Raw genomic sequence first — 53,575 nt, forward strand, 5'->3', positions numbered from 1 at the left:
CCGGCCGGTCTGCTCGCGTACGGCGACCCGGGCCAGCGACCACTCGCCGCCCCGGCTGCACTCCATCGCCACGTCCACCACGGAGCCCGACTGCCCGCCGGGCTCGACCTGCACCCGGCGGTCCAGCAGCTCCTGGAGCACGAGCAGCTCGTTCGGGCGCTTCTCGAAGCGGCGCAGGTTGAGCGTGCCGCTGCCGAGCACGACCGCGTCGGCGTCGATGGAGGTGATCCGGTTGAGCGAGAGGAAGATGCGCCGCCGCATCGGCATCTCGGCGACGAGACCGACGACCTCGGGCGGGCGTTGCGTCGGCCGCAGCCTGCCCACCGCGTCGCGGACCCGGCCCACCTGGTCACCGTTGGGATCGAAGACGGCTACCCCGGCGAGCCGGGCGAGGTAGACCCGGGTCGGCGTGCTCACGGGCACCAGCCTAAGCGCCTAGTGTTTATCAACATGTCGACCTTGGCCTACGAGATCGTGGACGTCTTCACCGACCGCCCGTTTGCCGGCAACCCGCTGGCGGTGGTGTTCGGCGCCGAAGGGCTGGCCACCGAGCAGATGCAGGCGCTCGCGCTGGAGTTCAACCTCTCCGAGACGGTGTTCGTGCTCCCGCCCACCCAGGTCGGCGCCACCTACCGGGCCCGCATCTTCACCCCGGCGGAGGAGCTGCCCTTCGCCGGTCACCCCAGCGTCGGCGCGGCGGTGACCGCCAGCCGCCGTGGCATGTTCGGTGTGGGGCAGGTCACCCAGGAATGTGGGGCGGGCGTACTGCCGATCGAGGTGACCGCGACCGCGGCCACGCTCACCGGCGGCGTACCCACCCTCGGCCCCGAGCTGGACCCGGAACCGCTGCTGGAGATGGCCGGCCTGGACGCGGACGACCACGTCGGCCCGGCGCCCCGGGTGGCCGGCTGCGGGCTGGAGTTCCCCTACCTCCCGGTCCGCCCGGACGCGGTGGCCCGCGCACGGGTCAACGCGGCGGCGGCGCAGCGGTACGGAGTGGAGCACGTCAGCGTCTTCTCCTGGGACGCCGCCGCTCAAACCGCGCACGCCCGGGTATTCGTCCCCGGGTTGGGTGTGCCGGAGGACCCGGCCACCGGCTCGGCGGCCCTGGGCCTGGGGGTGTGGCTGGTCGCCAGCGGCCTGCTGCCCGCCGACGGGCGCGCGGGGTACACCGTCCACCAGGGCGTCGAGATCAACCGCCCGTCCGTGCTGACCTGCACGGTGACCGCCGAGGACGGTCAGGCGGTGGGCGCCACCGTGGCCGGGCACGTCGTACCGGTGGCCCGGGGCGAGATCACGGTCCCGCCGTTCGTCGGCTGACCTGCGCGATCCGGGCCGCCGGATCGGATCGCCCGGCGTCGTGCCCGTGCCGTGCGTGCCGACCGCGTCGAGGGCGGCGCGCGCCGGACCCCGGGCGGCACTGACGGGACGGGGATGGATGCGGGAGGATGCGAGGGTGACCGACGCGGAGCGGACCAGCACGCCGCTGGTCGACGAGGCGATGAAGAAGGCCGCCGTGGCCTGGGTGAGCGTGCCCGGCGGGCCGGCGCTCGCGCTGTGGTGCCTGCCCCTGGAGGGGGCGCTCTTCGTGGTCAGCGGCCCCGGGGAGCAGTCCGCCCCGGGGCTGGCCGACGCGACCGAGGCGCAGGTCACCCTGCGCGGTGACCACGGCGGGCGGATCGTCACCTGGCCGGCGCGGGTGAGCCGCCTGGCGCCCGGCACCGAGCACTGGGAGACGACCGCGCCGCTGGTGGCCGCGAAGCGGCTCAACGCGTCCGGGCCCGCGGCGGAGCTGGTGGAGCGCTGGGCGACCGACGGCTGCGCGGTGAACCGGCTGGAGCCGGCCGGTGAGCCGCTCGCCGGCGCCGGGCTGCCCGCGGACTCGCTGGCCGAGGTGCCCCGCGAGACGCCGGCGGTCCGGGCGACCCGCAAGCCGTTCCGCCTGCACCGGGTCCGCCGCCGCTGAGGCGTCCGGCCCGGGTCCCGGGTTTCACGCGGAGACGCAGCCCGCCGGTACCGCCGGCACGGGCACGCCTGCCCGCCCCGGCACCCGCTCGACGAGGTCGACCACCTCGTCGAGCGAGCGCAGCACCGGCCCGATCCAGTCCTCGTCGGCGTTGAACACCATGTGGCCGGCCAGGTCCGGCGCGGCCAGCCGCACGGCTGTCATCCCGGCCCGCTCCGCCCCGGTCAGCTCCTGGCTGCCGCCGTCGCCGACGTAGAGGCAGTCCGCTGGCCCCAGGTCGAGCCGCCGGCACGCCGCCTGGTAGAGCGCCGGGTCCGGCTTGCAGCGCCCCACCTGCACGGAGAAGACCCGCACGTCGAGCAGCGGGGCGATCGGCAGTTGCGGCAGGAACGCCGGCAGCTCGTGCGTGCAGTCGCTGATCACTCCCGTACGCAGGCCGAGCCCCCGTAGCGCGGCGAGCGTGGGCACCGCCTCGTCGCGCAGCCGGGTGTCGGCGCGGATGGCCCGGTGGCGGGAGGCGACCGCCGAGCGGATCGCGTCCTCGGAGGGGTGCACGCCGGCCTGCTCGCAGACCCAGCGCAGGGTCGCCTCGGCGTTGCCGAACCGCCCGCAGGCCCGTTCGTAGTAGGTGCGGTCGAGCACGTCGACGAGCGTGTGCGGGGCGCAGCCGAGCAGCTCGGCGGTCGACCGGTGGGCCACGCCCCGCTGGACGGAGCGGGTCAGCGTGCCGAAGAAGTCGAACAGGACCGCCTGGTAGGTGGGCATGGGGGAGCGCCTCCGGGCGGTAGGGGAATCGCCGGCGCGGACAGGCATGATCGTAACGGAGTGCTGACGGTACGTGTCGGCCCGTGGCGTGTGAGGATTGCTCCCCGTGTCCCCCGCAGCGCACCGCCCGTCGTTCCACCCGGCGACCACCGGGGCGCTCGTTCTGGCCGTCGTCGCCGTCTCGTCGTCCGCGCCGCTGGTGGCCGTCGCGGCGGCACCGGCGCTGGCCGTCGCGTTCTGGCGCAACCTGCTCTCGGTCGCCGTGCTCGGCCCGTTCTCGGCGGCCCGGCGACGCGCCGAGTTCCGGTCGCTGACCGTCGGCGCCGGTCGGCGCGAGGGCGTCTACTGCGTGCTGTCGGGGGTCGCGCTCGCCGCGCACTTCGCCACCTGGATGCCCAGTACCAAGCTCACCTCGGTCGCGGCGGCGACCGCGCTCTGCGCCACCCAGCCGGTCTGGCAGGGGCTGATCGCCCGCGCCCAGGGCCGTCGGCTGCCGGGCGCCGTCTGGGTCGGCATCGGGGTGGCGGTCGCGGGTGCGGTCGTGGCGACCGGGGCGGACTTCGCTGTCTCCGGCCGGGCCGTGGCCGGCGACCTGCTCGCAGTGGCCGGCGGCCTGTTCGCGGCGGTCTACACCGCGCTCGGCGAGCGGGCCCGTACGACGATCAGCACGACCACCTACACCACCGTCTGCTACGGGGTCTGCGCCCTGGTCCTGCTCGTGGTCTGCCTGGTCGGCCGGGTGCCGCTGACCGGCTTCGACACCGGCACCTGGCTCGTCGTGCTGGCCCTGGTGGCCGGGGCCCAGCTGCTCGGGCACTCGATGTTCAACTACGCCCTGAAGAAGGTCTCGGCGACAACGGTCAGCGTGCTGGCCCTGCTGGAGGCCCCGGGCGCGGCCCTGATCGGCTGGGCCTGGCTGGGTCAGCTGCCCGGGGTGACCGCCCTGGCCGGGCTGGGGCTGCTGCTGGCCGGCGTCGCCGTGGTGGTGCTCGGCGGCGCCCGCTCGGCCCGCCGCGTCCGCCCGGTCACCACCACCGTCCCCGCCGACGCCGGCCCACCGCCCGACTGACCGCCGAACGGCCCCTGCCGCCGAACGGCCCCCGGCCCGCAGCCGTCCATCCGGCGGCCGGACGGGGGCCACCTGGCCCGCCGCCGTCCACCCCTGCCGCCGGACGGCCACCCAGCCGGCGAACGGCCACTCCTTCGGCGCGGGAACGGCCGTTCCGCCTGCCTGATCCGGCGGCATCCGTGAGAGTGCGAGGGAGGGCACGCGGCGGCGGGAAGGCGGATGGCGGAGCGGGACGGCGACGAGGGCGGCACGACCGTCACGCCGTCGGCCGAGTTCCCGCCGCTCGACCCGGACGAGCTGCGGGCTCTACGCCGGATCGGCGACCGGTGGCGGGCCGCCCGGCGGGGCCGACCGCCCGGCGCGGACACGCTGCCGGTGGACCCGACGCTGCGCCGGCACCCCGACCGGCCGGCCCCGACGCGGTTCGGCCGCCTCGCCCCGATCGCGATGTTCCGGGTCGGGGAGCCGGACGAACTGGTCGCCACCGCGCCGGCCAACCTGCCCGGCAGCCGGCTCGGCCGGGCGACCACGCGGCTGCGGCGGGCGCTGTTCGGGCCGCCGCTGAGCAGCGCCGCCGTGGTCTACGAGCGGATGCGCAAGCTGGTGGCCCTGCCGGTGCTCTCCTCCGACCTGCTCAGTTCGGTGGCGTACGGGCCGGAGGCGATGCTCGCCGTGCTGCTGCTCGCCGGCAGCGGGGCGCTCGGGCTGTCCCTGCCGCTGGCCGCCGGGCTGGCGCTGCTCATGATCGCGGTCGGCGTCTCCTACCGGCAGACCGTCGCCGCCTACCCGCACGGGGCCGGGTCGTACATCGTGGCGGGCGACAACCTGGGCGCGGGGGCGGGGCTGGCCGCGGCGGCGGGACTGATGACGGACTACGTGCTCACCGTGGCGGTGTCCGTCTCCGCCGGCATCAGGGCGATCACCTCGGCGATGCCGGGACTGGCCGCCTGGACGGTGCCCCTCGGGCTGGCCGCGATCGGTCTGCTGCTGGCGGGCAACCTGCGCGGCGTACGGGCCGCCGGCAACCTCTTCGTGCTGCCCACGTACGCCTTCGTGGTCGCGCTGCTGGCGTTGCTCGCGGTCGGCTGGTTCCGCGCGGCCGGGCGGGGTTTCGTCCCGATGGCCCCGCCGCCGGTGCCGGCCGTGGAGGGGTTGGGGCTGCTGCTGGTGCTCCGCGCGTTCTCCTCCGGCGCGGTCTCGATGACCGGCATCGAGGCGGTCTCCAACGCGGTTCCGGCGTTCCGGCCTCCCGAGTGGCGCAACTCGCGCACCACGCTCACCTGGATGGTCGCGATGCTGGTGCTGTTCTTCGGCGGCCTCGTCGGGTTGATCCACCTGTCCGGGCTGGTGCCCGCCGCCGAGCAGTCGCTCCTCTCCCAACTGGCCCGGGTCACGTTTCCCAGCGGTCCCTGGTACGCCCTGATCCAGGCCGCCACCGCGCTGATCCTGCTGCTGGCCGCGAACACCGCCTTCAACGACTTCCCCCGCCTGCTCTTCTTCATGGCTAGGGACGGGCACGCGCCGCGCCGGTTCCTGCACATGGGCGACCGGCTCGCCTTCAGCAACGGGCTGGTGGCGCTCACCGTCACGGCGGCGGTGATCCTGGTGGCCTTCCGCGGGCACACCGAGGCGTTGATCCCGCTCTACGCGGTCGGGGTGTTCCTCGCCTTCACCCTGTCCCAGGCCGGGATGGTCCTGCACTGGCGACGCCGGCGCGGCCCCGGCTGGCGCCGCCGGGCGACGATCAACGCGGTGGGCGGCACCTTCTCCGGCCTCGTGCTGGTGACCGCCGCGGTCACCAAGTTCACCGAGGGCGCCTGGGTGGTGGTCGTCGCCGTGCCGCTGCTGGTCCTGCTGTTCCGGGCCATCCACCGGCACTACCGGCGGCTGCACCGGTCCCTGGCGCTGCACCCGCCGCCGGGCGGCCCGGCGCCCGGGCCGCCGGTGGTGCCGGCCCCGCCGCCCGCCGCCGGGCCCGCCGCACCGGAGGACGAGGAACTGCCCGAGCAGGTACGCCACCTCGTGGTGGTGCCGGTCGCCCGGCTGAACCGGGCCTCGCTGCGGGCCCTGGCGTACGCGGCCTCGCTCGGGCAGCCGACGCTGGCCGTGCACATCGCCCCCGAGGAGCCGGAGGCGGACCGGTTCCGGGAGCAGTGGCGGGCGTGGGGCGACCACCTGCGGCTGGAGACGATCGTGTCCCCGTACCGGGCGGTGGTCGGGCCGCTCGCGCACTACCTGGAGGCGCTGCACGCCTCCCGGGCCGATCTGGTGCTGACCGTGGTCGTGCCGGAGGTGGTGGTGCGCAGCCGTTGGCACCGGCTGCTGCACAGCCGCACCGAGCAGCGGCTGCGTACGGCGCTGCGCCGGCTGCCGGGGGTGGTGGTCACCAGCCTCCCGGTGCACCCGGGCGGGTAGCGGCCCCGAGGGACGGCGGCGGCGCGTCGTCAGTCGCGTCGGGCGAGTACGGCGACCCGGGGCAGCGCCTCCGGGTCGGGTACCGGGGTGAGCAGGTCGTCGATGGCGGCGACGTGGCTCGTCGTCCAGCCGGCGTCGGCCAGGGCGGAGAGCACGTCGGCCACGGGGTGGGCGGTGTTGGTGATCGTCGTGGTGAAGGGGGCCGTGCGGCCGTCGTCGGTGCGCAGCTCCCCGGTGACGTGCAGCGGGCGGCGGTCGCCGTCGAGCGGGCCCCGGGACACCTCGACCGAGACGGTGCCGTCCTGCCGGGCGACCGGGGGGACGTCGGCGAGGAGTCCCCTCGTCGTGGACATGTCGAAGCCGAACCAGCCGCCCGGCGCGACCGCCCGGTGCACGCAGCGCAGGTAGGCGCGGACCCGGTCGATGTCGCCGACGTGGTTGAGGACGTCGTACGTGGAGACCGCGAACGCGCAGGGGTGCGGCACCTCGAAGTCCGCGGCGTCCGCGGCGATGAGTACCGCGTCGGTGCCGGCCAGCCGTTCCCGGGCGCGGGCGATCATCGCCGCGGAGACGTCGACCCCGACGACCCGGTAGCCGGCGGCGGCGAACCGGGCGGCCACGATGCCGGTGCCGCAGCCGACATCCAGCAGGCTCAGCTCCGACCCGGGTGCGACGTGCGCGTGCAGCCGCAGCCACGCCTCGCCCATCCGCTCGGGGTACGGCGCCCAGAAGCGGTCATACGCCGTGACGAAGGCGTCAACGTACTCGGCCATCGGGTTGCCTTTCGTAGTGCCGGACGGTGGAACTGGCCAACGGGACGAGCGCGGCCACGAAGATCACCGCGGCCAGGGCGAGCAGGGCCGTCCGCACGCCGATCGCGGGCACGACGAGACCGGCGGCGATCATGACGGGCGGGCCCAGTCCCACCGCCCCCAGCCACTCGTACGCGCTCACGCGGGACATCGCCTCCGTCGGCACCTCGGACTGGACGGTCGTCTCCCACAGCACGCCGAAGACGTCGAAGGCCACCCCGGCCAGCACGGCGGCGAGGATCACGAGCGGCAGGGCGGCACCGGCTCCGAGCAGCAGCGCCGGCAGCCCCAGCAGCGACACGGCGAGGACGGCCGTACGCAGGGGGCGGGTCGTCCTGATCCGCATCGCCACCAGCACGCCGGCGAACATGCCGACCGCGTACCCGGCCAGGACGCCGGACCAGGCGCCCGCGCCGCCCAGGTGCGCCCTGGCGAGCAGCGGCCCCGCGAGCCCGAGGGTGACCCCGACGGCGGCGTTGACCACCGCTGCGGCGAGCACGATCTGCCACAGCCATCGCCGCCGGACGAACTCGCGCCAGCCGTCGCGCAGTTCGGCCGGCAGGTTCCGCCCGGCCGGCCGGGTCGTCGCGGCGAGGCGCAGCCGCGCGAGGAGTCCGGCGGCGACGGCGAACGTTGCGGCGTCGAGGGCCAGCGCCCAGCCCGGTCCCAGCCAGGTGATCAGCGCGCCGCCCGCCGTGAAGCCCGCCACCGTGGCGGTGTTCGTGCCGAGCCGCAGCAGGGCGTTGCCGCGCTGGCGCGCCTGCGGCGCGACGAGTTCGGCGGTCAGTCCGTTGAGCGAGGGCAGCAGCAGCGCGGAGGCGGTGCCGGCGACGGCCGCGCAGACGGCGAGGGCGGCGACGCTGGCCCGCCCGCTCAGGACGAGGACGGTCATCGCGCCGTACGCCGTACCGCACATCAGTTCCGCCGCCACGAGTACGCGGTGGCGCGGCAGCCGGTCGCCGATGACGCCGCCGAGCAGCATCAGCGCGATCCGGGGCACCGAGATCGCGGCGAGCACGAGCGACAGCGCCGTGGGCGATCCGCCGGGAAGGTCGAGCACGGCGAAGGTCAGCGCGAGCGGGCCCATCGCGTTGCCGAAGACGGAGATCGTCCTGGCCGTGGCGAACAGGACGAACCGGCGCTCGCGCAGCGGGTCCGCCGGGCGGTCCACGGACGCGACGGTGTCGGTCATGCCCGGTCCGGGCGGACGATCGCCTGCCACCGCGCCACCGGCTCGCCGGCGTCGAGCACGTGCAGCAGCGGCCGGCGGGCCACCACGGGGCACACGTGTCCGGGCAGCACCCGCAGTTCGTCGCCCACCGCCACCGACCCCGCGTCGACCGGCCCGCCGTCGGGTGCGGTCAGCACGACACCGCTCATCCAGGTCTGGTCGGCGCCCGCCAGCAGCTCGTCGGCGTCGGTGCGCAGCACCTGCCCGTCGGTGCCGGTGACGGTCGTGGTGACGGATATCGCGACCGCCCCGGGCTCGCACTCGCCCAGCCGGGCGAAGCCGCCGTCGAGCAGCGCGTACGCCCCGGCGCAGACCTCGGTCACGCCGGCGACGTCCAGCACGCCGGCGAGGGTCGGGGTGCCCCCGACGCTGACGGCCGGGCAGGGCGACCCGGCCGCGCGGATCCGCTCGGCGACCGACACCAGCAGGCGCGCCTGGCGGCGGCCCAGGTCGGTCCGGTCGCGGGCGGCGGCGGGATCGGTGATCCCCACGTAGCCGGTGACGCCCGCCATCCGCAGCCCGCCGGTCTTCGCGACCGTGGCGGCCAGCCCCACGGCGGCGTCGGGGTCGACACCGACGCGGTGCAGGCCGGTGTCGACCTCGACGCGTACGCCGAGTTCGACGCCGTGGGCCTCGGCCGCCGCGCCGAGCCCGGCCACCGCGTCGGGGTGGTCCACGTGCACCGTCACCGCGCAGTGCCGCGCGAGCTGGGCGAACCTGGTCCACCGCCACGCGTCACGCCAGGGCCACGCCACCGCCACGTCCGTCACGCCCACCGCCAGGTAGGCCTCGGCCTCGGCCGCCGAGTGCACCGCGACGCCCACCGCGCCCGCGGCCACCTGCCGGGCGGCGATCTCGGGACTCCGGTGCCCCTTGACGTGCGCGCGCAGGGCGACGCCGGCCTCGGCCACCCGCCGGCCGTACCGCGCGACGTTCGCGTCCAGCCGGGCCAGGTCGACGGTCACCCGCGGCGTCATTCGCCGCGCCCGTGCCAGGCGTCCGGCGGGAAGGAGAACGCCGCGTCGCCGCCGGCGAGCATCGCCGCCTGACGGTCCCGCTCGGCGGGATGCGGCACGCCGACGCCGGAGACGCCGAGGAAGGCCTCGTCCGGCCAGGACAGCCCGAGGGCGTCCTCGACGGGCGCGTCGCGGGTGGCGGCGGTGAAGAACGTCCCGAGCCCGAGCGCCGTCGCGGTGAGGTACACGGTCTGGCTCAGATGACCGACGTCGAGCAGGAGCGCCCGGTACGCGCGGGCGGCCGGGTACTTCCACACGGTCCGGTCGAGCACCGCCGCGTACATCAGCAGGAAGCCGGCCTGGGCGGCGTGCGGCTGCCCGCCGCACCACTCGCGCAGCCGGTCCTCGGCGGGGGCGGGCGCGAGGCGCACCAGCTCGTGGCGGCGCACCGCGTAGTGGTAGATCCCGGGTTCCAGCCCCGCCACGTCGCGGACCACCGGGTAGACCTCGACCGGGTGGCGGGCCCCGCCGGAGGGAACGGTCTTGAGCAGCGCCGTCCCGACCCCGGAGACGTCCACCTCGCGCCGCACCCCGGCCGTCCAGCGCAGCAGGGCGGCGAACGCGGGCAGTGGCACCGGGCGGTCCGGGTCGAACCATCGGGTCGAGCGCCGGGCCGCGAGGACCGTGGTGAAGTCGACGACGGGCGGGTCGGCGGGGGGCAGGGCGATGCGTGGCCCGTCGTGCTCCCTGACCGGATCCGGCTGGCCGGACTTGGCGCGCAGCACCGCCGCGTCCTGCGCCGCCGAGCGGAAGACGTCGCTGCCGAGCGTACGGCTGGCCAGGTGGTAGTAGGTGGCTGCCGGTCCCAGGTCGCGCCACGCGCCGAGGCGTTCCTCCCGGGCGTGCTCCGGCGAACCCTCGGCGACGAGCACGTGGGCGTCGAGGAGCTGCTGCGCGAGTCGGCCTTCGGGCTCGGCCCAGTCGGCGTAGTCGCGCAGCAGCCTCTCCGCCTCCACAGTCAACGCGAACTGCCGGTGCCTCAGCGGGTCGTCGCAGACCAGTTGACCGTCACGCCACAGGAAGACGACCAGCCGCGACACACGGACACGCATGACTACTCAGGCTTCGACCGGTCAGACCTCGACCGGAGGCTCCAGGCAGGTCAGTTCCTGGTCGTAGTCGTCGGACGCCACCGGCTCGAAGGCCTCGATCTGCTCGGTCATGCGGGAGCTCCCCTCACTAATCGGCGTTGATCACTGCGATGCACCGTATCAGACCGTCCACTGTGAACACACCCGTCGGCGCGGAGCGGGTCGGCTCGCTCCCGCGCCGCCTCAGACCTCGTGGACCTCCAGCACCCGGGTGGTCGGGGCGGCGTCGCCCAGTTCTTCGCGCAACGCCGCCCGCTCCGGGTCGGCCAGGAAACCGTCGTAGCCGTCGCGGGTGTCGAACCGGATCAGGTGCACCTCCGTACGCCCGTCGCCGGTGCGCTGCCGACGCTCCAGCCGCCCGCCGTGCCGCCCGAGCAGGCCGAGCACCGCGTCCTCGTACCGCTGACCGGCCTCGACCGAGTCGGGGGCCAGCTCCACCAGCGCCACCAGGCGCACGGCGGCGGCCGGGTCGGTGACCAGCGACTTGAAGAAGTGGTGGTCGACGTGGCCGCCGGGGATGCCCTCCCGGCGGCCCGTGTCGAGGTAGCCGTGCCGGCGGTAGAACTCCGGTGCCTGGAACGAGAACGAGGAGACCGAGATCTCCGTGCAGCCGCGCCGGCGGGCCTCGTCCTCGGCGGCCCGCAGCAGCCGGCCGCCCCAGCCCTCGGCGCGGCGGTCCTCACGCACCCACACCATGTTGATCCCGGCGCAGCCGCCCCAGGTCCACCCGGTCAGGCCGGCCACCAGCTCGCCGCCGGCGTCGTCGACCCGGACGCAGAGGCCGGCCTCGTCGTCCGCACCGGTCGCCCGGTTGTTGAAGACGGTCAGCTCGGCGTCGAGCCGCCCCTGGAGTTCCTTGTCCTCGCCGAGCACGCGCAGGAGGGCGCCGGCGTCGTTCCCCGTGGTGGTCATGCGGCGGAGTATCGCAGCGCCCCGCCCCCGGTGACACCGCAAATCCGGCGGCGCCGCCTGCCGGGCGGGCCCCGCTATCCGGCGATGCCGACCGCCTCGGCGCTGGCCGCCCAGAGCCGGGCGGCGAGCTGCGGGTCGGTCGCCTTGGGCAGCGGTCGGCGTAGCCGCCGGTCGAGGTGGTAGCCGCCCGTCACCAGCCGCTCCGGGTCCTGGTTGGCCAGCCAGACCAGCGTCTCCGCGCCCTTCTCCGGGCTGCGCAGCGGCAGGATCCGCATGCCCAGGGCGACCAGCCGGTTGTCGTTGCCGAACCGGCTGCGCACCACCCCCGGATGGAAGGAGTACGCGGGGATCTCCGGCCAGCGCCGGGCCGCCTCGGCCGTGAAGAGGATGTTCGCCTGCTTGCTGGTGCCGTACGCCTGCATGGGCCGGTAGCGGCGCAGCGCGGCGTTCAGGTCGGCCGGGTCGAGCACGCCGCTGCGGTGCGCGCCCGAGGCGGTCACCACCATCCGGCCGATCCGGTCGCGCAGCAGGTTGCTGAGCAGGAACGGGGCCAGGTGGTTGGCCTGGATCGACAGCTCGAAGCCGTCGACCGTGGTGAGCGGCTGGAGCGCGATCGCCCCGGCGTTGTTGGCGAGCACGTCGATCCGGTCGTACGCCTCGCGCAGCTTGCCGGCCAGCCGGCGGACGTCGTCCAGCACCGCGAAGTCGGCCCGGAACAGCTCCGGTCGCTCGCCGGACGCCTCCCGCACCTGTTCCGCCGCGGCCTGCAGCCGGGCCGGGTCCCGGCCGACCAGTACCACCTGGTCACCGCGGCGCGCCAGGTCGACGGCGGCCGCCAGCCCGATGCCGGAACTGGCCCCGGTCACCACCACGATCCGACGCCCAGTGAGATCTTCCACAGGTCCATTCACCCCGGTCACGGCACGAGGTTACCGTGGCGTCACAAAGACCTTTGGGATCGTCAAGCCCTCGCATTTCGTCAGGTGACGTCGGCGTGCCCGCGCACGCTGGAAGGAGCGCATCCATGGCCGCAGTCGGTCGCCCCCGTCGGTCCTGCCTCGCGGTACCCGGCTCCAGCGTCAAGATGCTCGGCAAGGCCCAGGGGCTCCCGGCCGACCAGGTCTTCCTGGACCTGGAGGACTCGGTCGCCCCGCTCGCCAAGCCCGATGCCCGAAAGAACATCGTCGCGGCGCTCAACGAGGGCGACTGGTCGGGCAAGACCCGCGTCGTCCGGGTCAACGACCTGACCACGCCGTGGACCTACCGGGACGTCATCGACGTGGTGGAGGGCGCCGGCGCCAACCTCGACTGCGTCATGCTGCCGAAGGTGCAGAACGCGGCCCAGGTGCAGTGGCTCGACATGACCCTGACCCAGCTGGAGAAGACGCTCGGCCTGGAGGTCGGCCGGATCGGCATCGAGGCGCAGATCGAGAACGCCGCCGGCCTGGTCAACATCGACGCCATCGCGGCCGCCTCGCCCCGGGTCGAGACCATCATCTTCGGTCCGGCCGACTTCATGGCCTCGATCAACATGAAGTCCCTGGTGGTCGGCGCGCTCATCCCGGACTACCCGGGCGACCCCTACCACTACATCCTCATGCGCATCCTGATGGCGGCCCGGATGCACGACAAGCAGGCCATCGACGGCCCGTTCCTGCAGATCCGCGACGTGGACGCGTTCCGCGAGGTGGCCAAGCGCTCGGCGGCGCTCGGCTTCGACGGCAAGTGGGTGCTGCACCCGGGCCAGATCGACGCCGCGAACGAGGTCTACTCGCCGGCCCAGGCCGACTACGACCACGCCGAGCTGATCCTCGACGCGTACGAGCACTACACGTCGGAGGCGGGCGGCCGGCTGGGCGCGGTGATGCTCGGCGACGAGATGATCGACGAGGCGTCCCGCAAGATGGCCCTCGTGGTGGCGGCGAAGGGCCGGGCCGCGGGCATGACCCGCACCTCGTCCTTCACCCCGCCGGCGGAGTAGCCCCCGCCCCTCCCGACATCCGTGCCGCCCCGGTCCGCGCCGGGGCGGCACCGTCGCGTCAGTAGTTGGTGCCGCCGGTGTCGGCCTGGGAGATCGCGAAGACGATGATCGCCACGTAGAAGAGGACCACCAGCAGGTAGAGGCCGGTGACGATCCAGCCGACGATGATGCCGGCCTTCGCCATGCCCTCGCCGCCCTCGCCGGTCTCCCGGATCTGCTTCTGCGCGACGTGGCCGAGGATCGCGCCGATCGGCGCGGTGATGCAGGAGCCGATGCCGACCAGGGCGAGCACCAGTGCGGCGATGGCCAGGCCGTTGGTCCTCAACGAAGGCGCGTAGCCGTAGTTCGGGTAGGCCGGCGGGTAGGCGGCGGGCCCGGGCTGCCCGGCGGCGTGCTTCATCCCGGCGTACGGGTCGCCGCCCGCGTACGGGTCCGGGGCGTACGGGTCGGCCGACGCGTACGGGTCGGGGCCGGTGGGCTGGGCGGGGACGGGTTGACCGCTCACCGGGCGGGCGGGGTCGGCGGGCGGGCTCGACTGCTGGCCCGACCACGCCGGGTCGTTCCAGCCGCCGGAGGGCGGGGGATATGTCATTCGTCTGCTCCGTTGGGGTGCGGGGGGTGCGCCCGTCAGGGTAGTCAGCCCTGGCCAAAGCCCGGGGTGTCGCCACCGGGTGTGCCGCGTTGCCCGGGCCGGAGGAAGCGGGCAGGATCCTGGCATGGTGATTGACGCGCGAGCCGCGGACCGCTCCGGCAGCCGACCGAGACGGGACGCGAGCCGCCCCGGCGTGGCCCGGCGCACCCGCGCCGCCGCCCAGCCGGGCACCGCCGGCATCGACGAGCCCGCGCCGCTGCCGGACCCGGTGACCATGCGCCTCGACGGGAAGGTCGCCCTGGTCACCGGGGCGGGCAGCCCGGACGGCATCGGGTACGCGACGGCCCGCCGGCTGGCCGACCTCGGTGCCCGGGTGGCCATCGTCTCCACCACCCGACGCATCCACGACCGGGCCGGCGAGCTGGGCGTGACCGGCTTCGTCGCCGACCTCACCGACGAGTCGGAGGTGGGCGCGCTCGCCGACGCGGTCGCCGAGCAGCTCGGGGACGTCGAGGTGCTGGTCAACAACGCCGGTCTGGCCAGCCGGGCCAGCCCCGAGGTGCTGCGCCCGGTCGCCCAGCTCAGCTACGACGAGTGGCGCGGTGAGATCGACCGCAACCTCACCACCGCGTTCCTGTGCAGCCGGGCCTTCATCGGCGGCATGGCCGAGCGGGGCTGGGGCCGGATCGTCAACCTGTCGGCCACCGCCGGGCCGGTCAACGCCCTGCCCACCGAGGCGGCCTACGCGGCGGCCAAGGCGGGCGTGGTCGGGCTGACCCGGGCGCTGGCGATGGAGATGATCGCCGACGGGGTGACCGTCAACGCCGTCGCACCGGGCACCATCCACACCGCGGCCTCCACGGTGGCGGAGATCCGGCAGGGCCTCGGTACCCCGGTCGGCCGCCCCGGCACGCCGGACGAGGTGGCCGCGGCGATCGTCTTCCTCTGCTCGCCGGCCGCCTCGTACATCACCGGACAGATGCTGGTGGTGGACGGCGGCAACAGCGTCCGTGAGGCCGAGTTCCGCTGATCTGCGGGGCTCAGTAGTTGGGGCCGTTGTTGCCGGCGAGGGCGATCAGCGCGATCCAGCCGCAGCAGCCCAGCACGCCGAGCCCGGTGATGACGTAGCTGAGGATGAGGCCCCACGTGGCGAGCTGGTCACCCTCCTCGCCCGTCGTGCGGATCTGCCGCTTGGCCAGGTGCCCGAGGACGATGCCGACCGGGGAGAAGACGAACGCGAAGACCAGCGAGAGGATGGCCAGCACGTTCGTCCCGCCGGCCCGGGGACCGGACGGCGGGCCGTACTGCCCGTAGGGCGTCTGCGGGGTGTACGGGGGCTGGTGTCCCCACTGCTGCCCGTGCGGCGGTTCGCCGGGCTGCTCGTAGCTGGGCTGCTCGTAGCTGGGCTGCCCGTACGCGGGCTGCTCGTGGGACGGCGCTTCGTAGGACGGCTGCTCGTAGGACGGCGGCCCGTACGACGGTGGCTCCGGTGGGGGCTCGTAGCTCGACGGGTCGTGCCCCGGCGGGGGCTCCCAGGGTGACGGCGGCCGGTCCGGATCGGGCGGGCCCGATGGCGGTGGCTGGCTCACGGTCTCCTCCTGCCGGTGGCGGATCGCGTCCCTCTTGCCGGACGCTACCCGCAGCGGTGAACCTTTTCACAGCGGTTGTGTGGACTGGTCACCTTGGCCTCGACCGCCGTGCGGCCAATACTGGCGAAGCGTTCAGTTACCCATGAGTAAGGCGCCGACCCCCGGAGGCTGAGATGGCCCGACTCGCCCAGACGCCCGGCCTGACCGATGTGCAACGGTCGATCCTGGAGACCGTCCGGGAGTTCGCCGACAAGGAGATCATCCCGCACGCACAGCGGCTGGAGCACGCCGACGAGTACCCGAGCGACATCCTCGACGGGATGCGCGAGATGGGCCTCTTCGGTCTCACCATCGACGAGGAGTACGGCGGGCTCGGCGAGTCCCTGCTCACCTACGCGCTGGTGGTCGAGGAGCTGTCGCGGGGCTGGATGTCGATCTCCGGCATCGTCAACACCCACTTCATCGTGGCCTACCTGATCTCCCAGCACGGCTCCGCCGAGCAGAAGGCCCGGCTGCTGCCGAAGATGGCGACCGGCGAGGTGCGCGGCGCCTTCTCGATGTCCGAGCCGGAGTGCGGCTCCGACGTCTCCGCGATCAAGTCGAAGGCCGTCCGCGACGGCGACCGGTACGTCATCAACGGCCAGAAGATGTGGCTGACCAACGGGGCGTACTCGTCGGTGGTGGCGACCCTGGTCAAGACCGACACCGGCGCCGACTCGGTCTACGGCAACATGAGCACCTTCCTGCTGGAGAAGGAGCCCGGCTTCGGCGAGACCGCGCCCGGCCTGACCATCCCCGGCAAGATCGACAAGATGGGCTACAAGGGCGTCGAGACCACCGAGATGGTGCTCGACGGCGTGACCGTTCCCGAGTCCGCCGTCCTCGGCGGCGCGGAGAAGGTCGGCCGCGGCTTCTACCAGATGATGGACGGCATCGAGGTCGGTCGGGTCAACGTGGCCGCCCGCGCCTGCGGCATCTCCATCCGCGCCTTCGAACTCGCCGTCGCGTACGCCCAGCAGCGCCACACCTTCGGCCAGCCGCTCGCGAAGCACCAGGCCGTCGCCTTCAAGCTCGCCGAGATGGGCACCAAGATCGAGGCGGCCCACGCGCTCATGGTCAACGCCGCCCGCCTCAAGGACGCCGGCCAACGCAACGACGTCGAGGCCGGCATGGCCAAGCTGCTCGCCTCGGAATACTGCGCCGAGGTCGTCCAGGAGGCGTTCCGCATCCACGGCGGCTACGGCTACTCCAAGGAGTACGAGATCGAGCGGCTGATGCGCGAGGCCCCGTTCCTGCTCATCGGCGAGGGCACCTCGGAGATCCAGAAGACGATCATCTCCCGCGGCCTGCTCAAGCAGTACAAGCTCTGAGGTGAGGAAGGGCACCTTCCTGACGCCTCAGGTAGAGGAAGGGGCCCTTCCTCTACCTGAGGCGTCGGCACCGGCGGCGGGTTCCGGTGCGGTGACCGGCCCCGCCGCCAGCACCCGCGGTCGTTCCCGGTAGGCCTCGATCGCGGCGGCCAGGCGCTGCTCCGGCACCGCCACGTCCCGGCCGCCGACCACCGGCGCCGGCTCCAGCGACCGCCACACCCTCGGCCGCAGCCGCACCCCGGCGAGCCGGCCGTCCTCCCGGTGCAGGCTCACCCGGTCGATGTTGGACCAGTCGTACCGGCGGCGGCCGTGCCGGATCCCGCTCGCCGTCAGCGCCAACCGACCGGTGAACCGCACGCCGGAATAGGCGACGAAACCGCCCGCCGCCGCCAATCCGACCAGGAGCACCAGCCGTACGCCCCGGGCCCACTGCGGGTCGGCGGGCAGCGCCATCGTCACCACCAGCGTCGCCGCCGTCGCCCAGGCCAGGGCGGTGACGAGGCCGACCCAGCCGGCCAGGGACCGCCGAGCGACCAGACCGGGCTCCGTGCCGTCCAGGCCGGCCACCCGTTCCCGCCAGACCAGCCGGGCGTCCTGCCGCGGACACCACCGCCGCAGCAGCGCGGTCACACCGACGAAGAGCCAGAAGACACAGACATCGGGCTCGAACCGGGGAACCCGGAACAGCGCGGCGGCCACCGTCACCGCCACCATTGCGGCCACCGTCGCGGCCAGCAGCCGGCGGGACCAGAGCCCGTCGTCGCGCTTCGGCAGCCGGCCGGACAGGCGGACAGACATGACCGCAGGGTACGAGCCGTCGACAACGTGCGGGCCTGACCCACCGCCCAGCCGACTCGTACAACCGCCACGGCGCGGGACTGACCGCCGTGCCGGGACTTCCCGAGCCCGATCAGCCCAGCCGGGTCAGGCCGGCGGCGGCGCGCTCGACGATCAGGCAACGATCCTCGACGTAGTCGACGCCCGCCTGCGTGGCGATCCGCCGCGCCTCGGCCGAGACGATGCCGAGCTGCAACCAGACCGCCGGAGCGCCGACCGCCACCGCCTCGCGCACCACGTCGACCGCGTCCTGCGCCGGCCGGAACACGTCGACCAGGTCCACGGGGTGCGGGATGTCGGCAAGGGACCGGTAGACCCGCTCGCCGAAGAGCTCGTCGGCCGTCGGGTTCACCGGGATGATCCGCCAGCCGTACCGCTGCATCTGCAACGGCACGCTGTGCGCGGCCTTGCGCGGGTCGCGGGACGCGCCCACGACGGCGATCACGGCGGAGTCGGCGAGGATCTGCTGAGCGGAACGCACCCGTCGACTCTAACCCCGCCGCTCAGCCCCCGCCCGCGAGCGCGCTGCGCAGCCGCGCGGGCTCCCGCGACCTCTACAGGAGAGTGAGCTGCTCGGCGGGCGGCGGCGCGGGCGCCGGTCCGGTGCGGCGGTGGTCGTCGCCGCGCTCGCCCCGGGGCAGCCCGTGCCGGCGTGCCGCGATGCGCACCCGCGCCGTCAGTTCCCGCTGGTAGGACTGCGGGGCGTACGCGCCGGAGCGGTAGAGCTCGCGGTAGCGGGGGACCAGGTGCGGGAACTCGCGGCCCAGCCAGCGCGCGTACCACTCCCGGGCACCCGGGCGCAGGTGCAGCGCCAGTGGCGTCGCGCTGGTCGCCCCGGCGGCGGCGATGGCCGCCACGGTCGCGTCGATCGACTCGTCGTCGTCGCTGAGCCCGGGCAGGATCGGCGCCATCAGCACGCTCACCTCGAAGCCGGCGTCGGCCAGCGCCCGTACGGCGTCCAGCCGCCGCCTCGGGCTGGGGGTCCCCGGCTCCACCGCCCGCCAGAGCCGCTCGTCGACGAAGCCCACCGAGTACGACACGCCGACCCGGGTGACCTCGGCGGCCTGGCGCAGCAGCGGCAGGTCACGCAGGATCAGCGTGCCCTTCGTGAGGATCGAGAACGGGTTCGCGAAGTCGCGCAGGGCCGCGATGATCTGCGGCATGAGCTGGTAGCGCCCCTCGGCCCGCTGGTAGCAGTCGACGTTGGTGCCCATCGCGACGGGCGCGCCCCGCCAACGCGGTGCGGCCAGCTCCCGCCGGACCAGCTCACCGGCGTTGACCTTGACGATGACCTTCCGGTCGAAGTCCTCCCCGGCGTCGAGGTCGAGATAGGTGTGCGTGTTCCGCGCAAAGCAGTATTTGCATGCATGACTGCATCCGCGGTAGGGGTTGATCGTCCACTCGAACGGGACCCGGGACGTGCCGGGCACCTTGTTGATGATCGACTTGGCCTGCACCTCGTAGAACGTCATGCCGGCGAAGCCCGGCGTGTCGAAGGTGCGGGCGACCGCTCCGGGCAGCGCCAGCGGCAGGGGTGGTGTCGCTGGCGCTGCCCGGTCGGGGACTCCCTCGTCCGGGGGAGCGGCGAGGTTGTCCCAGCGCATGGCCCTCATTCGAACACGCGTACGAGCAGAGCGCAAGCGACCCGCCGTGTTCCCGCCCACCTCGCGACACCGCGCGCGCCTGGCGGGTGGAGGATGGAGGGCATGGAGAGGTCGACGTTCGTCTACGACGGGGACTGCGCGTTCTGCACCCGGTGCGCCGAGTTCATCGACCGGCGCATCCCGACGGGCGTGCGGGTGGTGCCGTGGCAGTTCGCCGACCTCGACGCGCTCGGCCTGAGCGAGGCCGAGTGCGAGGAGGCGGTCCAGTGGGTGGGCGCCGACGGCTCCCGCGCGGCCGGCCCGGACGCCATCGCCAGGCTGCTCCGCGACAGCGGTCCGCTCTGGCGGCTCGCGGGCACCGGCCTCGCCTTCCCGCCGGTACGCGCCGCCGCCTGGCCCGCGTACCGCTGGGTGGCCCGCAACCGGCACCGGCTCCCCGGCGGCACGGCCGCCTGCGCGCTGCCGCAGGAGGCGCGGGAGCGCCTCTACGGACCGTCCGGTCGCCCGGCCGCGGACGCCTGACCCGCGAGTGCCGGCGCGGTGCCAGCGGACGCTGCGGTGTCCCGTCCCCGGCGGGTGAACAGCCGGCGCGCCCAGACGACCGGCCGGACCCGCTCCAGCGGCAGGAAGCTGGTCATCGCCGCCAGGTGCGGCGCGAACGAGATCGTGATGGTCGCGACGGTGACCAGGTGGAATGAGTAGAAGAAGCCCACCATGGCCAGCCGCCAGCGCTCCCTGAGCAGGAACACCACCGGGCTGAGCAGCTCGAAGGCGACGATGCCGAACTGGGCGACGATCAGCAGGTACGGCACCGAGGCGACCAGGTCGGCAAGCTCGGTGCCGCGGCGGAGGATCGCCCGCGCCAGCACCGAGCCGGTCAGCCAGTCCAGCCCGCCGAAGCGCAGCTTGGCCCAGGCGGCCAGGAAGTACGTGCAGATGACGGCGATCTGGGTGACCCGTAGCGCCCAGCCGCCCGCCTCGGTGCGGGTGGTGTCGCCGTGCCGGGCCCGCCCGGCGGTGGGCAGCACGGCCAGCGCGACGAGCAGGCCGAACCGGTCGTGGTCGACCTTGCCGTAGCTCATCGCGACGATCATCCACTCGAAGTAGAGCGCGAAGACCGCCCAGCCGAGCAGGCGTGGTGCCCGGCCGGTCGCGGCGAGCAGGGCGAGCAGCAGCAGGGCCCAGAAGACGACGGTGACCAGGGTCTGGGTCGGCGTCGGCAGGGGCAGCACCCGGCCGACCAGCAGCGGCTGGTAGAGCTCGCCGGGCACCGCCACCCGGGTGCGTACCCAGGGCGTGAAGACGACCAGGTCGGCGGCGACGAAGAGGTAGATCAGCGTGCGGAAGGCGGCCACCCGGCCGCGGGGCACCGCCTCGGTCAACCAGCGGCTCATCGGTCCGCCTGCCAGGCGACCACGGTCTCGTCGGTCCAGCGGCCGGTGGGTCGCCCGTCGCGGATGCCGTGCCAGCGGATGACGATGCGGACCTCGACCAGCGCCGCCGCGTCCGGGTGGCGCTCGGCGTACGCGTCGGCGACCTCGGCGAGCAGCGCGGGGTCGGCGGCGTAGCGGCTCTGCTGGCCCTCGATCTCGGCCCGGCGGATGCCGGTGGCCCGCTCGCCCAGGTCGACGACCGCTCCGCTGCCGTCCACGCCCTCGACGCGGGTGTCCGGGGCGGGGGAGTTCGGCGGGTTGGACGTGGAGTACATCCGGAACGGGCCGAACGGGAAGTGGTCGTCGGTGCCCCAGACGGTGCCGGCCGCCAGGACGGCCAGGCCGAGGGCGGAGGCGGCGAGCCGGGCGGCGCGACCGCGGGTGGTCAAGGTTTCCATCGGGTCGTGACGATACGGGATGTACCGCCCGCCTCGGCTCCCTCCGACGGCCACTTCCCGCTGGCCGGCGGGCCAGGGCTGCCGCGTTTCGGGCGCAGGGCGGAGATGCGTGTGCCGGCCGCTCCCCGTCACCGCCCGGGTGGACGACGACGGCCGGGCCCGTCGGGGCCCAGCCGTCGTGGAGCACTGCGGCTCAGTGGCTGTGTCCGGCCAGCTTCTCGCGGACGTCGTCCATGTCGAGGGCCTGGACCTGCTCGATCAGGTTCTCCAGGGCGGACTCGGGGAGAGCGCCGGGCTGGGCGAAGACGATGACGCCGTCGCGGATCGCCATGATGGTCGGGATCGAGCGGACGTCGAACTTGGCGGCCAGCTCCTGCTGCGCCTCGGTGTCGACCTTGCCGAACACGATCTCGGAGTGCTTGTCGGAGGAGCGCTCGTAGACCGGGGCGAACCGCTTGCACGGGCCACACCAGTCGGCCCAGAAGTCGACCAGCACGATGCCGTCGCTGCCGGTCACCTCGTCGAAGTTTGCCGTGGTCAGCTCTACGGTTGCCATGAAAGTCTCCGATCGGCGCGGAATAGCTACGTCTGGTGGAACCGGGGCGTACCTCGTGGAATTCCCGGCCCGCTTCCGCCGAAACGTGCTCGTCACGGCGTTGCGCAGGTCACGTTCACATCGATGACGATGGTTGCTGCTCGCCGTTGCGGTACGCAAGTGCACGACGCATTTGCGTGACCGGTCGTGATGGGAGCGTTTCCAGGGAGATCGACACGATTGACCGGAACGAATGAGCAATCAGGCGGTTGACAAGCGGCAATCCGGCGTGCGGAGATCGCCGAGGTTCGGTCGGCCGAGCACGCACAGTAGTGTTACGAAAAGGTAAATGTGACCTCCGTCTCTGTTCGGTTCGCCTTCCCGTACGGCAGAATCTTCCGCATCAGAGCGTGGGCGGCGGGTGCCGGGGAGGGCCCCGCCGCTCATTGCGTCTCCCCCCGGTTGTGGCGGTGTGACATTTCCGCACGCCACGCGCCCCGCGCCTCGCCTTAACACTCCATAAGGCATGCTGTGCCGAACTCCATCGCCGCCCGTCGAAGGGGACAAGGATGCAGTTCGGCCGCTACTACGAGGAGTTCGAGGTCGGCGCGGTCTACCGGCACTGGCCCGGCAAGACGGTCACCGAGTACGACGACCACCTCTTCTGCCTGCTCACCATGAACCACCACCCGCTGCACATGGACGCGCACTACGCCGAGACGGCGAGCCAGTTCAAGCGCAACGTGGTGGTCGGCAACTACATCTACTCCCTGCTGCTGGGCATGTCGGTGCCCGACGTCAGCGGCAAGGCCATCGCGAACCTCGAGGTGGAGTCCCTGCGGCACGTGGCGCCCACCTTCCACGGCGACACGATCTACGGCGAGACCACCGTGCTGGACAAGCGCGAGTCGTCCTCCAAGCCCGACCGGGGCGTGGTCTCCGTGGAGACCCGGGGCTACAACCAGGACGGCACGATGGTGTGCGTCTTCCGCCGCCGGGTGATGGTCCCGAAGAAGGAGTACGCGACGGCGGCGGTGCCCGAGGGCGTCGACCCGGAACGGCCCAGCTTCCCCGAGCCGCGCTGACCGACGGGCCCCTTCTCATCCGGGTTCCGGGTGGTAGGGGCCCTTCTTCCGATCCGGGGCATATGCTGGCGCCGGAGGTCCCCATGAGCCACTCCGTCGCCGGAGAGCCGTCCTCTGCCGGCCGCCGTGCCGCACCGCTGACCACCGCCGTCTACTCCGCCGCCGAGTGGGACCTGCTGACCAGCCTGCCCGGCCGCGTGATCGTGGCCGCCGCCGCGCCCGGCCCCGGAAGGCCCCATCCGGGAGTCGCCGCCGGGCTCGCCGGCCTGGACGCGGTCGCGGCCGGCCGGGCTTTCGACAGCGATCTCGTACGCGCGGTGGTCGCCGCCATCTACGCCCGGCACGACGGGGCGGGCGATCCCGTCGAGCGCCTCACCGACGTGGTGGACCTGCTGGCCGCCTGCCGCGCCGCGACCCGGGTGCTGCGGCGGCGGGCAGATCCCGCCGACTCGGCCGCGTACCGGCAATGGGTGCAGTCGGTGGCGGCCCGGGTGTGCAGGGCGGCGACGGCCGGGGCCCCGGGGCTGCCGCCGGCCCCCGCCGACCGCCGCTTCCTCGACCGGCTCGGCGGCGCGTTGGGGCTGCGCTGAACCGCCCCGGTCGCTCCGTCCCCGCTCCGGTCGACCCGGCGTCCGCCGGTCGACCTCCGCGTCCGACCCCGTTGGCCCGGCGTTCGCCCCGGTCGACCGGTGTCCGCTCCGGTTGACTCGGCGCCCGCGCGGTCGGTGCCCTCCGCGCCGGTCGGGTCCCGTGCCCGCGCCGGGGTCGCGACCCGGGGCGGGGTCCGTGGGCCGTAACCTGCGTGACCGTGACCGGAGACCAGCTCGACGTCGGCGTGGGACCGTGGCCCGGGGACCCGCCGGACGACCCGCGGTACGACCCCGAGCTGCTCGCCGAGGGCGACCGGCGCAACGTCGTCGACCGGTACCGCTACTGGCGGCGCGAGGCCGTGGTGGCCGACCTGGACCGGCGGCGGCACGACTTCCACGTCGCGATCGAGAACTGGCAGCACGACTTCAACATCGGCACGGTCGTCCGCAACGCCAACGCCTTCCTCGCCGCCGAGGTGCACGTCGTCGGCCGCCGGCGGTGGAACCGGCGCGGCGCCATGGTGACCGACCGCTACCAGCACGTCCGGCATCACGAGACCATCGAGGAGTTCGTCGCGTGGGCGGCCGGACGGGAGTTGCCGGTCGTCGGCATCGACAACCTGCCCGGCTCCCGGCCGCTGGAGACCACCACCCTGCCCCGGCGCTGCGTCCTGCTGTTCGGGCAGGAGGGCCCGGGCCTGTCGGATCCGGCGCGTGCCGCCTGCAACCAGCTCTTCTCGATCGCCCAGTACGGCTCCACCCGGTCGATCAACGCCGGCGTGGCCAGCGGCATCGCCATGCACGCCTGGATCCGTACGCACGCCGGGCCGCCGCCGGGCTGACCGCCGTCGCTCCCCGGGCCGCCCGTCGCTCCCCGGGCTGACCGCCGTCGCTCCCCGGGCTGTCTGCCGTCGCTCCCCGGACTGCCTGCCGTCGCTCGCCGGCCCCGGCTCGTCGGGGGACCTGAGCCGACCCGCCCCGGGAGGCAGTCGGCGGCACCGAAACCGGCGCTCCGCTTGACGGGGCGGCGTGCGGGGGTGACGGTGGGATGGTGAGTGTCGCGGTGAGTTGCCCGAAATGTGGTGGACCGGTGCGGGCGCCGGACCTGATGCACACCGAGTCGCGCTGCCTGGACTGCGGACCGGTTTCCCCGCTGCACGTGCCCGAGCACATCGGGACCGAGATCGTGGCCAGCGTGGTGGAACGGATCGTCGCCGCCGCCGACCCGCCGACCCGGCCGAGGACGCCGCTGTGGTGCCCGTGGCCACTGCCGACGGGCTGGACCATGACCGGTGTGGCGTACGCCGGCGACGAACGCACCGGGGTGCACGCCACGGCGGTCGCCTGCGCCGGCCCGGAGCCGTTCGGCGGGGGCCCCGCGGACCTGGTCTTCGTCGCCGAGGAGCCGGGCGTCGGCCTGGGCACCCGGTTCGCGGGTCTGGCCGGACCGGATCCGGGCCCGGAACTCGCGCAGGCGTTGACCGATCCCGGGCCGGGGCATCCGGAGCATGTCGGGCAGGCCAGGATCAAGGTGGCCGGCCATCCGACTCCACTGTGGCTCGTGAACTCGCCGACGGATCGAAGCGCGTACGCCGGCGAGGCTCGGGGATTGTGGCTCCATGCGATAGCCTGGCCGGCGAGTGCGGGTCACCTCCTCGCGGAAGAAGTCGTGTTGCACGACCTGACCGAGTGGACACCGCCCGAGCTCGTGTACGGCGCACCGTCTCCGTATCTGCACGGGAAGGCTTGACGGGCCCCAGGGCTTGACAGGCATCCCGGAATGTCGGAGAAAGGACGCAGATATTCACTGTACGACACCACACTGATACTCTGGGTACCGCTGCGGTAATGGGACCCGGCGCCGCGCGAGAGGATGGCCCGCCATGGTCAAGAAGGTCCTCACCTGGGCCGGAATCGCATTCTTGATCTTCTTCGTCGCATATCGGCCAAATTCTGCGGCGGACGTGTTCAAGTCACTGGGCGGCGGGATCATGGACATCGCCCAGGGATTCGGCGACTTTTTCACCAGCCTCGTCGCCTAGCCGCCGATGGGAAACCCCTCCGGTCCACCCTTCGATCCCGACGATCCCGATCGGGAGCGCCGGGAGCGGGACACGGAGCCGATCCCTCGGATCGGCCCCGACGACGGGCCGGGCTACGGCACCGGTCCGGGTCTCTCCGACGGTCCCTCCCTCTCGGACGACGCCGGCTTCGGCGACGGCCCGGCGTACGCCGGGGAAGGTCGGTCCGGTCGGTCCTGGGTCCGTGACCCGGAGGCCGGCTACCAGCCACCGCAGATCTCCGAGGACGAGCTGGCCGGTCTGCGGGCCGACGCCGCCGGCATGGCGCCCCGCCGGGTGCTGCCGTTGGAGGACGAGCCCAGCTCGCTGGTGGCGCGCTACCTCTTCCCGACCGAGCGCTACCGGGGCGAGTGGAAGCGGCACTGGATCCACCTCTCCACCCCGCTACTGGTCGGCATCGCCGCGACCTTCGTGCTGGGCTACCTCTCCGGCTTCCTCGCCGGGCAGGACGTGGGCGCGCTCACCACGATCGCGGTGCTGCTCTGGTTCGCCGTGATGGGGTGGGTGGCCTGGAAGGTCGCCGACTGGTGGTACGACCGCTTCATCCTGACGAACAAGCGGGTGATGGTGGTCAACGGCATCATCACCCGGCGGGTCGCGATGATGCCGCTGGTCCGGGTCACCGACATGAAGTACGAGCAGAGCCCGACCGGCCGGGCGCTCAACTACGGCACCTTCGTGCTTGAGTCCGCCGGCCAGGAGCAGGCGCTGCGTGAGATCAAGAACCTGCCCAACCCCAACGAGCTCTACCTGCGTGTCGTCGAGGAGATGTACGAGCCGCAGGCGGTCGAGGCGCGGCTGGGCAAGGAGGCCGACGAGGCCAAGGCCGACGACGGGGCGTGAAACTTTTCGTCCGAACATCGGAGGAAGTGCGCACCGTTCGCCGTCGACCCGACCACCCCGGGCATGGCAACCTGCCAGGACAACGGGGTGCGGAGGTGGCTGGTGGTGAGCAGGGATCCCCTGGAGGAGGAGTTCCGCGACTTCGTCGCGGCCCGCTCTGGCGCCCTGCTGCGCACCGCCTACCTGCTCAGCGGGGACTGGGCCACCGCCGAGGATCTGTTGCAGACCGCGTTGACCAAGACGTACCTGGCCTGGAAGCGGCTCGGCGGGATCGAGGCGATCGAGCCGTACGCCCGCCGTGTCATGATCAATACTTCGACCAGTTGGTGGCGGCGGCGCTGGCACGGTGAACGCCCCACCGACGTGCTGCCGGAGCGGGCCGGGATCGACGAGATCGAGCAGCAGCTCGACCGGGACCTGCTCTGGCGCCACCTGAGCGCGCTGCCCAGCCGGCAGCGGGCGGTGCTCGTGCTGCGGTTCTACGAGGACATGTCCGAGGCGCAGACCGCCGCGCTGCTCGGCATCTCGCCCGGCACGGTCAAGAGCCAGACGTCGCGCGCCCTGGGCACCCTGCGTCGTCGCATGGGCGCCGAGGCTGTCCTCGACCTGCCGGCCGGGGCCGACCCGACCCCGGCCCTGCCCCGGGCCGGCGGCGCCGACCGCCCCACCCCCGCCCGCGGCGGCGCCGACCGTCCCACTCCCGCTCCCGCTCCCGCTCCCGCTCAGGGTGGCGCCGATCGTCCCACTCCCGCGCAGGGCGGCACCGACCGTCCTGCTCCGGTCCGCGGCGGCGCGCCGATCCGCCCGTCGACGGCCTACGGGGCGCCGACGATGGTGGTGGGCGAGGACGCGGCGGCCGTGGTCGCGGCGACGAACGCCCCGTCGCCGCTCGTCGCGCCGGCCACGGCGGGCGGTCCGGGCGGCACCACCACTGCCGCCCCCGGCCGGTCGGCAGGCGCCATGGCCCAGGGCCGGCCGGGAGGCGGCACCGCCCCGGGCCGGTCGGCAGGCGTCACCTCCGCCGCCGCCTCCGGCCGGTCGGGAGGCGTCTCCGCCGCCCCGGGCGGCGCCGCGACCGAACTTCCGGCGCAGACGGCCACCGTTGCTCCGGCGGCGGACGCCGGGCGTGCCACCTTGCCCGCCGAACTGACCGACGAGTCGGCGGGCGATCCGGTGCCCGTCGCCTCGGGGGCGCGGGCCGGGGCCGGGGCGGTGTCGCGTACCGCCCGTGACGAGCAGCGTGGCCGGCAGGCCGCCCTTCCGGCCGTACCGGCCGGCTCCGGAGAGCACCGGTGAGCCGTTCCGTCGGTCGTGGTGACAACCGGACCGAAGACCCGACGCGTCCATTCGCCGTGACCGAGGACGAGCTGGCGCAGGCGCTCCGGGAGACGTTCGCCCGCCGGGTGTCCGTCACGCGCCCGCTCGTCGCCGATCCGGCGGGACTGGCGATCCGGCGGGCCGACCGGTCCCGGCGCCGGCGGACGTTGACCGGGATCGCCCTCGCCGCGGTGGCCACCGTGACGGTCAGCGCCGGAATGGCCCAGCTCGGGCAGCAGCCCGGGCGACCCACCCACCCCACCGTGGTGCTCGGTGACCCGTACGCCTCGCCGTTGCCGGACCCGACCCCGCAGCTGTCGGCCGCCCCGCAGGCCGACCTGGCGCGGGGCGAGGTGGACCTCATCCTCAACGACGTGCTGGTCACCGCCGGCGGGCAGCGGCTCGCCCTGCCCGAGGTGGGCACGGCCGCCGAGCGTGCCCAGCGGCTCCCCGACCGGGCCGGCTGGGCGGTGGTGGGCGCGCCGACGGCGGCCGGCCGGTCGCTGTGGATCGTGCTGTCGAACGGCAAGGCACACCTGCTCCTGGCCGGGGCCCGGGACATCGTCCTCAGCCCCGACGGGCGGCAGGTCGCCTGGCGGGAGGGGACGGATCTGGTCGTCGCGGGCATCGTCGGCACCCAGGTCGTCGCCGCCGCCCGCACCCCGGCGTCGCCCGACGCGGTACCGGTCGCCTTCGCCGGGGACACGGTCCTGGTCCGCCTCGCTCCCGACCGGCCCGGTCACGCCCTGTGGCGCCCGGCGACGGGTCCGCCGCGCGGCGCGGGCGACGCCGCCATGCACGTCTACGGCACCCGCCCCGACGGGCTGGCGGTCGCGCTGGTGTCCGCCGGCACCCCCCGCCGGCCCTGTGTCGCCCTGCTCGACCCGGCCCGGGACCTCGCACCGGTACGGACCGGATGCGGGCCGACGCTGACCGGCGACGGAGCCGGCGGGGTGTCCGCCGACGGGCAGTGGCTCCTGGTCAACGGAAAGGCGGGCCGGCAGGACCGCGCGTTGCTGGTCGACCTGGACCGGCTCGCCGCCGCACCGGCGACCCGCCCGGCCGGTCCGCCCGTGGCCGGGCCGGTGGCGTGGACGCCGCAGGGGACGGCCCACTACCCGACCGAGGACGGCGCCCTGGTGCGCGTCGAGGTGAGCCGCGTGCTCGACGGCGAGGTGGCCGTGTCCGTGCCCGTGACCGGCCTGCCCTCCGGCGAACGCGCGGTGCCGGTGGGCGGCGACCACCGTTCCTGACCGCGCCCGCGCGCCCGGGGCGGGCCGCCGGCCGGTAGCGTCGGGCCGATGAGCGCGGCACCGCGGATCGACCTGCACACCCACTCCACCGCCAGCGACGGCACGCTCAGCCCGGCCGAGCTGGTGCGGGCGGCGGCGGAGTCGGGGCTGGACGTCGTGGCGATCACCGACCACGACACCACGGCCGGCTGGGCGCCGGCCCTGGCGGCGCTGCCGGCCGGGCTCAGCCTGGTCCGGGGCGCGGAGCTCTCCTGTCGGTGGTACGGCGAGGAGCCCGCGCTGCCGCTGCACCTGCTGGCGTACCTCTTCGATCCGGACGCCCCGGAACTCGTCGCGGAACTGGCCCGGGTGCGGGCCGCCCGCGAGGAGCGGGGCGAGCGGATCGTGGCGCTGCTGCGGGCCGACGGGATCGACGTGAGCTGGCCGGAGATCCTGACCGGCGCGGGCGGCGGGACCGTGGGCCGGCCGCACATCGCGCAGGCGCTGATCCGGGCCAGCCTGGTGGCCACCACCACGGAGGCGTTCGGGCCGGACTGGCTGGGCGAGCGCTACCGGCTGCCCAAGGAGGACATCGACGTCTTCCGCGCGGTCCGGCTCGTCCGCGCGGCGGGCGGTGTGCCGGTCTTCGCCCACCCCCGGGCCACCCGGCGGGGGCGGATCGCGCCCGACGAGCTGATCGCCGACCTGGCCGCGATCGGGCTGGCGGGGCTGGAGGTCGACCACGAGGACCACTCCCCGGCCGAGCGGGCGCACGTGCGGGCCCTGGCCGGCGAGCTGGGCCTGCTGGTGACCGGCTCGTCGGACTTCCACGGCACCCACAAGACCGTCCGGCTCGGCGCGTTCACCACCGACCCCGGGGCGTACGAGCGGATCGTCGGCGAGGCGAGCGGAGTGACCGAGGTCGCTTCCGGCTGATCCGCGTTTCCGCCTCCGGCGGCGCGGCTACGTTGATCACGTGGATGCCAAGCTGTTCGGCGAGGTCTTCGTGACCCTGCTGGTGATCGTCGACCCGCCGGGCATGATGCCCATCTTCCTGGCGTTGACCGGTCCGCTGACGGCGCGGGACCGTAACCGCGCCGCCTGGCAGGCCGTCGCCCTGGCGCTGGGCGTGATCGTGATCTTCGCGGTGGCGGGGCAGACGCTGCTCGACTACCTGCACGTGGACCTGCCGGCGTTGCAGGCGGCCGGCGGGCTGCTGCTCATCCTGGTGGCGTTGGAGCTGCTCACCGGCAAGGCCGACGACCCGAGCCAGCAGGCCACCTCGAACATCGCCCTGGTGCCGCTGGGTACGCCGCTGCTGGCCGGCCCCGGCGCCATCGTGGCCACCATGCTCTTCGTCCAGCAGGCCGACGGCGGGGCGGACGTCACGGCCATCGCCGCCGCGATCGTGGCCGTGATGGTCACCGTCTGGATCGTGCTGCGGTTCTCCGGCGGGATCGTCAAGATCCTGCGACCCGGCGGGATCGAGGTGCTGACCCGGATCGCCGGCCTGCTGCTGGCCGCGATCGCGGTGCAGCTCATCGCGGACGCGGTGGCCGCGTTCGTGACCCAGTACGCCAACATGACCTGACCGGCGGCCGGTTCTGTCGGGGGTGGATGGCAGGATCGCGGTGTGCGACGAGCCTCTTCAGCCGGACGGTCCTCCACCAGCGGCGGCCGGGCGCCCCGGCCGCGCGGCGAGCAGCCCGAGCAGCTCGGCTTCGAGGGCATGCCGGAGCGGCTCTTCGTCTGCACCCCGAGCAAGCTCGGCGCCTACGCCGACTGCCCCCGCCGCTACCGCTACTCCTACGTCGACCGTCCGGCCCCGCAGAAGGGCCCGCCGTGGGCGCACAACTCCCTCGGCGCGAGCGTGCACAACGCCCTCAAGAACTGGTATGCCCTGAGCCCCGAGCGGCGTCGGCCGGAGGCGCTCGCCGCGTTACTCAAGGGCACCTGGGTGCGTGAGGGCTACCGTGACGACGAGCAGGAGCGGGCTGCCTACCGGCGGGCCCTGGGCTGGCTGGAGTCCTACGTCGAGACCCTGGAGCCCGGGGCCGACCCCCTCGGCGTGGAGCGGGTGGTGGCGGTCAAGACCGCGGTGCTCGCCTTCAACGGCCGGGCCGACCGGATCGACTCCCGCCCCGGGCCCGACGGCCAGGAGCTGGTGATCGTCGACTACAAGACGGGCCGCACGGGGCTGGACGCCGACGACGCGCGCGGCTCGCAGGCGCTGGCGCTCTACGCGTACGCCGCCGAGCGGGTGTTCCGCCGGCCGTGCCGCCGGGTGGAGCTGCACCACCTGCCCACCGGCACGGTGGCCGCGCACGAGCACACCGTGGAGTCGCTGGCCCGGCAGCTCACCCGGGCGGAGGAGACCGCCCGCGACATCATGGCCGCCGAGCGGGCGGTCGCCGACGGGGAGGACCCCGACGAGGCGTTCCCGACCACGCCGGGCCCCCGCTGCGGCTGGTGCGACTACCGGCGCACCTGCCCCGTGGGGGCGCAGGCGCCGGGCAAGGAGCCGTGGGCGGCCGTCGAGCGCGCCGCCGACCCGGTGGTCGCGCCCGCGACCGACCCGGCGTCCGGCAAGGACTGACCGCCCCCGCAGGCACGGTCACCCTGCCCGTGACAAGGTGCCGACCCGGCACAGGACGCCCACCGGGCAGGGCGGTTCGGCCGTGGGGTCAGGCCGGCGTGCCGGCGAGCCGGGCGGCGCGTTCCTTGGCGGCCTGCTGCAACGGCCCCTCCCGCCACCGGCGGGGCAACGTGGCGAGGGTCAGCCGCAGCGCCCGGACGCTCAGGTCGGCGGAGAGCGCGGTCGTCGGCAGGCCCAGCCCGCCGTACATCCGCCGGGCCCAGGCCGGCAGCAGCGCGAGCGCCGTGCCGGCGATGCCGAAGTACGCCCAGCGGGGCGGCCCGAGGTTGAGCCCGATCCGGGCGGGCAGACTGAGCTTCCACGGGATCGGCGGCGCGGTGAGGAAGAACGCCGTCTCGGCCGCCTCTCGGGTCATCCGCAGCTCCGGACGGATCCGCCGGTAGTAGTCGGCCACCTCGGCGGCGGTGCCCGGCACCGTCGCCGGATCCAGGCCGACCAGGGCGGCGGAGCGCCGCTGCTCGGTGTAGTAGCCGTCGATCTCGTCGGCGGTCAGCGGCAGCCCGGCCCGGCGGGCCGTGTCGAGGAACGATTCGACCTCGGTGACGTGCACCCAGCGCAGCAGCTCGGGATCGTCGATCCGGAACTCCTCCCCGGTGAACAGGTCGGTGGCCCGCAGGCGGGCGTGCCGGCGGCGTACCCGGAGCCCCGCGGCCTCCGCCTCGGCGGTGGTGCCGTAGATGGTGGTGCCCACGTAGGTGGCGGTACGCACCAGGCGGCCCCAGGCGTCGGAGCGGTAGTCGCTGTTCTGGGCGACCCCGGCCATGGCCCGGGGATGCAACGACTGGAGATAGAGCGAACGCAGGCCGGCGACGATCAGGATCGGCTCCTCGTGCACCTTCCACGTGACCGAACCCGGACCGAAGAGGCCGAGGTCATCGGAGTCCACCGACCAAGGGTGCCACGCCCCGCCGCCGCGCGTCGCGTGGAGAGCGCTCGGCCGTCAGTCGTCGGCGGAGCGGCGGGCCTGGCAGGTGGGACAGAGGCCCCAGAACGTCACTTCCGCCTCGTCGACCTCGAAGCCGTGGGCGATGACCGGGTCCAGGCAGGGCGCGCTGCCGACCGCGCAGTCGATGTCGGCGATCTCGCCGCAGCCCCGGCAGACGACGTGGTGGTGGTTGTCGCCGGCACGGGCCTCGTAGCGGGCGGGGCTGCCAGCGGGCTCGATGCGGCGGGACAGCCCGGCGCGCGACAGCGCGCCCAGCACGTCGTAGACCGCCTGGGTGGAGACCGAGTCGATGCGCTGGCGCACCTGGCGGGTGATCTCGTCGACCTCGAGGTGGCCGCCGGCGGCCAGCACGTCGAGCACGGCGAGACGCGGCCGGGTGACCCGTAGGCCCCTCGACCGGAGCAGTTCCTCGCCACCGGGCATGTGCCAATGACAGCACGCGGGTCGGGAACCGACAACCGGCCTCCGGCGCAGGGTGGCGCCGGGCACAACCCGGGTCGCCCCGAGCCGGCCGCCGCGTCGGCGGGCTCCTTGCCGGGAACGGTGAACCGGACCGGCTCCGGGCGCGTGTTCCCGATCGAGACTGACTGGGCGGGTCGACCGGCGCACCGTACGCTGGCCCCGCTACCGCGTACCGCCGGAGGTGTGGATGTTCAAGGAGATCCTGGGTCTGCCGGCCCACGTGCTGGTGGTGCACGCGGTCGTCGTGCTCGTGCCGCTGCTGGCCCTGCTCTCCGCCGCGTACGTGGCGTTGCCCCGGTTCCGGGCGCGGCTGGACTGGGCGGTGGCGATCCTCGCCGTGGTGGCGCCCGTGTCGGCCTTCGTCGCCGTCGAGTCGGGGGAGGAGCTGACCGACGCGTTCCTCGCCCGGGGCATGCAGGGCCCGATCGTGGAGCAGATCTTCACGCACTCCCGCTACGGCGACATCCTGTTCCGCTGGGTGCTGCCGCTGGCCGTGGCGTCGCTGCTGCTGCTGTTCGTGACGAGCGGGCACCGGCGGGTGCCGAAGCTGCCGTCCTGGGTGACCCCGGTGCTGTCGGTCGTGGTGGTGGCGCTCGGCGTCGTCAGCCTCGTCTACGTCTACCTGACCGGGCACTCCGGGGCCGAGACCGTCTGGGGCAACACCCTCTGACGTCCCGCCGCCGCGGCGGGCCGACGGGCGGCGCGGGCCGCGACCGGGCCGAGGTCAGAACACGAGCCGGGAGCAGAGCACGCAGACGAGGACCGCCAGCACCACGCCGGCGACCGCGCCCACGCCGTACGTGAGTCGTTGCGCCCGCTGCTCCGCCGCGTCGAGTCCCGCCATGTCCTGCGCCGGCAGCCGCCGGGGCGGTGGTGGTCGCAGGTGCACCGGTGGGCGCCACCCGGCCGGTGGCGGGGTGGTCGCGGGCGGGCCCGCGTAGCCGCTCCCACGCGCCGGGGGTGGCGTGGCCGGCCTCGGCGGCGCGCCCGTGGGCCGCTCGGGCGAGGCGTCGGGCCGTCGCCAGTACTCGTCCGGGATGCCGCCGGAGGTGGGGGTCGTCACGCCGTCCGACGCTACCAACGCCCCGGCCTGGCGGCCGGCCGGACGCGGCGGCCCGGCGGTTCGTCGTCGCTCCCGCCGGTGGTGGCTGCGCTAGTCTTGCCGCTCGTGAGCATCACCGAGGATCCGGGCATGCCGGCGGTACGCGGCGACGACGACCGCGCCGTCGACCTCAGCGACGACTTCGTGGTGCTGCCCGAGCAGACCACCGACGACACCGACCGGGGCTGGGGCGAGCGCTCGGGCGGCAACGACGACTGGCTGCTCGCGGAGCGCCCCCCGCACTGGGACTGAGCGGGTCACCGCCGAGCTGTGGACGAGCGCGGCCGGCCCGGGGACCGGCCCGGATTCGGGGGCCGGCCCCCGGGCCGGGGCGGCGTGGGTCAGGAGGAGCTGGCGCTGCTGGCGGCCGGGGTCTTGCCTCCGCCGCCGGTGGAGCCGCCCGAGCCCGACGACGAGGACGATCCCGACGACGAGGAACCGGTGGACGAGCCCGACGACGAGGACCCGCCGGACGAGCCGGAGTCACCGCCGGAGGACGAGTCGGACTTCGCCGGCTTGGCGGCGGCGCCGCCCTTCGCGCTGTCCGAGCCGGACGAGCGCGAGTCCGTGCGGTAGAAGCCCGATCCCTTGAACACGACGCCGACGGAGTTGAAGACCTTCCGCAGCCGTCCCTCACACGCCGGGCACTCGGTCAGCGGTGCGTCGGAGAAGGACTGCACCGCCTCGAGCTGGTGGCCGCACGCGGTGCAGGCGTACTGGTACGTGGGCACGTTCTCCTCCGGATCTGGCACGGTCGGTTGGCACTCGACGTATTCGAGTGCCAATGGTGCGTCATCGCCCCCGGATTCGTCCAGCGGAAGTGTGGTCCGTGACACCCGGGGCGGCGTCCAGCGTACGCAGGCCGTCGGCGGGCGTGACGACCGCGCGTACCGGGCGGTCGTGCGGCTCGGCGGGAAGCGCCTCCACCAGCTCGCCGTCGTGCAACGGGACCACGGTCAGGGCGGACGCCGGCACCCGGGCCAACGCCCGGTCGTACGAGCCGCCGCCCCGGCCCAGCCGCAGCCCCCGGCGGTCCACCGCCAGCGCGGGCAGCACCACCAGTTGCGCCCCGGCGACCGCCGCCCGGCCCAGCCGTGGCCCGGCCGGCTCGCGCATGCCCCGCCCGGCGGCCACCAGCCCGGCCGACCCGCTCCAGACCGCCCAGTCCAGGTCGAGGTCGTCGCGGAGCACCGGCAGCAGCAGCTCCCCGCCCGGCGGCAGCGCCGCGTGCAGCACCGCCGGCAGGTCGGGCCCGCCCGGCTCGGAGCCGACCGGCACGTACGCCGTCATCCGCAGCGGGCGCAGCCGGCGTACGAGAGCCACCAGCTCGGCCTGCACGCGCCCGGCGGCGTCGGCCCGCCGCGGCGCGCTCAGCGCCCGGCGGCGGGCGAGCACGGCGGCGCGCACATCCCGCTTCGCCTCTTGCGCTCCATCAGAAAAATCGGGCACGCAACACTCCTGACGCAACGTTTGTCGCCTGGTGGCTCTGTGTCAGCATCGCAAGCAACGGCGGCGGAACTTCCGGGGGGACCGAGTGACGCTACGCGGGCGGTTGACCACAGCCTTCCTGGCGGTGGCGCTCGGCCCGGTGGTGCTCGGGGTGATGTTCGTCGGGGCGACCGTGGCGGCGGTCGACTCGAGCCGCTCCACCGAGCGCCTCGCGGTGGCCGCCGCGACCGTGCGCACCTCCGTCGACGCCCTCTGCCAGCAGTTGCGGGCCGCCGCCGACGCGGTCGCCCTGGCCGGCGACCGGCCGGCCGCCGCGAGCCAGGTGGTCCGCCGTGGCCTGGCCGCCGCCGTGCGGGTCGCCGACGTCACCGGCCGGATCACCTACGCCAGCCCCGGCGGCCCCGCGGAGCCCTGGCGGGACTGCGCCGACCCGCCGGCCGCCGGGCCGGTGCGGGCGCTCGCGGCCCGGGCCGACCTGCGCGACCGGGCCGGCGGGCCGCTCGGCACGGTCACCGCCGCGCAGCCGGTCGACTCGGCCTTCGTGGCGCGCCTCGCGGCCGTGACGGGGGTGGCGGTCACCCTGATCGACGACGCCGCGGCGCCCGTCCGGCTCGCCCACAGCACCGAGTCGACCGGCGTACGCGACGCCGTGCTCGCCGCCGCTGACACGCTGCACGGCGAGCGCGTCGCCGAGACCCCCGACGGCCGGTACGTCCGCCTGGTCGGCCCGTCCTCCGGGCAGCCCCTGCCGCTGGTGCTCTCGGTCCCCAGCGAACGACCACGCGGCCTGTACGTCGCACTGGGCTCGGCGGTGCTGGTGGCGACCCTGCTGGCCGTGGTGGCCGCCTGGCGGCTGGCCCGGGTGACGACCCGCCCGCTGGTCGAGTTGGCGGGCGCGGTGGACCGGGTGGCGCGTGGCGACCTGACCGCCCGGGTGCCGGTGCGCAGCCGGGACGAGATCGGCCGGCTGGCCGGCGCGTTCAACCGGATGACCCGCGAGACGGGCACCTACGTGGCGGCGCTGACCAGCAGCCGCGACCAGCTGCGCGGGCACCTCGCGGTGCTGGGGGACACCCTGGCCAGCACGCACGACCTGCAACGCATCCTGCGGGTGATCCTGCACAGCGCGATCGCGGCGACCGGCGCCCGGGCCGGGGCGGTGCTGCTGGTCGACGACGGCGGGGTGCTCGTCGCGCAGTGCACCGAGGGGCTGGACGAGCCCGACCCGGCGGACGAACCCTCGGGGCCGTTGCGGGTGCCGTTGGGCAGCGGTGTGGTGGGCGCCGTCGCGGCGACCGGGGAGCCGCGCCGGGGGCGGGTGGAGCCCTCCGTCGCGCCGCCGGGGGAGCCGCACTGCCGGACGTACATCGCGGTGCCGTTCGCGGCCCCCGGCACGACGGGCCCGCCCGACGGCACCGCCCGCGACGGGCCCGCCCCGCGCCCCGGGGCGGAGCCGGCCGCCCCGGCCGGGGCGCGCGGTGTGCTGGCCCTCTACGACCGGCTCGGCGCGGACGAGTTCGACGACGACGACCTCGTCACCCTGCGCACCTTCGCCGGCCACGCCGCGGTGGCGGTGGACAACGTCCGGATGCACGAGGAGGCGCAGCGGCTCTCGCTGACCGACCCGCTCACCGGGCTGTGGAACTACCGCTACCTGAAGGAGTCGATCCGCCGGGAGGTCGAGCGGGCGAGCCGGTTCGGCCGGATGCTCAGCGTCCTCGCCCTCGACCTGGACCGGTTCAAGAACGTCAACGACACGTACGGGCACGCGGCCGGGGACGCCGTGCTCGCCGAGTTCGCCCGCCGGGTGCGCGGCGAGATCCGCGAGGTCGACCTCGCCTTCCGGCAGGGCGGCGAGGAGTTCGTGCTGCTGCTGCCGGAGACCGACGCCCGGGGCGCGGCGATCGTCGCGGAGCGGCTCGGCGCGGCGATCCGGGACGCCCCGATCGCCGCCGACGGGCACGGCGGGGCGGCCGTGGCCATCGGCGTCACCGTCTCCGTCGGCATCGCCGTGCACCCCGACCACGGCAGCACCGGCCAGCAGGTGCTGGACGCCGCCGACGACGCCCTCTACGCCGCCAAGGCGGCCGGCCGGGACACCTGGCGCATCGCCGAGGAGCGGGCCGGACCGGCGGCGCGGGAGATCCCCGTACCGGCCACGGCGGCCACCCCCGAGGACGGCCTGCCGCGCGCCGGCGCTCCCCGCCAGCCGGTGCGGGCCCGCCCCGAACCGGCCGATCCGGCCGACGCCGCCCCGGGGAGCGCGCCGGCCGCGCCCGGCCCGGTGCGGCCGGGTCCCTGCGGCGGCGCGTCTTCCGGTCCTCACCCTCCACGACAGAGCCGTGGCCGATAGTCTCGCGACATGTCGGAGCACTCAGCGAACCCCTCATCGGCGACCGCCGCAACCGGTCGCTCCCGCGCGGTCAAGGCCGTCATCCCGGCCGCCGGTCTGGCCACCCGGTTCCTGCCGGCCACGAAGGCGGTGCCCAAGGAGCTGCTCCCGGTGGTCGACCGGCCGGTGCTCCAGTACATCGTCGAGGAGGCCACCCAGGCCGGCATCGGCGACGTCCTGCTGATCACCGGGCGGGGCAAGACGTCGATGGTGGACCACTTCGACCGCCGCCCCGACCTGGAGGCGCGGCTGGAGGCGAAGGGCGACGACGAGCGGCTCGCCGCCGTGCGCGGCCCCAGCGAGCTGGCCGAGATCTACACCTGCCGGCAGCCCGAGCAGCTCGGCCTGGGCCACGCCGTCGGCTACGCGCAGTCGCACGTCGGCGACCAGCCCTTCGCGGTGCTGCTGGGCGACGAGTTCGTCAAGCCGGCCGAGCCGCTGCTGCCCGCCATGCTGGAGCTCCAGGCGCGCACCGGCGGCGTGGTGCTGGCCTTCTTCGAGGTCGACCCGGCCGAGACGAAGCGCTACGGCATCGCCTCGGTGGAGCCGGCGGAGGCGGAGCTGACCGACATCGGCGAGGTCGTCCGGGTCACCGGCATGGTGGAGAAGCCCAAGCCGGAGGACGCGCCCAGCAACCTCGCGGTGCTGGGCCGCTACGTGCTGCCGAGCAGCATCTTCGACGCGATCCGGCGGACGGAGCCGGGCAGCGGCGGGGAGATCCAGCTGACCGACGCCATGGAGCTGCTGCGCAGCGAGGGCACCCCGGTGCACGCGATCGTCTACCGGGGCACCCGCTACGACACCGGCATGCCGCTGGGCTACCTCCAGACCGTGGTGCAGATCGCCGCCGAGCGCGACGACCTCGGCGCCGAGTTCCGCAAGTGGCTGGCCGAGTTCGTCAACTCCGACGCGTCGGGCGTGACTGGTACATGACAGCGTCGGCCGACGCCGAGGCGGCCGCGAACGAGTTGACGCCGCTCGCCGACTACCTGGGCAGCGTGCTGCGCAGGTTACGCGCGCTGCCTCCGCTCGACCTCGACCTCACCCAGGCGCACGGCAACGTCCTCGCCGAGGACGTCGTCGCGCCGCACTCCTTCCCGGCCTTCGACCAGTCGGCCGTGGACGGGTACGCGGCCCGCTGGGAGGACATCTCCGGAGGCGGCCGGGGCGTGGGCTACGTTCCGAGCCAGTCCGGCGGGCCGGGCGGGCGCAACGTCCGGCTCAACGTCGTCGGCGACCTCGGCGCGGCGAGCTGGCGGCCGGTCCGGCTCACCCCGGGCGCCTGCTTCTCCGTCGCCGCCGGGGCGCCGCTGCCGCTCGCCGCGGACGTGGTCGTCCCGGTGGAGTGGACCGACCAGGGCATGGCCGCCGTGGAGATCTTCCGCGTGCCCAAACGGGGGTACGGGGTGCGCCGGGCCGGCGAGGAACTGCCCGCCGGCACCCTGCTGGCCCGGGCCGGCACCTACGTGTCGCCGGCGCTGGTGGCGGTCTTCGCCGCCACCGGCATCGGGCACGTCGTGGTCCGGCCCAGCCCCCGCGTGGTGATCGTGGCCACCGGCGACGAGCTGGTCGACGTGGGCCGGGGCAGCCAGCCCGGGCAGACGGTCGACGCCAACTCGCACGCGCTGACCGCCGCCGCGGCCGAGGTGGGCGCCCTGGCGTACCGGGTGGGCATCTGCGACGACGATCCGGAGGGGCTGCGCGGGCTGCTGGAGGACCAGACGTTGCGCGCCGACCTGATCATCACCACCGGTGGGACCGGCACCGGGCCGGGCGACATGGTGCGGCGGATCCTCTCCCGGCGGGAGGGCAGCCGGGCCGGCCCGGTCACCTTCACCGAGGTCGCGCTCTACCCCGGCACCTCGCTCGGTTTCGGCACGGTCGGCGCCGAGGAGGTGCCGGTGGTCTGCCTGCCCGGCGACACGGGCTCCGCCCTGATCGGCTTCGAGGTGCTGGCCCGCCCGGCGATCAACCTGCTGGCCGGGGCGGAACCGGTGTTCCGGCCCAGCGTCCGCGCGCACCTGCTGGAGACGATCTCGTCGCCGGTGGGGCTGCGCGAGTTCCGCCCCGCGCACGTCGCCGAGCGGCGCGGCGGCGGCTACACGGTGCAGCCGCTCAACGGTGGCCCGTACACCCTCTCGGGGCTGGCCGAGGCGAACGGGCTGATGGTGCTCGGCGAGCGGGTGACCACCGCGGCGGCCGGGTCCACGGTGGATGTCCTCCTGCTGGACCGGCGCCGGTGAGCGCGAGGAGTGAGCTTGCGAGCCCCGCAGTCGCGAGCGGAAGGTCAGCTCGGTGAGCGCTTCGGTTTCGTCGGTCGTGAGCGGAAGGTCTGTTCCGTGAGTCTGTTCGGGGTCGGGCGGGCGCCGGGGTGGCCGGCGGTGCTGGCCGACGGGCCGGTGCTGCTGCGGCCCTACCGGCGTTCGGACGCCGCCGCCTGGTCCGAGGTGCGCCGCGCCAACCGGGAGTGGCTCGCGCCGTGGGAGTCGTCCCTGCCGGGTAGCTGGCACGAGCTGAACTCGCCGGCCGCGTTCCGCTGGGTGTACCGCGACCAGCGCCGGTCGGCGCGCACCGGCGAGGGGATGCCGTTCGCCGTCTGCCTGCGCGAGGACGGCCGGGAGCGGCTGGTCGGCCACCTCAACGTGGGCAGCATCGTGCGGCGGGCGTTCTGCTCGGCGTACGTGGGCTACTGGGTGGACTTCCGGGTGGCCGGTCGCGGCGTCATCCCCACCGCGCTGGCGCTCGCGGTCGACCACGCGTTCGGCGTGGGCGGGCTGCACCGGGTCGAGGTGAACATCCGCCCCGAGAACCGGCCGTCCCGGCGGGTGGTGGAGAAGCTGGGCTTCCGCGAGGAGTCGTACCACGTGCGCTACATGCACATCGACGGTGCGTGGCGGGACCATATCGGATACGCGATGACCAGCGAGGAGGTCGCCGCCGAGGGTGGGCTGCTGGCCCGCTGGCATCGGCTGCGCGCCACCACGGGGTGAGCCGTCCCACGCACGGGATCGGCGCGGCGTGTCAGCATCCGCGTCCACGGCCCGTAACCTCAAGTAACTGCAAGCTGTGGCAAGCGCTGCTCCATCCGTACGATCCGCGCACCCGACCACCATCGGTGGAAGATCCTGCGGCCGGACGGCGGTTGCTCCGAATTCGGTGACGGGAGGGGTGAGGGTGCCGACCTCGGTGCTCCTCGCCGTCCTCGCCGCCGCCGGTCTGCTCGCCCTCGCCCCGGCGCTGGTTCGCCGGTACGACGCCACCGAGCGGCTGGTGGCGGAGCGGGCGCAGTCGACGGCGCGGGTGCTCCAGCGCCGCCGGCGGCGCCGTACTGTGCCGGGGCACCGTCCGGTGCACCCGCCCCGCAGCCTCGTCATCACCCTCAGTGAGGACGCGAACACGGGTGGGCTCTCCGCGCCGGTCTCCGCGCCCCCCGCCACGCGCCGGTCGAAGCGGCTGCGCGCCGTGCCGCCGGCCCCCCGCAAGGGCCGCCGCCGGCCGCCGCCCCGCCGACAGCACACCCCCGCCGTCTACCGGCGCCGCCGGGTGCTCGCCGCGCTGCTGCTGCTGAACTTCGTCGAGCTCATCGGCGTGATCGTGGTCAGCCCCGGCTTCTGGATCAGTTTCGGGGTCAGCGCCGCGCTGCTGGTCGCGTACGTCGTACACCTGCGGCGGCTGGCGCTGGCCGATCGCCAGCGGCGGCGGGCGCAGGCCCGCGAGGCGGCGTGGCTGGCCGCCCGGCAGGCCGAGGTGCGGCGGGAGCAGGCCCGCCGGGCGGCGGCCCGCCGCGAGGCGCAGCGCCGCCTGGCGGCCCAGCGCGAGGTGGTACGCCGTGCCGCGATGGGCCTGGACCGCCCGGCGGACCTGCCGGCGGCGGCCAACGGCGGCTCGGTCTCCTACCGCCGCTCGGGTGGCCTGCGCGGTCGCCCCTACCAGTCCGGCCGCGGCTCCCACTCGGCCTGACCGGCCACGTCAGTTCGGGGCTGGCAGGCGGTAGACGGACACGTGCGACCGCGAGTCGGCGGTGAACTCGGCGCCGGACCAGTCCGCGTGCCGGCTCTCCAGCTCGAACCCGGCCAGCTGACCCATGAGGTCCAGCTCCGCCGGCCAGATGTAGCGGTGCGGCGACCGGAACAGCCGGGCGTGCGTGCTCTCGTCGAACCGGAAGTGGTGCGACACGACCTGCTGGCGCAGCACGTCGTAGGTGTCCAGGCCGAGGTACCCCGGCTCGGACGACCAGACCGTCGCCTTCTGGCCCGGTGGGAGCTTGCGCAGCTCCGGCACCCACAGCTCGATCACGAACCGGCCGCCCGGGGCGAGGTGGCGGGCGGCGTTGCGGAAGCAGGCCACCTGCTCGGACTGGGCGAGCAGGTTGGAGATCGTGTTGTAGACGAGGTAGACCAGCGAGAACTCGCCCGGGGCGGTGGCGGTCGCCAGGTCACCGATCACCACCGGAACGGTCGCCTCGTCCACTTTCGTCCGCAGCCGCTCCACCATCGGGCGGGACAGCTCGATACCGCTGACCGGTACCCCGCGCGCGCTTCCCACCGCCGTCCGCGATGTCCACCGACTTTCGCACCGATCGGCCCCTCCGGCGCCTGCTTGGGGTCTTCTTCGAGATCTTGGTGGCTGGCGGCCCCCGGAGGGGCCGTTTCGTGCCAAGATCTCGGCGCGCGGGGGGTGGATTCGCGGCGGAGGCGGTCAACCTGTTAGCCTTGGCGCCGGCCCGCCCGGTGAAAGCCGGGTGGGACCGATGCCGGTCCGCCGGCGGAGGGGTTGTGGCGCAGTCCGGTAGCGCACCTCGTTCGCATCGAGGGGGTCAGGGGTTCGAATCCCCTCAACTCCACCCAGCTCAAGGCCGTTTCCGCCCGTCGGAGACGGCCTTTTTCGATCTTGCACGGCAGCAGAGGCAGCACCGGCAGTCAGATCAGGGCGCGTAGCCGGGGTCGGCGACGGTCTCGGCGATGCGGGTGAGCCAGTACTGGTCGTTGGCGCGAGACTCCGGACTGGCCTCGGGGTTGAGGATGCTACGCAGAGACTCGGCGACGTCGTCGAGGTGCCGCTCGCTGCGGTAGTAGCTCAGCAAGGTCTGGTCCGGTTCCAGCGGCCCGTAGCCTCGGCGGAAGAGTTCGGCGCGGTGCGCGTCGATCGGGTGGTCGCCGAAGTCCTGGCTGTAGATGAACATGAGGTCCCGCTCGCGTGGCGCCAGGATCGGCGCATCCCAGTCCACGACGTGCAGCGGACCGTCGTCGTCAGCGATCAGGTTGCCGGGGTGGATGTCGGCGTGGCAGATGACGTGTCGAGCGTGCGTCACGCGGGAGGCCAGTTCGTCGACCGTCGCCGCCAACCGGTGCAGCGCGGCGCCGTACCGGGCCCAGAACGCGCCGAGGGCCTCGCTCGTCGCAGCCTGCCCGCCGAGGGGCCGCAGCCGCTCGCCAGCGTTCGATCGGTAGGTCTCGACCGGCAGGACGGCGGCGAGGTCTGCGCTCGGCGTGACGGCGTGCAGGCGACCCAGGAACTCGCCGTACTCGCCCCACTGGCGGTCGGTGAGGCCGCGCCTCCACAGGCTGCCGCCGTCGTGGAACGGGTAGAGCAGCAGTTGGTAGTCCCCGAACCCGTGACTGGCTCCGCCGTCCGGAAGGTCGATGGGTGCCACGACCTGCCTGACGCCTTGCGCCTTGAGGAACCCGGGCAGCAGGACGGCCGCTCGGGTGAACGTGCCGCGGCGCATCTTCAGGAAGTATCGCTCGCCGTCGGACGCGGCCACCCGGTACGCCCATGCCTGCCCGTCGAGCCCGACCGGCATGAACACGAGGTCGACGATGGTCACGGCCCAGGCGGCGGCCACCTCAGCCGCCAGGAGCCGTTCGTCGACGTCAGGCTTGTCGATCATCGACGGAGCGTCGCAGTTGGCAGGCCGGCCGGCAAGGGATTTGCCACCTGCGGGCGCCCGGGCGCCTGGCTGGCCCGCGAGTCGGGTCAGCCATGCCACGGCGCCTGTCGGCGGCCCGCCGTCACGGCTTCACCGCCCGGGTGGCGAAGTAGCCGGGCAGCCATCCGGCGGTGGCGTCGGAGTGGTGCGGCGCCTCCTCGAAGCCGACGATGACGAAGCCGGCGGCGAGCTGACCGCCGATCTGCGCGGTCATCGTGTGGCTGTACTCCAGCGGTGCGTCCGCGCCCCACAGGCGTTCGCGTTCCGCCGCCGGGACGTGGGTCAGGTCGCTGTACGGCAGCCGGTGGCGCACCACCAGTTCGCCGCGCTGGTCCAGCGCCTCGTTGTCGAAGAGGAAGACGTCCGGATTCAGGAAGCCGGACAGCAGCGTCCCGCCCGGTCGCAGCACCCGGAAGCACTCCCGCCACACCGGTGCGAGCTCGGGCACGAACAGGTTCGACACGGGGTGGAAGACCAGGTCGAACGAGGAGTCCGGGAACGCCGACAGGTCGCGCATGTCCCCGAGGACGGTACGCAGCTCCAGGCCGTCCCGCCGGGCGACCGACTCGTCCTGTTCGAGCTGACGGGGTGAGTTGTCGAAGACGGTGACCCGGGCCCCCGCAGCGGCCAGCGTCGGACCCTGCTGTCCGCCGCCCGAGGCCAGACACAGGACGTCCGTACCCGCGAGGTCGGCGGGGAACCAGGAACGGTCGACGGGCTGGTAGCCGATCAGGACGACCGACCAGTCGCCGGCCCGCGCCCTGGCGATCGTCGCGCTCGAGACGGGGCGTGACCACTCGTTGCCCTGCTCGACCTGCCGGTCCCAGGCGGTGCGGTTGTGTGCTACCGGGTCAAGAGACATTGCCCCACGCTAGCGGCCGAGGGCCGCGGCACAGCCGGCATTTTCACCCGGGCGCCGGGCGCCGGGCGGCGGGCGCCGGGTCGCCCGGCGGCACCACAGCGGCGGACGGCCAGCCGTGGCCCGCGGTGGAAAGCTCGTTGCCTCGTCGGTGCGGCCTCCCGCACCGACGAGGCAACGCCTTGACGCCGTTACCTACTTGACGATCGTGACCGTCGCCGAGCGGTAGTTCCTGCCGTTCTTCTCCGGGTCGTAGCCCTTCTCGACGTTGCCGGAGGCGTCGACCGAGAACCAGCGGAACGTGGTGGTCCCGGTGACGCGGAAGACCTGCCCCGGCTCACGGAACTCGGTGGCCTGGTAGCGCGGCGATTGGAGGGTGGGCCGGCTGCCATCCGTCGTGTAGTAGATGGTGGCCGGCTCGCTCGTCTCGAAGCGCACGTCGACGGACCCGGTGTACCTCCCGCCGCCAGGAACGAGCTCGGACGTCGGCTTCTTCTTGTCCTTGCCCCACTCCGCCGCGATCCGGAACATCTCCATGATCCCGTTGGCGTACTCCATCGTCTCGGAGTGGCCGCTGACGAGCGCCGGATTGCCCTCCCACGCCGGCTGGAACGAGCCGCCCTGCCAGTTGCCGGTGGCCGGGTTGTAGATCGAGCCGCCGACCTCCCAGCCGAAGGAGTAGATCCCGTAGGTGTGGTACATGTCCTCACGGACGTTGCCCGCGGAGGAGTACAGGACGTCCGACGAGCCGCCGACGTTCTCCGGCGTGACGACGGTCTCCCGGTACGCCTTGACCTGCGACAGGATCCTGCCGGCCGACTGCCAGTAGAACGCTTCGTCGCCCAGCGGCGGACGCGGCGTGGTGACCCGACCGTCCGCGATGTAGGCACCGGGCTGCCAGAACAGCTGGCCGCCGTTGGAGTGCACCGACATCATGAACTTGATGTTCGAGTACTTCTCGACCAGCCAGACGATGTTCTTCGACTCGGGCTCGGACAGCTTCTCCGGCCCCTGGTAGGTGCCGCTGGTGCAGACCGTCGACCCACCGGCGTAGCCGTCGTGGCCCGACCCGACCCGGTAGTTCCGGTTCAGGTCGACGCCCCACGAGTTGCGGCGGTCCGGGTCGGCGTTCGCGTCCTCGCAGTGGTTCGTCAGGTTCTTACGCTGCGAGGCGTAGTTGTAGAAGCTGTAGTTCGCGCCGTCGGGGTTGTTCGACAGGACGAGGAAGATGTCCGTGTTCTGGACGATCTTCTTCGTCTCCTGGTCGGTCTTGTAGTTGTGCACCAGACGCTCGGCCGTCTCCAGCGTCGTCGTCGCGGGCACCCACTCGCGGGCGTGGTCCTGGGCCTGGATCAGGACACCGGGGTTGCGGCCGTCGCGGTGCTTGCCGATCCGCAGGACCGGGATGGTGGCCTCGCCGCGGGGCACCTCGCCCTCCGGCGCGCCGACGCGCTTCTGGTCGAGGAAGTCGCTCAGCGCGACCGGGGCGGACGTCGGCACGACGAGCCCGGTGCCCGCGTTGCTGCGGTACGGGTGGGCCCGGTCGACCAGGCCCTGGGACTGGGTCTCCAGTGCCGCCGCCACCTGCGCGGCGGTGCTGGCGAGCGCGCCGTTGGCGTCCTTCGCGAGGAGGACGCGGACCGCCTTGCCCGACACGTCGACGCCGAGCGGGAGGCTCGCCCCCGGCCGCTCCACGAATTCGACGGTGACGTCGTTGCCACCCTCGTGGCCCCACGCCGCCGAACTGACGACGACCGCAGCCTGCCCGGTACCGCCGATCGTGGCCTGCGCCTTGCGCTGGTAGCCGTTCGTCTTGTGCGGCAGGTAGACGATCTCGGCGATGTCCGGGTACTGCCGGGCGATCTCCTCGGCGCGGCTGAAGAGCTGCTGCGGATGCTTGTAGCCGTCGATGAAGTCCGACCTGTAGCCCGGGTTGTCCGTCAGCGGCGGCGGAGCGCCCTCGAGCCAGTTGGAGACCTTGCCGGTGGTGACGCCGCCGGTCGAGCTGGTGACCCTGATCTGGTCAGGACGCGCGTCGAGCTTGAACAGGTTCCGGTGGAACATGTACTGCCCGGAGTCGACGAAGCGGCTCATCGTCCGGGCGGAGCCGAACGGCGTACCGACGCCCGAGTCGTTCTCGAGCTGCATCAGGACGATCGGGTTGGCCTGTCCACCTTCGGTGGTCCGTGCCTCGACGTAGAGGAAGCCCTGGCCCTTCGTGGTGAACCAGTCGGCGCGGACGACCCGTACCGTCGCGGCGTTCGCCTCGGTGACCTGCGCCGGCTGGGCGAGCGGCTGGGCGGCCCGTGCCCCGGCGGCCCGGAAGCCGCCGTCGGCCACGTCGCTCCAGGTGAAGCGCTCGTTCTCGCCGAGGATCCTGACGCCCATCGCCTTGAGCTCGGCGATCTGCCCGGCGTCCACGTGCGCCTCGCCCTCGATGCCGTCCGGCACGCGCGTGAGGCCGTGATCGACGTCGTAGCCGGCGGCCACCACCTTGTCGAGCATGTCGGATCCGGTCAGCTTGATGCGTACGTGGTTCGAATCGTGATCCGCGTGGTGGGCTCCTTCGGAGCCCGTGGCGGTGGGCTTCGTGGGGTCCGCGCCCGCAGGCGCGGTCGCGACGAAAGTGGTTGCCACAAGGGCGGACATCGCGAAGAACACGATGCGTGGCTGTCTACCTCGCATGCTCCCCTCCTTCTGTCTGTGGCCGTCGGTGATGTCGCGGCCGGCCGGAGCGTGGGCCGGACCGCATCGATCCATCCAGGAATGGTCATGCTGCGCCCGCCCACGACGAGCCCGGCTTCGACGGATCGCGTCGGAGGATCGTGCCGGGTGCGAGCGGGCCGGGTGCGTCGGATGCAGTGCGTCGGGTGTCCGCCCACGGCGATCCAGGCCTCGACGGATCGCGTCGAGGACCGTGCGGAGCATGGGCGGAACTGAGGCGGCGGAGGCGTCTTTCACGTCAACGACGTGGCTTGACCTGGATCTTTGCATCGCCTGAGCCGTTTGATCAACCCTCTGCTGCGACGGCCAGAGGGAACCTTGAGGATTCGGTGTGCCGGCCAGCGACGCAGGTGGCGAACGTGACCGGCGAGCACCACGACGGTGGCGCCGTCGAGAGCGACCGGACGAAGGCCTACGGGCGCAGGTCGACCGAGACGTGCCCGGACAGGGCACAAAGGAAGTCGGGCGCGTCGAAGATCGCGCCAGCGGAGGCGACGCCTACGGTCCTGGTCCGTCCCGTGAGGACACGGTCGACGGTCTCCACGGCGAGAGGCGCTACCTGGTCTGCCCGTCATCACGCAGTGCGAGGAGTGCCGCTTCGAGCCGCAGTCCGAGCCCCGTCACGACGAGCAGGCCGGCGAGGACGTATCCCCCCGTCGAAGGATTATCCGGGCTGATCATCAGTAGCGAGATGAGCAGCCCGGCGGCCAGGGCGACGTTGCCCATCACTCTGGTCGAGCCGCTACGCGTGTACCGGAGATCCACGCAGGTCACCGTATAGGGCCGGAACGGGCGCCAATGTCCCTGGCCGACGTCACACGCGCGCCGGGCCCCTCCGGGCGGCGGCAGGCAGGGGCCGCAGGGTGAGCACCTCACCGAGCCCGTCGACGTGGGTCAGCCTGGTGGTGAACGCGGCGCTCAGGGCGCGGCGCAGGTAGTCCAGCACCGCCGGCCCCGGGGTGAGCGGCGCCGATCCGGTGTCGCCCGTGGCGACCAGGTGCACCTCGCGGGCGAGCCGTCCGGAGGTGTTGACGAACCGGCAGAGGTCGTCCCACCGCAGGTACCGCCAGAAGTCGACGCTGACCACCGCGTCGAGGCTGCCCGGTGGGATGGGCGGGTCCATCCCGACCAGGTGGTGGTTCGTCGGGCCCGGTGGGGCGGCGTAGTCGAAGGTCAGCGCCCCGGTCGGCAGGTCGACCTGATCGCTGCCGGTGCCCACCCACAGCACGCGGGGGCCGGGCAGGCGGTCGGCGAGCCGGTCGAACGCCGGCCCGATCCGGCACGTCGAGCGCCGCGCGCAGTCAGTGGCCGCGGAGCGGTAGTACACGATGCGCTCCAGCGAGTCGTACACGTCCAGCAGGCCGTAGAACTCCCATTCGATGACGTGGTACTGCCCGGTCAGGAGGCTCCGGTTGGCCGCGAAGTCGGACCAGTTGCGGTCGGTGTTGCGGTGGTGCGGAAGGTGGAAGGCGCGGGCCTCGTCGTCGAAGGCGAAGTTCAGTTCGGTCACGCCGAGGTGCCGGTGCACCCGGTAGAACAGCTCGATGTCCTCCAGGCCCCAGCGCAGCCCGGAGCGTTCGTCGAACCCGCCGGTCCGGTCGAAGAGGTCACGGGCGAGCGAGATGTTGTGGGTGTAGGCGAGCGCCCAGCCCGCCCGGAGCCACTCCGGCCCCGGGGGCTGACCGTGCGGGAAGCGCAGGTCGCCGGCGCGGTCCGCGCGGCGGCGGGGGACGTCGGTCATCTCCCCGTCGTCGAGGGCGGCCTCGACGTGCTCCAGGCTCAGCTCGTCGCGCCGGCCCATCAGCACGGCGGGTCGGCCGGCGACCGCGTGGTGGGCGAGGTGGCGCTCCAGCAACTGCGGGGAGGCGTACGAGTCGGCGTCGAGGAACAACAGCAGCGGCGCCCGGGTGTGCCGGACCGCCTCGTTGCGGGCTGCGGAGCGTCCCCGCCGTCTGGGGAACTCCAGCAGACGGAGGTCGAGACCGGTGGCGGCCTCGACGGCGTCGGCGTAACCGGCGGGGGAGCCGCCGTCGCGGATGACCACCACCTCGAAGCGCTCGGGGCTCACCGTCTGTCGCGTCAGCGACCGCAGCGTCAGCGCCAGGCACTGCGCGTCCTGGTAGGTGGGTATGACCACGCTCAGTTCGAGCGCGTCGTTCGTCCGTGCCGTCATTCGACTCCCCGTCGTGGTGGTGGTGCACAGTTTCCATTGACGCGCCTCGCGCGGGAGCGCGGCCCGGTCGGGTCGCGCGTAGTAGTTCACGCTCACCGGCCAGGACCATCGTCGTCGAGGGTGCCGGTGGGAGCTAAACAGCGCACCAAATGAGGATCAATCGATTCGTCGATGTCTGGGGTGCGATCAGCGGATCGACAGGGGGCCCGGACGACACCGGGTGACGAATGCGAGGCGGGGTGTCGAGGAACCCCCGCAACCCGGCCGGCAGCCGGATCCGCGGCCGCCATCGTCCGGGGATCGGCGCGCGTGCGGCCGGCCACTACGCTGCGGCCCGTGGAGCGGATGGCGAGTGTGTTCTGGACGGGCGGCTGCGCGGCAGTCGCCGTCCTGCTCGTGGCGGGCGTCGTCGCGCTGGTCGTGGCGTCCCACCGGCGGGAGCGGGAGCGGCGGGAGCACTGGCGACAGTGGGCCGCCCGGTACGGCTGGACCTTCGCCGACCGGCCCCAGATCACCTGGACCGACCGGGTGCCGGGCCGTAACCGCCGGGGCGTGCGGTTCGCGCTGACCGGGACGCTGCACGGCCGACCCGTCTGCGTGGCCGAGTACGCGTACACCGAGACGCACAGCTCGACCGGCGCGGACGGCAACCCTACGACCACCTCGCACACCCACACGTACGTCGTCTGCTCGGTGTGGCTGCGGCGGTCGTTCCCGGCGCTCGCGGTCGGACCGCGCCACGCGTTCTCGAAGCTGGGCCGCGCGCTGTTCGGCAGCGACACCTACGCCACCGGGCACGAGGAGTTCGACCGGCAGTGGCGGGTGGCCGCGGCGGCCCCGGGGCAGCAGACGCTGGTCGGGCCGACCCTGATCGCCGCGCACCTGGCGGGAGCGGTGCCGGGCTGGAGCGTGCGGGGGGCGGAACTGGTCACCTACCGGCCCGGCCGGCTGGAGGACGCCGCCCTGGTGCCGTCACTGGTGACCCCGCTGATCACGGTCGCCGACCTGCTGGAGCAGGGCCGCTGACCAGCGCCGGCCCCCGACGCGACGGCCAGCGGGAAGAGCGCGGGAGGCCGGACCCCCAGGGCCCGGCCTCCCGTCACGAGCTGTGGATCACGGCCGCCAGGAGCCGGTGGTCTCGAACCTGTGCTGGTACTCCAGCGCGCCGTTCTTGTCGGCCACGTTGAACACCACCGTGCCCGCGCGCCTGCTGCCCTCGGGCAGGTTGTTGCCGGAGCCCAGGGTGTCGCCGCAGCCGGAGAGCGCGCTCGCCAGGCCGTTGGCGGTGGTGCCGTTGGCGGCCACCCAGTTGAAGTAGAACGGGTTGATGGAGCTCTTGCCCTTGGTCACCGTCGCGGTGACGTGGGCGATCAGGTACATGCCCTTGTCGGGGGCCGGGGCGTACGACCGGCAGCCCTTGGTCTCCGTGGTGAACCGGGTGACCGTGATCTCCATGGTCCCGTCGTCGTCGGAGACCACCAGGGTGGCGCCGGGCTTCATGTTGAAGGTCTCGCCGTTCCTGGCCGACGGGGACGGGCCGTCCGGCTGCAGCGTGATTCGCGGGGCGGCCTTGTTCAGGTCGTTCGCCGCCTTGTTGGCGCCGGCGACGAGCGCGACGACGCCGCCGACGCAGCAGAGCAGCGCCAGCACGGCCACCACGGCCACGACGATCAGGACGGTGTTGTTCTTCTTCGGCGGTGCGACCGGATGCGGCGCGCCGAGGGGGTAACCGGGCGCGCCGCCCGGGTAGCCGGGCCCGCCGGGCGCGTAGCCGGGTCCACCGGGCGGCGGGTAGCCGGGCCCGGAGGCCGGATACCCGGGCGTGCCGGACACCGGCGGGTACGGCGTGCCCGAGGTCGGCTGGTGCGGGGCGGCCCACGGCTCGCCCGGCATCCCGGACACCGGCGGCTGCGGGACCCCCGAGACCGGCGGCTGCGCCCACGGCTCGCCGGGCGCGCCCGACACCGGGGGCTGCGGTGCCCCGGAGACCGGCGGCTGCGGCGCGGCCCACTGGTCGCCGGCCGGCTGCTGCGGCGGCACGGGCGGGAGCGGGGCCCACGGGTCGCCCGTGGCCTGCGGGGCGCCGGAGGTCGGCGGCTGTGGCGGGTAGCCGCCCTGGTCGGCGGGGAACTGCGGCATCGGTGCCGGCGGGTACGGCTGCGGCTGCTGCTCCGGGCTCGGTTGGTTCGGATCCTGCGGCCCGTAAGGGGGCGGGGGGTGACTCACCGTACTCCTAGGCACCTGACGACGACGGCAAACGCGGCTGACGCTACCGTGCGCGGACAACGGACCATCTTCGCGTCTGCGGCAGCGGCGCGCCGTCCCCTGTTCGGATTCTGTGCCCGGGTCAACCGGGCAGCAGTACGGCGGCGGTGCGGACCAGCGCGTCGTCGACCGCGAACCGCCCGGTGACCAGCGCGGGCGGACGGGCGAGCGGAGTCGCGTCGAGTCGCGCCGGGGCGATCCGGGCGGTGAAGGTGCCGGCGTCCGGATCCAACTCCACCAGCGCGTCGTGGAAGTCCAGCCACGTGCCGACGACCGGGTGCCACACCTTGTAGACGGTCTCCTTGGCGCTGAACAGCACCGCCGGCCAGGAGGTGCCCACCGGCAGGCGGGCGCACCGGTCCTGCTCCTCGGGCAGGCAGATCAGCCGGCGTACGCCCGCGTTGAGTTCCCGGTGTCCCTCGGCGTCGATGCCGACCGACCGGATCTCGCCGGCGCGGGCGGCGACCGCCGCGCAGTAGCCGCGGGTGTGGGTGATGGCGCCGACCACGCCGGCCGGCCAGACCGGCGACCGGTCCGCGGCCGTCGGCACCGCGACCGGGGGTACGCCGAGGGCGGCCATCGCCCGGCGGGCGCAGACCCGCCCGGCGGTGTAGTCGCGGCGGCGGCTGTCCACCGCGCGTTCGCTCAGGCAGGCCCGCTCGGCCGGCAGCAGCTCGCCGACCCAGTCCGCCGGCCCGGCCACGGCCACCGCCACGGACGGCGGCAGCAGGTCACGCATCGCCGCCCCCCGGCAGGTGCGGCCGCCCGTGTGCCCGCCCGGCGTCGAGCCCGCCGGTCGGCGGCCGGTGCGGCGGCTGGCGGTCGGACCGCCGGGCCGTCACCGCGTCCACGGTCGGCGTCGCGAGGGTCATGGTTGGTGAACGTACCGCAAGGCGTAACACCGCAGCGTCCCGCGGCGCTGACAGTGCGTCGCCGGTGGGCGGGGGAGGTCCACTGTCGACCGGTCCGCCGGGGGCGGATCGCCACGTGAACCGGAGGGGGAGTGCGATGACCGGTGGTGCGGAGTCCTCGGCGTCCGGGGCGGACGAGCACGCTCCACTAGCTCCCGGCTGGACCTGCGGCACGTGCGGAGCGGACTGGCCCTGCCCGGCCAAGCGGTCCCGTCTGCTGGAGGAGTACCGGCGGGACCGGGCCATGCTCAGCGTGTACCTGGGGTCCTGTCTCGCGGCCGCCGCACAGGACCTGCCGCCGTACGCCGGCACGTCCCTCCAGGACCGGTTCCTCGGCTGGGTGCCCCGCAACCCCCGGGCGTCCTGACCGCACCCCCGGGGCGACCGGGTCGCCCGCCCCGGGGGTGCCCGGCGATCAGTACGCGTGCGTCACGGTGATCGTGATGTTCGTGCAGGAGCTCGCCCGGCTGGTCAACGCGCTCTTCTCGGCGCTGTCGACGCTCAGCCGCCACCGGGTCTTCACCGCCACCCACTCGCCGACGTACCGGCACTTCTCGTTGGTCGGCTGCCAGGTCGCCGGGTCCTGGTCGCCCTTGGCCTGGTTGACGTTGTCGGTCACCGCGACCAGCGACCTGACGTCGCCGAGGTCGTTGGCGAACGCCTGCCGCCGCGACGTGGTCCAGTTGCGGGCGCCCGAGTCCCACGCCTCGGCAAGCGGGACCATGTGGTCGATGTCCAGGTCGGACGGGTTGGTCCAGTAGGCGGCGTCGTAGTAGGAGCGCCAGCGCCCGCCGGTCAGTTGGCAGCCCGAGCCGACCGAGGGGCGGGTGGTGGCCTCGGCGATCAGCACCTCGTAGCGGGTGTTGCAGCCGTCGGAGTCGGCGTCGGTCCAGTGCGGGAACAGGTCCCGGTTGTAGCCGGTGCGTACCTCGGTGGCCACCGG

The 53,575-nt window shown here is 74.0% G+C and carries 59 protein-coding genes, 1 tRNA gene and 1 pseudogene (2 of these 61 cut by a window edge); 30 read left to right on the forward strand and 31 right to left on the reverse strand.

What is annotated here, in order from left to right; all coding sequences use genetic code 11:
* Window positions 1-417, reverse strand: partial view of a magnesium transporter MgtE N-terminal domain-containing protein gene (locus tag ACPXCB_RS19015; protein ID WP_425876984.1) — the beginning only. The gene continues 870 nt to the left of window position 1, outside the view; only the first 417 of its 1,287 coding nucleotides appear in the window; the start codon lies at window positions 415-417; its stop codon lies beyond the left edge, outside the window.
* 33 nt (window positions 418-450) lie between these two features.
* Between ACPXCB_RS19015 and ACPXCB_RS19020 the strand changes: the two genes are divergently transcribed.
* Both ACPXCB_RS19020 and ACPXCB_RS19025 read left to right on the forward strand, forming a co-directional pair.
* Window positions 451-1,320, forward strand: coding sequence for a PhzF family phenazine biosynthesis protein (locus tag ACPXCB_RS19020; RefSeq protein WP_425876985.1), 870 nt, complete (start codon window positions 451-453; stop codon window positions 1,318-1,320).
* Between the two features lie 118 nt (window positions 1,321-1,438).
* Window positions 1,439-1,966 (forward strand): hypothetical protein, encoded by a 528-nt coding sequence (locus tag ACPXCB_RS19025; RefSeq protein ID WP_425876986.1) that lies wholly within the window; start codon window positions 1,439-1,441, stop codon window positions 1,964-1,966.
* Between the two features lie 24 nt (window positions 1,967-1,990).
* Here ACPXCB_RS19025 and ACPXCB_RS19030 read toward each other — a convergent pair whose 3' ends face one another.
* A complete protein-coding gene (locus ACPXCB_RS19030) occupies window positions 1,991-2,731 on the reverse strand; it encodes an HAD family hydrolase (protein ID WP_425876987.1) in 741 nt (246 codons plus the stop codon).
* 97 nt (window positions 2,732-2,828) lie between these two features.
* Here ACPXCB_RS19030 and ACPXCB_RS19035 point away from each other — a divergent pair, with 97 nt between their 5' ends.
* Window positions 2,829-3,800: a DMT family transporter gene (locus ACPXCB_RS19035; protein ID WP_425876988.1), complete on the forward strand. Its 972-nt coding sequence runs from the start codon at window positions 2,829-2,831 to the stop codon at window positions 3,798-3,800.
* A gap of 219 nt (window positions 3,801-4,019) precedes the next feature.
* Window positions 4,020-6,215 carry an APC family permease gene (locus ACPXCB_RS19040; RefSeq protein WP_425876989.1) on the forward strand — a complete coding sequence of 732 codons (2,196 nt, stop codon included), beginning with the start codon at window positions 4,020-4,022 and terminating at the stop codon, window positions 6,213-6,215.
* 29 nt (window positions 6,216-6,244) lie between these two features.
* On the opposite strand, the gene ACPXCB_RS19045 is transcribed toward ACPXCB_RS19040, so the two are convergent.
* The 6 genes from ACPXCB_RS19045 to ACPXCB_RS19070 form a co-directional block, all read right to left on the reverse strand.
* A complete protein-coding gene (locus ACPXCB_RS19045; RefSeq protein WP_425876990.1) occupies window positions 6,245-6,988 on the reverse strand; it encodes a class I SAM-dependent DNA methyltransferase in 744 nt (247 codons plus the stop codon).
* Window positions 6,972-8,219 (reverse strand): MFS transporter, encoded by a 1,248-nt coding sequence (locus ACPXCB_RS19050; RefSeq protein ID WP_425876991.1) that lies wholly within the window; start codon window positions 8,217-8,219, stop codon window positions 6,972-6,974. Before ACPXCB_RS19050 ends, ACPXCB_RS19045 begins: the two co-directional genes overlap by 17 nt.
* A complete protein-coding gene (locus tag ACPXCB_RS19055; RefSeq protein ID WP_425876992.1) occupies window positions 8,216-9,235 on the reverse strand; it encodes an alanine racemase in 1,020 nt (339 codons plus the stop codon). Before ACPXCB_RS19055 ends, ACPXCB_RS19050 begins: the two co-directional genes overlap by 4 nt.
* Window positions 9,232-10,326, reverse strand: a complete 1,095-nt coding sequence (locus ACPXCB_RS19060) for a SagB family peptide dehydrogenase (RefSeq protein WP_425876993.1) — start codon at window positions 10,324-10,326, stop codon at window positions 9,232-9,234. The genes ACPXCB_RS19055 and ACPXCB_RS19060 overlap by 4 nt, the downstream gene beginning before the upstream one ends.
* A 222-nt stretch (window positions 10,327-10,548) precedes the next feature.
* Window positions 10,549-11,277, reverse strand: a complete 729-nt coding sequence (locus ACPXCB_RS19065) for a GNAT family N-acetyltransferase (protein WP_425876994.1) — start codon at window positions 11,275-11,277, stop codon at window positions 10,549-10,551.
* Window positions 11,278-11,351: 74 nt separating this feature from the next.
* Window positions 11,352-12,176 carry an SDR family NAD(P)-dependent oxidoreductase gene (locus ACPXCB_RS19070; RefSeq protein ID WP_425876995.1) on the reverse strand — a complete coding sequence of 275 codons (825 nt, stop codon included), beginning with the start codon at window positions 12,174-12,176 and terminating at the stop codon, window positions 11,352-11,354.
* A 125-nt stretch (window positions 12,177-12,301) separates the two neighbouring features.
* Between ACPXCB_RS19070 and ACPXCB_RS19075 the strand changes: the two genes are divergently transcribed.
* On the forward strand, window positions 12,302-13,258 hold the full coding sequence (locus ACPXCB_RS19075) for an HpcH/HpaI aldolase/citrate lyase family protein (protein ID WP_425876996.1): 957 nt from the start codon (window positions 12,302-12,304) through the stop codon (window positions 13,256-13,258).
* A gap of 58 nt (window positions 13,259-13,316) precedes the next feature.
* Here ACPXCB_RS19075 and ACPXCB_RS19080 read toward each other — a convergent pair whose 3' ends face one another.
* A complete protein-coding gene (locus ACPXCB_RS19080; RefSeq protein WP_425876997.1) occupies window positions 13,317-13,850 on the reverse strand; it encodes a DUF4190 domain-containing protein in 534 nt (177 codons plus the stop codon).
* 124 nt (window positions 13,851-13,974) lie between these two features.
* On the opposite strand from ACPXCB_RS19080, the gene ACPXCB_RS19085 reads away from it, so the two are divergent.
* Window positions 13,975-14,880 (forward strand): SDR family NAD(P)-dependent oxidoreductase, encoded by a 906-nt coding sequence (locus ACPXCB_RS19085; RefSeq protein ID WP_151454935.1) that lies wholly within the window; start codon window positions 13,975-13,977, stop codon window positions 14,878-14,880.
* Between the two features lie 10 nt (window positions 14,881-14,890).
* Here ACPXCB_RS19085 and ACPXCB_RS19090 read toward each other — a convergent pair whose 3' ends face one another.
* Window positions 14,891-15,439 (reverse strand): DUF4190 domain-containing protein, encoded by a 549-nt coding sequence (locus ACPXCB_RS19090; RefSeq protein WP_425876998.1) that lies wholly within the window; start codon window positions 15,437-15,439, stop codon window positions 14,891-14,893.
* 173 nt (window positions 15,440-15,612) lie between these two features.
* Between ACPXCB_RS19090 and ACPXCB_RS19095 the strand changes: the two genes are divergently transcribed.
* Window positions 15,613-16,809 carry an acyl-CoA dehydrogenase family protein gene (locus ACPXCB_RS19095; protein ID WP_311410657.1) on the forward strand — a complete coding sequence of 399 codons (1,197 nt, stop codon included), beginning with the start codon at window positions 15,613-15,615 and terminating at the stop codon, window positions 16,807-16,809.
* Between the two features lie 27 nt (window positions 16,810-16,836).
* Here ACPXCB_RS19095 and ACPXCB_RS19100 read toward each other — a convergent pair whose 3' ends face one another.
* The 3 genes from ACPXCB_RS19100 to ACPXCB_RS19110 all read right to left on the reverse strand — a co-directional run bounded on the left by ACPXCB_RS19100 (window position 16,837) and on the right by ACPXCB_RS19110 (window position 19,250).
* Window positions 16,837-17,607, reverse strand: a complete 771-nt coding sequence (locus ACPXCB_RS19100; RefSeq protein WP_425876999.1) for a hypothetical protein — start codon at window positions 17,605-17,607, stop codon at window positions 16,837-16,839.
* A 112-nt stretch (window positions 17,608-17,719) separates the two neighbouring features.
* Complete coding sequence (locus ACPXCB_RS19105; protein ID WP_425877000.1) at window positions 17,720-18,127, reverse strand: CoA-binding protein; 408 nt, start codon at window positions 18,125-18,127, stop codon at window positions 17,720-17,722.
* A 73-nt stretch (window positions 18,128-18,200) separates the two neighbouring features.
* Window positions 18,201-19,250, reverse strand: coding sequence for an Rv2578c family radical SAM protein (locus ACPXCB_RS19110; RefSeq protein ID WP_425877061.1), 1,050 nt, complete (start codon window positions 19,248-19,250; stop codon window positions 18,201-18,203).
* 102 nt (window positions 19,251-19,352) lie between these two features.
* On the opposite strand from ACPXCB_RS19110, the gene ACPXCB_RS19115 reads away from it, so the two are divergent.
* On the forward strand, window positions 19,353-19,772 hold the full coding sequence (locus ACPXCB_RS19115; RefSeq protein WP_425877001.1) for a thiol-disulfide oxidoreductase DCC family protein: 420 nt from the start codon (window positions 19,353-19,355) through the stop codon (window positions 19,770-19,772).
* Here ACPXCB_RS19115 and ACPXCB_RS19120 read toward each other — a convergent pair.
* From ACPXCB_RS19120 to trxA, 3 genes are all read right to left on the reverse strand, one after another.
* Complete coding sequence (locus ACPXCB_RS19120; RefSeq protein ID WP_425877002.1) at window positions 19,736-20,644, reverse strand: HTTM domain-containing protein; 909 nt, start codon at window positions 20,642-20,644, stop codon at window positions 19,736-19,738. The genes ACPXCB_RS19115 and ACPXCB_RS19120 overlap by 37 nt on opposite strands.
* Window positions 20,641-21,081, reverse strand: a complete 441-nt coding sequence (locus tag ACPXCB_RS19125) for a hypothetical protein (RefSeq protein ID WP_425877003.1) — start codon at window positions 21,079-21,081, stop codon at window positions 20,641-20,643. The genes ACPXCB_RS19120 and ACPXCB_RS19125 overlap by 4 nt, the downstream gene beginning before the upstream one ends.
* Before the next feature lie 193 nt (window positions 21,082-21,274).
* Complete coding sequence (gene trxA, locus ACPXCB_RS19130; RefSeq protein ID WP_151454943.1) at window positions 21,275-21,637, reverse strand: thioredoxin; 363 nt, start codon at window positions 21,635-21,637, stop codon at window positions 21,275-21,277.
* Window positions 21,638-22,185: 548 nt separating this feature from the next.
* Between trxA and ACPXCB_RS19135 the strand changes: the two genes are divergently transcribed.
* The 11 genes from ACPXCB_RS19135 (at window position 22,186) to ACPXCB_RS19185 (ending at window position 31,360) form a co-directional block, all read left to right on the forward strand.
* Window positions 22,186-22,701, forward strand: coding sequence for a MaoC family dehydratase (locus tag ACPXCB_RS19135; protein WP_132231598.1), 516 nt, complete (start codon window positions 22,186-22,188; stop codon window positions 22,699-22,701).
* Between the two features lie 62 nt (window positions 22,702-22,763).
* Window positions 22,764-23,291, forward strand: a complete 528-nt coding sequence (locus ACPXCB_RS19140; protein WP_192581417.1) for a hypothetical protein — start codon at window positions 22,764-22,766, stop codon at window positions 23,289-23,291.
* A gap of 218 nt (window positions 23,292-23,509) precedes the next feature.
* On the forward strand, window positions 23,510-24,133 hold the full coding sequence (locus tag ACPXCB_RS19145) for a TrmH family RNA methyltransferase (RefSeq protein WP_425877004.1): 624 nt from the start codon (window positions 23,510-23,512) through the stop codon (window positions 24,131-24,133).
* Window positions 24,134-24,339: 206 nt separating this feature from the next.
* On the forward strand, window positions 24,340-25,041 hold the full coding sequence (locus ACPXCB_RS19150; protein WP_425877005.1) for a DUF6758 family protein: 702 nt from the start codon (window positions 24,340-24,342) through the stop codon (window positions 25,039-25,041).
* Window positions 25,042-25,174: 133 nt separating this feature from the next.
* Entirely contained in the window at window positions 25,175-25,333 is a 159-nt protein-coding gene (locus ACPXCB_RS19155; RefSeq protein ID WP_007455302.1) for a hypothetical protein, read from the forward strand.
* Between the two features lie 6 nt (window positions 25,334-25,339).
* Window positions 25,340-26,215: a PH domain-containing protein gene (locus ACPXCB_RS19160; RefSeq protein WP_425877006.1), complete on the forward strand. Its 876-nt coding sequence runs from the start codon at window positions 25,340-25,342 to the stop codon at window positions 26,213-26,215.
* 105 nt (window positions 26,216-26,320) lie between these two features.
* The gene (locus ACPXCB_RS19165) at window positions 26,321-27,511 is read left to right on the forward strand and encodes a SigE family RNA polymerase sigma factor (protein WP_425877007.1); all 1,191 of its coding nucleotides are present in this window, start codon (window positions 26,321-26,323) and stop codon (window positions 27,509-27,511) included.
* Between the two features lie 56 nt (window positions 27,512-27,567).
* A complete protein-coding gene (locus ACPXCB_RS19170; RefSeq protein WP_425877008.1) occupies window positions 27,568-28,785 on the forward strand; it encodes a hypothetical protein in 1,218 nt (405 codons plus the stop codon).
* Between the two features lie 48 nt (window positions 28,786-28,833).
* The gene (locus ACPXCB_RS19175) at window positions 28,834-29,700 is read left to right on the forward strand and encodes a PHP domain-containing protein (protein WP_425877009.1); all 867 of its coding nucleotides are present in this window, start codon (window positions 28,834-28,836) and stop codon (window positions 29,698-29,700) included.
* A 40-nt stretch (window positions 29,701-29,740) separates the two neighbouring features.
* Complete coding sequence (locus ACPXCB_RS19180) at window positions 29,741-30,355, forward strand: MarC family protein (protein WP_151456757.1); 615 nt, start codon at window positions 29,741-29,743, stop codon at window positions 30,353-30,355.
* Between the two features lie 138 nt (window positions 30,356-30,493).
* Window positions 30,494-31,360 carry a RecB family exonuclease gene (locus ACPXCB_RS19185; RefSeq protein ID WP_425877062.1) on the forward strand — a complete coding sequence of 289 codons (867 nt, stop codon included), beginning with the start codon at window positions 30,494-30,496 and terminating at the stop codon, window positions 31,358-31,360.
* Between the two features lie 88 nt (window positions 31,361-31,448).
* Here the strand turns inward: ACPXCB_RS19185 and ACPXCB_RS19190 are convergent, their stop codons facing one another.
* Entirely contained in the window at window positions 31,449-32,306 is an 858-nt protein-coding gene (locus ACPXCB_RS19190) for an oxygenase MpaB family protein (RefSeq protein ID WP_425877010.1), read from the reverse strand.
* 54 nt (window positions 32,307-32,360) lie between these two features.
* Window positions 32,361-32,789 carry a Fur family transcriptional regulator gene (locus ACPXCB_RS19195; RefSeq protein WP_425877011.1) on the reverse strand — a complete coding sequence of 143 codons (429 nt, stop codon included), beginning with the start codon at window positions 32,787-32,789 and terminating at the stop codon, window positions 32,361-32,363.
* A 226-nt stretch (window positions 32,790-33,015) separates the two neighbouring features.
* Here ACPXCB_RS19195 and ACPXCB_RS19200 point away from each other — a divergent pair, with 226 nt between their 5' ends.
* Entirely contained in the window at window positions 33,016-33,498 is a 483-nt protein-coding gene (locus ACPXCB_RS19200; protein ID WP_151456753.1) for a DUF2231 domain-containing protein, read from the forward strand.
* Window positions 33,499-33,552: 54 nt separating this feature from the next.
* Here ACPXCB_RS19200 and ACPXCB_RS19205 read toward each other — a convergent pair whose 3' ends face one another.
* Complete coding sequence (locus tag ACPXCB_RS19205) at window positions 33,553-33,891, reverse strand: hypothetical protein (RefSeq protein ID WP_425877012.1); 339 nt, start codon at window positions 33,889-33,891, stop codon at window positions 33,553-33,555.
* Window positions 33,892-33,996: 105 nt separating this feature from the next.
* On the opposite strand from ACPXCB_RS19205, the gene ACPXCB_RS19210 reads away from it, so the two are divergent.
* Window positions 33,997-34,182, forward strand: a complete 186-nt coding sequence (locus tag ACPXCB_RS19210) for a hypothetical protein (protein ID WP_425877064.1) — start codon at window positions 33,997-33,999, stop codon at window positions 34,180-34,182.
* A gap of 18 nt (window positions 34,183-34,200) precedes the next feature.
* Window positions 34,201-34,506 carry a hypothetical protein gene (locus ACPXCB_RS19215; RefSeq protein ID WP_425877065.1) on the forward strand — a complete coding sequence of 102 codons (306 nt, stop codon included), beginning with the start codon at window positions 34,201-34,203 and terminating at the stop codon, window positions 34,504-34,506.
* 62 nt (window positions 34,507-34,568) lie between these two features.
* Here ACPXCB_RS19215 and ACPXCB_RS19220 read toward each other — a convergent pair.
* Window positions 34,569-34,766, reverse strand: a pseudogene (locus tag ACPXCB_RS19220) (FmdB family zinc ribbon protein); the annotation flags it as partial.
* Window positions 34,723-35,379: a 5-formyltetrahydrofolate cyclo-ligase gene (locus ACPXCB_RS19225; RefSeq protein WP_425877013.1), complete on the reverse strand. Its 657-nt coding sequence runs from the start codon at window positions 35,377-35,379 to the stop codon at window positions 34,723-34,725. The pseudogene ACPXCB_RS19220 and the gene ACPXCB_RS19225, both read right to left, overlap by 44 nt.
* A gap of 85 nt (window positions 35,380-35,464) precedes the next feature.
* On the opposite strand from ACPXCB_RS19225, the gene ACPXCB_RS19230 reads away from it, so the two are divergent.
* The 5 genes from ACPXCB_RS19230 (at window position 35,465) to ACPXCB_RS19250 (ending at window position 41,731) form a co-directional block, all read left to right on the forward strand.
* Window positions 35,465-37,732, forward strand: coding sequence for a diguanylate cyclase (locus ACPXCB_RS19230; protein ID WP_425877014.1), 2,268 nt, complete (start codon window positions 35,465-35,467; stop codon window positions 37,730-37,732).
* A 9-nt stretch (window positions 37,733-37,741) separates the two neighbouring features.
* Entirely contained in the window at window positions 37,742-38,704 is a 963-nt protein-coding gene (locus ACPXCB_RS19235) for a UTP--glucose-1-phosphate uridylyltransferase (RefSeq protein WP_425877015.1), read from the forward strand.
* Window positions 38,701-40,014, forward strand: coding sequence for a molybdopterin molybdotransferase MoeA (glp, locus tag ACPXCB_RS19240; protein ID WP_151456791.1), 1,314 nt, complete (start codon window positions 38,701-38,703; stop codon window positions 40,012-40,014). The genes ACPXCB_RS19235 and glp overlap by 4 nt, the downstream gene beginning before the upstream one ends.
* 96 nt (window positions 40,015-40,110) lie before the next feature.
* The gene (locus ACPXCB_RS19245; RefSeq protein ID WP_425877016.1) at window positions 40,111-40,761 is read left to right on the forward strand and encodes a GNAT family N-acetyltransferase; all 651 of its coding nucleotides are present in this window, start codon (window positions 40,111-40,113) and stop codon (window positions 40,759-40,761) included.
* Window positions 40,762-40,939: 178 nt separating this feature from the next.
* Window positions 40,940-41,731 (forward strand): hypothetical protein, encoded by a 792-nt coding sequence (locus ACPXCB_RS19250; protein ID WP_425877017.1) that lies wholly within the window; start codon window positions 40,940-40,942, stop codon window positions 41,729-41,731.
* Between the two features lie 9 nt (window positions 41,732-41,740).
* Here ACPXCB_RS19250 and ACPXCB_RS19255 read toward each other — a convergent pair whose 3' ends face one another.
* On the reverse strand, window positions 41,741-42,316 hold the full coding sequence (locus tag ACPXCB_RS19255; RefSeq protein ID WP_425877018.1) for a class I SAM-dependent methyltransferase: 576 nt from the start codon (window positions 42,314-42,316) through the stop codon (window positions 41,741-41,743).
* A gap of 224 nt (window positions 42,317-42,540) precedes the next feature.
* On the opposite strand from ACPXCB_RS19255, the gene ACPXCB_RS19260 reads away from it, so the two are divergent.
* A tRNA-Ala gene (locus ACPXCB_RS19260) sits at window positions 42,541-42,614 on the forward strand.
* Window positions 42,615-42,695: 81 nt separating this feature from the next.
* Here ACPXCB_RS19260 and ACPXCB_RS19265 read toward each other — a convergent pair.
* The 5 genes from ACPXCB_RS19265 to ACPXCB_RS19285 all read right to left on the reverse strand — a co-directional run bounded on the left by ACPXCB_RS19265 (window position 42,696) and on the right by ACPXCB_RS19285 (window position 49,456).
* The gene (locus tag ACPXCB_RS19265; protein WP_425877019.1) at window positions 42,696-43,661 is read right to left on the reverse strand and encodes a phosphotransferase enzyme family protein; all 966 of its coding nucleotides are present in this window, start codon (window positions 43,659-43,661) and stop codon (window positions 42,696-42,698) included.
* A 121-nt stretch (window positions 43,662-43,782) separates the two neighbouring features.
* The gene (locus tag ACPXCB_RS19270; RefSeq protein WP_425877020.1) at window positions 43,783-44,562 is read right to left on the reverse strand and encodes a class I SAM-dependent methyltransferase; all 780 of its coding nucleotides are present in this window, start codon (window positions 44,560-44,562) and stop codon (window positions 43,783-43,785) included.
* A 192-nt stretch (window positions 44,563-44,754) separates the two neighbouring features.
* The gene (locus tag ACPXCB_RS19275) at window positions 44,755-47,064 is read right to left on the reverse strand and encodes a M14 family metallopeptidase (protein ID WP_425877021.1); all 2,310 of its coding nucleotides are present in this window, start codon (window positions 47,062-47,064) and stop codon (window positions 44,755-44,757) included.
* 774 nt (window positions 47,065-47,838) lie between these two features.
* Window positions 47,839-48,048, reverse strand: coding sequence for a hypothetical protein (locus tag ACPXCB_RS19280; RefSeq protein ID WP_425877022.1), 210 nt, complete (start codon window positions 48,046-48,048; stop codon window positions 47,839-47,841).
* Between the two features lie 49 nt (window positions 48,049-48,097).
* Complete coding sequence (locus ACPXCB_RS19285) at window positions 48,098-49,456, reverse strand: glycosyltransferase family 2 protein (RefSeq protein ID WP_425877023.1); 1,359 nt, start codon at window positions 49,454-49,456, stop codon at window positions 48,098-48,100.
* 336 nt (window positions 49,457-49,792) lie between these two features.
* On the opposite strand from ACPXCB_RS19285, the gene ACPXCB_RS19290 reads away from it, so the two are divergent.
* The gene (locus ACPXCB_RS19290; protein ID WP_425877024.1) at window positions 49,793-50,482 is read left to right on the forward strand and encodes a hypothetical protein; all 690 of its coding nucleotides are present in this window, start codon (window positions 49,793-49,795) and stop codon (window positions 50,480-50,482) included.
* Window positions 50,483-50,569: 87 nt separating this feature from the next.
* Here ACPXCB_RS19290 and ACPXCB_RS19295 read toward each other — a convergent pair whose 3' ends face one another.
* The 3 genes from ACPXCB_RS19295 to ACPXCB_RS19305 all read right to left on the reverse strand — a co-directional run bounded on the left by ACPXCB_RS19295 (window position 50,570) and on the right by ACPXCB_RS19305 (window position 52,593).
* The gene (locus ACPXCB_RS19295) at window positions 50,570-51,595 is read right to left on the reverse strand and encodes a hypothetical protein (RefSeq protein WP_425877025.1); all 1,026 of its coding nucleotides are present in this window, start codon (window positions 51,593-51,595) and stop codon (window positions 50,570-50,572) included.
* 208 nt (window positions 51,596-51,803) lie between these two features.
* Window positions 51,804-52,460: a 4'-phosphopantetheinyl transferase family protein gene (locus ACPXCB_RS19300; RefSeq protein ID WP_425877026.1), complete on the reverse strand. Its 657-nt coding sequence runs from the start codon at window positions 52,458-52,460 to the stop codon at window positions 51,804-51,806.
* The gene (locus tag ACPXCB_RS19305; protein ID WP_425877027.1) at window positions 52,453-52,593 is read right to left on the reverse strand and encodes a hypothetical protein; all 141 of its coding nucleotides are present in this window, start codon (window positions 52,591-52,593) and stop codon (window positions 52,453-52,455) included. Before ACPXCB_RS19305 ends, ACPXCB_RS19300 begins: the two co-directional genes overlap by 8 nt.
* Before the next feature lie 136 nt (window positions 52,594-52,729).
* On the opposite strand from ACPXCB_RS19305, the gene ACPXCB_RS19310 reads away from it, so the two are divergent.
* Window positions 52,730-52,999: a hypothetical protein gene (locus ACPXCB_RS19310; RefSeq protein WP_425877028.1), complete on the forward strand. Its 270-nt coding sequence runs from the start codon at window positions 52,730-52,732 to the stop codon at window positions 52,997-52,999.
* A gap of 48 nt (window positions 53,000-53,047) precedes the next feature.
* On the opposite strand, the gene ACPXCB_RS19315 is transcribed toward ACPXCB_RS19310, so the two are convergent.
* Window positions 53,048-53,575, reverse strand: the 3' portion of a protein-coding gene (locus ACPXCB_RS19315; RefSeq protein ID WP_425877029.1) for an HNH endonuclease family protein. The gene runs 126 nt beyond the window's last position; the window shows 528 of its 654 coding nt (coding positions 127-654); the start codon falls outside the window, past its right edge — the gene reads right to left on this strand; the stop codon is at window positions 53,048-53,050.

It is taken from the genome of Micromonospora sp. DT62, from assembly GCF_049847285.1.
GTDB classification, from domain to species: domain Bacteria; phylum Actinomycetota; class Actinomycetes; order Mycobacteriales; family Micromonosporaceae; genus Micromonospora; species Micromonospora reichwaldensis.

Excerpts from the sequence above, each read along its gene's own strand:
- ACPXCB_RS19305 (WP_425877027.1), bottom strand. The coding sequence starts at position 52,593 with ATGACCCTCGCGACGCCGACCGTGGACGCGGTGACGGCCCGGCGGTCC.
- glp (WP_151456791.1), top strand. The coding sequence starts at position 38,701 with ATGACAGCGTCGGCCGACGCCGAGGCGGCCGCGAACGAGTTGACGCCG.
- ACPXCB_RS19155 (WP_007455302.1), top strand. The coding sequence starts at position 25,175 with ATGGTCAAGAAGGTCCTCACCTGGGCCGGAATCGCATTCTTGATCTTC.
- ACPXCB_RS19020 (WP_425876985.1), top strand. The coding sequence starts at position 451 with ATGTCGACCTTGGCCTACGAGATCGTGGACGTCTTCACCGACCGCCCG.
- trxA (WP_151454943.1), bottom strand. The coding sequence starts at position 21,637 with ATGGCAACCGTAGAGCTGACCACGGCAAACTTCGACGAGGTGACCGGC.
- ACPXCB_RS19275 (WP_425877021.1), bottom strand. The coding sequence starts at position 47,064 with ATGCTCGACAAGGTGGTGGCCGCCGGCTACGACGTCGATCACGGCCTC.
- ACPXCB_RS19060 (WP_425876993.1), bottom strand. The coding sequence starts at position 10,326 with ATGCGTGTCCGTGTGTCGCGGCTGGTCGTCTTCCTGTGGCGTGACGGT.
- ACPXCB_RS19100 (WP_425876999.1), bottom strand. The coding sequence starts at position 17,607 with ATGTCTGTCCGCCTGTCCGGCCGGCTGCCGAAGCGCGACGACGGGCTC.
- ACPXCB_RS19135 (WP_132231598.1), top strand. The coding sequence starts at position 22,186 with ATGCAGTTCGGCCGCTACTACGAGGAGTTCGAGGTCGGCGCGGTCTAC.
- ACPXCB_RS19050 (WP_425876991.1), bottom strand. The coding sequence starts at position 8,219 with ATGACCGACACCGTCGCGTCCGTGGACCGCCCGGCGGACCCGCTGCGC.
- ACPXCB_RS19185 (WP_425877062.1), top strand. The coding sequence starts at position 30,494 with ATGCCGGAGCGGCTCTTCGTCTGCACCCCGAGCAAGCTCGGCGCCTAC.
- ACPXCB_RS19075 (WP_425876996.1), top strand. The coding sequence starts at position 12,302 with ATGGCCGCAGTCGGTCGCCCCCGTCGGTCCTGCCTCGCGGTACCCGGC.
- ACPXCB_RS19200 (WP_151456753.1), top strand. The coding sequence starts at position 33,016 with ATGTTCAAGGAGATCCTGGGTCTGCCGGCCCACGTGCTGGTGGTGCAC.
- ACPXCB_RS19270 (WP_425877020.1), bottom strand. The coding sequence starts at position 44,562 with ATGTCTCTTGACCCGGTAGCACACAACCGCACCGCCTGGGACCGGCAG.
- ACPXCB_RS19095 (WP_311410657.1), top strand. The coding sequence starts at position 15,613 with ATGGCCCGACTCGCCCAGACGCCCGGCCTGACCGATGTGCAACGGTCG.
- ACPXCB_RS19285 (WP_425877023.1), bottom strand. The coding sequence starts at position 49,456 with ATGACGGCACGGACGAACGACGCGCTCGAACTGAGCGTGGTCATACCC.
- ACPXCB_RS19030 (WP_425876987.1), bottom strand. The coding sequence starts at position 2,731 with ATGCCCACCTACCAGGCGGTCCTGTTCGACTTCTTCGGCACGCTGACC.
- ACPXCB_RS19195 (WP_425877011.1), bottom strand. The coding sequence starts at position 32,789 with ATGCCCGGTGGCGAGGAACTGCTCCGGTCGAGGGGCCTACGGGTCACC.
- ACPXCB_RS19115 (WP_425877001.1), top strand. The coding sequence starts at position 19,353 with ATGGAGAGGTCGACGTTCGTCTACGACGGGGACTGCGCGTTCTGCACC.
- ACPXCB_RS19110 (WP_425877061.1), bottom strand. The coding sequence starts at position 19,250 with ATGCGCTGGGACAACCTCGCCGCTCCCCCGGACGAGGGAGTCCCCGAC.
- ACPXCB_RS19125 (WP_425877003.1), bottom strand. The coding sequence starts at position 21,081 with ATGGAAACCTTGACCACCCGCGGTCGCGCCGCCCGGCTCGCCGCCTCC.
- ACPXCB_RS19265 (WP_425877019.1), bottom strand. The coding sequence starts at position 43,661 with ATGATCGACAAGCCTGACGTCGACGAACGGCTCCTGGCGGCTGAGGTG.
- ACPXCB_RS19065 (WP_425876994.1), bottom strand. The coding sequence starts at position 11,277 with ATGACCACCACGGGGAACGACGCCGGCGCCCTCCTGCGCGTGCTCGGC.
- ACPXCB_RS19120 (WP_425877002.1), bottom strand. The coding sequence starts at position 20,644 with ATGAGCCGCTGGTTGACCGAGGCGGTGCCCCGCGGCCGGGTGGCCGCC.
- ACPXCB_RS19160 (WP_425877006.1), top strand. The coding sequence starts at position 25,340 with ATGGGAAACCCCTCCGGTCCACCCTTCGATCCCGACGATCCCGATCGG.
- ACPXCB_RS19080 (WP_425876997.1), bottom strand. The coding sequence starts at position 13,850 with ATGACATATCCCCCGCCCTCCGGCGGCTGGAACGACCCGGCGTGGTCG.
- ACPXCB_RS19140 (WP_192581417.1), top strand. The coding sequence starts at position 22,764 with ATGCTGGCGCCGGAGGTCCCCATGAGCCACTCCGTCGCCGGAGAGCCG.
- ACPXCB_RS19295 (WP_425877025.1), bottom strand. The coding sequence starts at position 51,595 with ATGCCGCAGTTCCCCGCCGACCAGGGCGGCTACCCGCCACAGCCGCCG.
- ACPXCB_RS19150 (WP_425877005.1), top strand. The coding sequence starts at position 24,340 with ATGGTGAGTGTCGCGGTGAGTTGCCCGAAATGTGGTGGACCGGTGCGG.
- ACPXCB_RS19025 (WP_425876986.1), top strand. The coding sequence starts at position 1,439 with ATGCGGGAGGATGCGAGGGTGACCGACGCGGAGCGGACCAGCACGCCG.
- ACPXCB_RS19235 (WP_425877015.1), top strand. The coding sequence starts at position 37,742 with ATGTCGGAGCACTCAGCGAACCCCTCATCGGCGACCGCCGCAACCGGT.
- ACPXCB_RS19175 (WP_425877009.1), top strand. The coding sequence starts at position 28,834 with ATGAGCGCGGCACCGCGGATCGACCTGCACACCCACTCCACCGCCAGC.
- ACPXCB_RS19085 (WP_151454935.1), top strand. The coding sequence starts at position 13,975 with ATGGTGATTGACGCGCGAGCCGCGGACCGCTCCGGCAGCCGACCGAGA.
- ACPXCB_RS19055 (WP_425876992.1), bottom strand. The coding sequence starts at position 9,235 with ATGACGCCGCGGGTGACCGTCGACCTGGCCCGGCTGGACGCGAACGTC.
- ACPXCB_RS19310 (WP_425877028.1), top strand. The coding sequence starts at position 52,730 with ATGACCGGTGGTGCGGAGTCCTCGGCGTCCGGGGCGGACGAGCACGCT.
- ACPXCB_RS19045 (WP_425876990.1), bottom strand. The coding sequence starts at position 6,988 with ATGGCCGAGTACGTTGACGCCTTCGTCACGGCGTATGACCGCTTCTGG.
- ACPXCB_RS19040 (WP_425876989.1), top strand. The coding sequence starts at position 4,020 with ATGGCGGAGCGGGACGGCGACGAGGGCGGCACGACCGTCACGCCGTCG.
- ACPXCB_RS19300 (WP_425877026.1), bottom strand. The coding sequence starts at position 52,460 with ATGCGTGACCTGCTGCCGCCGTCCGTGGCGGTGGCCGTGGCCGGGCCG.